Source organism: Caldalkalibacillus mannanilyticus JCM 10596 (genome assembly GCF_000615945.1).
Taxonomy (GTDB): domain Bacteria; phylum Bacillota; class Bacilli; order Caldalkalibacillales; family JCM-10596; genus Bacillus_AT; species Bacillus_AT mannanilyticus.
The window spans coordinates 1-57,671 of sequence record NZ_BAMO01000021.1; the positions used below are offsets into that span (position 1 = coordinate 1).

63 protein-coding genes, 2 pseudogenes and 2 other annotated features (1 of these 67 running past the window's edge) are annotated in these 57,671 nt (G+C 40.7%); of the genes and pseudogenes, 6 read left to right on the forward strand and 59 right to left on the reverse strand.

Annotation, left to right across the window (positions count from 1 at the left end; translation table 11 throughout):
- The 28 genes and pseudogenes from JCM10596_RS25315 to JCM10596_RS12460 form a co-directional block, all read right to left on the reverse strand.
- Positions 1–524, reverse strand: a pseudogene (locus JCM10596_RS25315) (hypothetical protein); the annotation flags it as partial.
- 56 nt (positions 525–580) lie between these two features.
- Positions 581–1,615 (reverse strand): phosphotransferase, encoded by a 1,035-nt coding sequence (locus tag JCM10596_RS12335; RefSeq protein WP_025027390.1) that lies wholly within the window; start codon positions 1,613–1,615, stop codon positions 581–583.
- Positions 1,616–1,732: 117 nt separating this feature from the next.
- Positions 1,733–2,506, reverse strand: coding sequence for a polyadenylate binding domain-containing protein (locus tag JCM10596_RS12340; RefSeq protein ID WP_025027391.1), 774 nt, complete (start codon positions 2,504–2,506; stop codon positions 1,733–1,735).
- A 29-nt stretch (positions 2,507–2,535) separates the two neighbouring features.
- On the reverse strand, positions 2,536–2,730 hold the full coding sequence (safA, locus tag JCM10596_RS12345; RefSeq protein WP_025027392.1) for a SafA/ExsA family spore coat assembly protein: 195 nt from the start codon (positions 2,728–2,730) through the stop codon (positions 2,536–2,538).
- 43 nt (positions 2,731–2,773) lie between these two features.
- Positions 2,774–3,682, reverse strand: a complete 909-nt coding sequence (pheA, locus tag JCM10596_RS12350) for a prephenate dehydratase (RefSeq protein ID WP_025027393.1) — start codon at positions 3,680–3,682, stop codon at positions 2,774–2,776.
- Positions 3,683–3,723: 41 nt separating this feature from the next.
- Positions 3,724–4,665 carry a homoserine kinase gene (thrB, locus tag JCM10596_RS12355; RefSeq protein ID WP_025027394.1) on the reverse strand — a complete coding sequence of 314 codons (942 nt, stop codon included), beginning with the start codon at positions 4,663–4,665 and terminating at the stop codon, positions 3,724–3,726.
- Positions 4,666–5,724, reverse strand: coding sequence for a threonine synthase (gene thrC, locus JCM10596_RS12360; RefSeq protein ID WP_025027395.1), 1,059 nt, complete (start codon positions 5,722–5,724; stop codon positions 4,666–4,668). It abuts the gene before it with no gap.
- Position 5,725: 1 nt separating this feature from the next.
- On the reverse strand, positions 5,726–7,030 hold the full coding sequence (locus tag JCM10596_RS12365) for a homoserine dehydrogenase (protein WP_439644838.1): 1,305 nt from the start codon (positions 7,028–7,030) through the stop codon (positions 5,726–5,728).
- Positions 7,031–7,107: 77 nt separating this feature from the next.
- Positions 7,108–7,554, reverse strand: coding sequence for a transcriptional regulator ThrR (thrR, locus tag JCM10596_RS12370; protein WP_025027397.1), 447 nt, complete (start codon positions 7,552–7,554; stop codon positions 7,108–7,110).
- Positions 7,555–7,795: 241 nt separating this feature from the next.
- Positions 7,796–9,082, reverse strand: a complete 1,287-nt coding sequence (gene obgE, locus JCM10596_RS12375; RefSeq protein ID WP_025027398.1) for a GTPase ObgE — start codon at positions 9,080–9,082, stop codon at positions 7,796–7,798.
- A gap of 83 nt (positions 9,083–9,165) precedes the next feature.
- Entirely contained in the window at positions 9,166–9,726 is a 561-nt protein-coding gene (locus tag JCM10596_RS27850; protein ID WP_025027399.1) for a Spo0B domain-containing protein, read from the reverse strand.
- A gap of 153 nt (positions 9,727–9,879) precedes the next feature.
- Positions 9,880–10,158 (reverse strand): 50S ribosomal protein L27, encoded by a 279-nt coding sequence (gene rpmA, locus JCM10596_RS12385; protein ID WP_025027400.1) that lies wholly within the window; start codon positions 10,156–10,158, stop codon positions 9,880–9,882.
- Positions 10,159–10,172: 14 nt separating this feature from the next.
- Positions 10,173–10,523 carry a ribosomal-processing cysteine protease Prp gene (locus tag JCM10596_RS12390; RefSeq protein WP_025027401.1) on the reverse strand — a complete coding sequence of 117 codons (351 nt, stop codon included), beginning with the start codon at positions 10,521–10,523 and terminating at the stop codon, positions 10,173–10,175.
- A 17-nt stretch (positions 10,524–10,540) separates the two neighbouring features.
- Complete coding sequence (gene rplU / locus JCM10596_RS12395) at positions 10,541–10,852, reverse strand: 50S ribosomal protein L21 (protein ID WP_025027402.1); 312 nt, start codon at positions 10,850–10,852, stop codon at positions 10,541–10,543.
- 12 nt (positions 10,853–10,864) lie between these two features.
- Positions 10,865–10,938 (reverse strand) — a sequence feature (ribosomal protein L21 leader region).
- 55 nt (positions 10,939–10,993) lie between these two features.
- Positions 10,994–12,010, reverse strand: coding sequence for a ribonuclease E/G (locus tag JCM10596_RS27855; protein ID WP_081792023.1), 1,017 nt, complete (start codon positions 12,008–12,010; stop codon positions 10,994–10,996).
- Complete coding sequence (locus tag JCM10596_RS30845) at positions 12,010–12,504, reverse strand: ribonuclease E/G (protein ID WP_051541291.1); 495 nt, start codon at positions 12,502–12,504, stop codon at positions 12,010–12,012. The genes JCM10596_RS27855 and JCM10596_RS30845 overlap by 1 nt, the downstream gene beginning before the upstream one ends.
- 42 nt (positions 12,505–12,546) lie before the next feature.
- Positions 12,547–13,389, reverse strand: coding sequence for a M50 family metallopeptidase (locus JCM10596_RS12405; protein WP_025027403.1), 843 nt, complete (start codon positions 13,387–13,389; stop codon positions 12,547–12,549).
- Entirely contained in the window at positions 13,382–14,179 is a 798-nt protein-coding gene (locus tag JCM10596_RS12410; protein ID WP_025027404.1) for a peptidoglycan DD-metalloendopeptidase family protein, read from the reverse strand. Before JCM10596_RS12410 ends, JCM10596_RS12405 begins: the two co-directional genes overlap by 8 nt.
- 126 nt (positions 14,180–14,305) lie before the next feature.
- Positions 14,306–14,587, reverse strand: coding sequence for a hypothetical protein (locus tag JCM10596_RS12415; protein WP_025027405.1), 282 nt, complete (start codon positions 14,585–14,587; stop codon positions 14,306–14,308).
- A 49-nt stretch (positions 14,588–14,636) separates the two neighbouring features.
- Complete coding sequence (gene minD / locus JCM10596_RS12420; protein ID WP_025027406.1) at positions 14,637–15,434, reverse strand: septum site-determining protein MinD; 798 nt, start codon at positions 15,432–15,434, stop codon at positions 14,637–14,639.
- An 18-nt stretch (positions 15,435–15,452) separates the two neighbouring features.
- Positions 15,453–16,124, reverse strand: coding sequence for a septum site-determining protein MinC (minC, locus tag JCM10596_RS12425; RefSeq protein ID WP_025027407.1), 672 nt, complete (start codon positions 16,122–16,124; stop codon positions 15,453–15,455).
- Between the two features lie 79 nt (positions 16,125–16,203).
- Entirely contained in the window at positions 16,204–16,719 is a 516-nt protein-coding gene (mreD, locus tag JCM10596_RS12430; protein ID WP_025027408.1) for a rod shape-determining protein MreD, read from the reverse strand.
- A pseudogene (mreC, locus tag JCM10596_RS25330) lies at positions 16,716–17,598 on the reverse strand (rod shape-determining protein MreC). Before mreC ends, mreD begins: the two are co-directional and overlap by 4 nt.
- A 37-nt stretch (positions 17,599–17,635) precedes the next feature.
- Complete coding sequence (locus JCM10596_RS25335) at positions 17,636–18,637, reverse strand: rod shape-determining protein (RefSeq protein ID WP_034681276.1); 1,002 nt, start codon at positions 18,635–18,637, stop codon at positions 17,636–17,638.
- 40 nt (positions 18,638–18,677) lie between these two features.
- Positions 18,678–19,349, reverse strand: coding sequence for a RadC family protein (radC, locus tag JCM10596_RS12445; RefSeq protein ID WP_199900138.1), 672 nt, complete (start codon positions 19,347–19,349; stop codon positions 18,678–18,680).
- A gap of 23 nt (positions 19,350–19,372) precedes the next feature.
- Positions 19,373–19,963 carry a Maf family protein gene (locus JCM10596_RS12450; protein ID WP_025027410.1) on the reverse strand — a complete coding sequence of 197 codons (591 nt, stop codon included), beginning with the start codon at positions 19,961–19,963 and terminating at the stop codon, positions 19,373–19,375.
- Between the two features lie 47 nt (positions 19,964–20,010).
- Positions 20,011–20,247: a DUF4321 domain-containing protein gene (locus JCM10596_RS12455; protein WP_025027411.1), complete on the reverse strand. Its 237-nt coding sequence runs from the start codon at positions 20,245–20,247 to the stop codon at positions 20,011–20,013.
- Positions 20,248–20,371: 124 nt separating this feature from the next.
- On the reverse strand, positions 20,372–22,066 hold the full coding sequence (locus JCM10596_RS12460; protein ID WP_025027412.1) for a methyl-accepting chemotaxis protein: 1,695 nt from the start codon (positions 22,064–22,066) through the stop codon (positions 20,372–20,374).
- A gap of 196 nt (positions 22,067–22,262) precedes the next feature.
- Between JCM10596_RS12460 and JCM10596_RS12465 the strand changes: the two genes are divergently transcribed.
- On the forward strand, positions 22,263–22,979 hold the full coding sequence (locus JCM10596_RS12465) for a hypothetical protein (protein ID WP_025027413.1): 717 nt from the start codon (positions 22,263–22,265) through the stop codon (positions 22,977–22,979).
- Between the two features lie 46 nt (positions 22,980–23,025).
- Here JCM10596_RS12465 and JCM10596_RS12470 read toward each other — a convergent pair whose 3' ends face one another.
- The 12 genes from JCM10596_RS12470 to JCM10596_RS27870 all read right to left on the reverse strand — a co-directional run bounded on the left by JCM10596_RS12470 (position 23,026) and on the right by JCM10596_RS27870 (position 34,305).
- On the reverse strand, positions 23,026–24,258 hold the full coding sequence (locus JCM10596_RS12470) for an SPOR domain-containing protein (RefSeq protein ID WP_025027414.1): 1,233 nt from the start codon (positions 24,256–24,258) through the stop codon (positions 23,026–23,028).
- Between the two features lie 155 nt (positions 24,259–24,413).
- Positions 24,414–25,064: a hypothetical protein gene (locus tag JCM10596_RS12475; RefSeq protein ID WP_025027415.1), complete on the reverse strand. Its 651-nt coding sequence runs from the start codon at positions 25,062–25,064 to the stop codon at positions 24,414–24,416.
- Complete coding sequence (locus JCM10596_RS12480) at positions 25,064–25,630, reverse strand: PilN family protein (RefSeq protein ID WP_025027416.1); 567 nt, start codon at positions 25,628–25,630, stop codon at positions 25,064–25,066. Before JCM10596_RS12480 ends, JCM10596_RS12475 begins: the two co-directional genes overlap by 1 nt.
- A gap of 1 nt (position 25,631) precedes the next feature.
- Positions 25,632–26,630, reverse strand: a complete 999-nt coding sequence (gene pilM, locus JCM10596_RS12485; RefSeq protein WP_025027417.1) for a type IV pilus biogenesis protein PilM — start codon at positions 26,628–26,630, stop codon at positions 25,632–25,634.
- 13 nt (positions 26,631–26,643) lie between these two features.
- Positions 26,644–27,405: a prepilin peptidase gene (locus JCM10596_RS12490; RefSeq protein WP_025027418.1), complete on the reverse strand. Its 762-nt coding sequence runs from the start codon at positions 27,403–27,405 to the stop codon at positions 26,644–26,646.
- A gap of 61 nt (positions 27,406–27,466) precedes the next feature.
- Complete coding sequence (locus JCM10596_RS28720) at positions 27,467–27,901, reverse strand: type II secretion system protein (protein WP_025027419.1); 435 nt, start codon at positions 27,899–27,901, stop codon at positions 27,467–27,469.
- Between the two features lie 67 nt (positions 27,902–27,968).
- A complete protein-coding gene (locus JCM10596_RS12500) occupies positions 27,969–29,177 on the reverse strand; it encodes a type II secretion system F family protein (protein WP_025027420.1) in 1,209 nt (402 codons plus the stop codon).
- Entirely contained in the window at positions 29,177–30,217 is a 1,041-nt protein-coding gene (locus JCM10596_RS12505; protein ID WP_025027421.1) for a type IV pilus twitching motility protein PilT, read from the reverse strand. Before JCM10596_RS12505 ends, JCM10596_RS12500 begins: the two co-directional genes overlap by 1 nt.
- A 15-nt stretch (positions 30,218–30,232) precedes the next feature.
- Positions 30,233–31,912, reverse strand: coding sequence for a GspE/PulE family protein (locus JCM10596_RS12510; RefSeq protein ID WP_034681280.1), 1,680 nt, complete (start codon positions 31,910–31,912; stop codon positions 30,233–30,235).
- Positions 31,913–31,980: 68 nt separating this feature from the next.
- A complete protein-coding gene (locus JCM10596_RS12515; protein ID WP_025027423.1) occupies positions 31,981–33,420 on the reverse strand; it encodes a DUF7305 domain-containing protein in 1,440 nt (479 codons plus the stop codon).
- A gap of 11 nt (positions 33,421–33,431) precedes the next feature.
- Positions 33,432–33,857: a prepilin-type N-terminal cleavage/methylation domain-containing protein gene (locus JCM10596_RS12520; protein WP_025027424.1), complete on the reverse strand. Its 426-nt coding sequence runs from the start codon at positions 33,855–33,857 to the stop codon at positions 33,432–33,434.
- Between the two features lies 1 nt (position 33,858).
- Positions 33,859–34,305, reverse strand: a complete 447-nt coding sequence (locus JCM10596_RS27870; RefSeq protein ID WP_025027425.1) for a type IV pilus modification PilV family protein — start codon at positions 34,303–34,305, stop codon at positions 33,859–33,861.
- A 192-nt stretch (positions 34,306–34,497) separates the two neighbouring features.
- Between JCM10596_RS27870 and JCM10596_RS27875 the strand changes: the two genes are divergently transcribed.
- Genes JCM10596_RS27875 through JCM10596_RS12540 form a run of 3 tightly spaced genes read left to right on the forward strand, consistent with a single transcriptional unit; the run spans position 34,498 to position 37,186 of the window.
- On the forward strand, positions 34,498–34,962 hold the full coding sequence (locus tag JCM10596_RS27875; RefSeq protein ID WP_025027426.1) for a type IV pilus modification PilV family protein: 465 nt from the start codon (positions 34,498–34,500) through the stop codon (positions 34,960–34,962).
- Positions 34,959–35,468, forward strand: a complete 510-nt coding sequence (locus JCM10596_RS27880) for a prepilin-type N-terminal cleavage/methylation domain-containing protein (protein WP_025027427.1) — start codon at positions 34,959–34,961, stop codon at positions 35,466–35,468. The genes JCM10596_RS27875 and JCM10596_RS27880 overlap by 4 nt, the downstream gene beginning before the upstream one ends.
- 11 nt (positions 35,469–35,479) lie before the next feature.
- Complete coding sequence (locus JCM10596_RS12540) at positions 35,480–37,186, forward strand: hypothetical protein (protein WP_025027428.1); 1,707 nt, start codon at positions 35,480–35,482, stop codon at positions 37,184–37,186.
- 51 nt (positions 37,187–37,237) lie between these two features.
- Here JCM10596_RS12540 and JCM10596_RS27885 read toward each other — a convergent pair whose 3' ends face one another.
- From JCM10596_RS27885 to JCM10596_RS12565, 6 genes are all read right to left on the reverse strand, one after another.
- The gene (locus JCM10596_RS27885) at positions 37,238–38,350 is read right to left on the reverse strand and encodes a sensor domain-containing diguanylate cyclase (protein ID WP_025027429.1); all 1,113 of its coding nucleotides are present in this window, start codon (positions 38,348–38,350) and stop codon (positions 37,238–37,240) included.
- Positions 38,347–38,979 (reverse strand): hypothetical protein, encoded by a 633-nt coding sequence (locus JCM10596_RS12550; RefSeq protein ID WP_025027430.1) that lies wholly within the window; start codon positions 38,977–38,979, stop codon positions 38,347–38,349. Before JCM10596_RS12550 ends, JCM10596_RS27885 begins: the two co-directional genes overlap by 4 nt.
- Positions 38,980–39,079: 100 nt before the next feature.
- A complete protein-coding gene (gene murC / locus JCM10596_RS12555) occupies positions 39,080–40,486 on the reverse strand; it encodes a UDP-N-acetylmuramate--L-alanine ligase (RefSeq protein ID WP_025027431.1) in 1,407 nt (468 codons plus the stop codon).
- 15 nt (positions 40,487–40,501) lie between these two features.
- Positions 40,502–40,681, reverse strand: coding sequence for a hypothetical protein (locus JCM10596_RS31355; RefSeq protein ID WP_369345631.1), 180 nt, complete (start codon positions 40,679–40,681; stop codon positions 40,502–40,504).
- A gap of 56 nt (positions 40,682–40,737) precedes the next feature.
- Positions 40,738–41,823: a bifunctional folylpolyglutamate synthase/dihydrofolate synthase gene (locus JCM10596_RS25360; RefSeq protein ID WP_369345632.1), complete on the reverse strand. Its 1,086-nt coding sequence runs from the start codon at positions 41,821–41,823 to the stop codon at positions 40,738–40,740.
- A gap of 95 nt (positions 41,824–41,918) precedes the next feature.
- A complete protein-coding gene (locus JCM10596_RS12565) occupies positions 41,919–44,567 on the reverse strand; it encodes a valine--tRNA ligase (RefSeq protein ID WP_034681296.1) in 2,649 nt (882 codons plus the stop codon).
- Between the two features lie 115 nt (positions 44,568–44,682).
- Positions 44,683–44,945, reverse strand: a binding site (T-box leader).
- 196 nt (positions 44,946–45,141) lie between these two features.
- Between JCM10596_RS12565 and JCM10596_RS12570 the strand changes: the two genes are divergently transcribed.
- Positions 45,142–45,369, forward strand: coding sequence for a YszA family small membrane protein (locus tag JCM10596_RS12570; protein WP_148302590.1), 228 nt, complete (start codon positions 45,142–45,144; stop codon positions 45,367–45,369).
- A gap of 100 nt (positions 45,370–45,469) precedes the next feature.
- Here the strand turns inward: JCM10596_RS12570 and JCM10596_RS12575 are convergent, their stop codons facing one another.
- The 13 genes from JCM10596_RS12575 to hemA form a co-directional block, all read right to left on the reverse strand.
- Positions 45,470–45,856, reverse strand: coding sequence for a YutH/CotS family kinase-like spore coat protein (locus JCM10596_RS12575; RefSeq protein ID WP_025027434.1), 387 nt, complete (start codon positions 45,854–45,856; stop codon positions 45,470–45,472).
- On the reverse strand, positions 45,814–46,482 hold the full coding sequence (locus JCM10596_RS12580) for a YutH/CotS family kinase-like spore coat protein (protein ID WP_025027435.1): 669 nt from the start codon (positions 46,480–46,482) through the stop codon (positions 45,814–45,816). Before JCM10596_RS12580 ends, JCM10596_RS12575 begins: the two co-directional genes overlap by 43 nt.
- Entirely contained in the window at positions 46,479–47,477 is a 999-nt protein-coding gene (locus JCM10596_RS12585) for a hypothetical protein (RefSeq protein ID WP_025027436.1), read from the reverse strand. The genes JCM10596_RS12580 and JCM10596_RS12585 overlap by 4 nt, the downstream gene beginning before the upstream one ends.
- An 18-nt stretch (positions 47,478–47,495) precedes the next feature.
- A complete protein-coding gene (locus JCM10596_RS12590; RefSeq protein ID WP_025027437.1) occupies positions 47,496–48,713 on the reverse strand; it encodes a LysM peptidoglycan-binding domain-containing protein in 1,218 nt (405 codons plus the stop codon).
- An 80-nt stretch (positions 48,714–48,793) separates the two neighbouring features.
- Entirely contained in the window at positions 48,794–50,428 is a 1,635-nt protein-coding gene (locus JCM10596_RS12595; protein WP_025027438.1) for a hypothetical protein, read from the reverse strand.
- A 36-nt stretch (positions 50,429–50,464) separates the two neighbouring features.
- Positions 50,465–50,722, reverse strand: a complete 258-nt coding sequence (locus JCM10596_RS12600) for a hypothetical protein (RefSeq protein WP_025027439.1) — start codon at positions 50,720–50,722, stop codon at positions 50,465–50,467.
- Between the two features lie 161 nt (positions 50,723–50,883).
- Entirely contained in the window at positions 50,884–52,176 is a 1,293-nt protein-coding gene (gene hemL / locus JCM10596_RS12605; protein ID WP_025027440.1) for a glutamate-1-semialdehyde 2,1-aminomutase, read from the reverse strand.
- Positions 52,169–53,152, reverse strand: coding sequence for a porphobilinogen synthase (gene hemB, locus JCM10596_RS12610; protein ID WP_025027441.1), 984 nt, complete (start codon positions 53,150–53,152; stop codon positions 52,169–52,171). Before hemB ends, hemL begins: the two co-directional genes overlap by 8 nt.
- A 5-nt stretch (positions 53,153–53,157) precedes the next feature.
- Positions 53,158–53,862 (reverse strand): uroporphyrinogen-III synthase, encoded by a 705-nt coding sequence (locus JCM10596_RS25365; RefSeq protein ID WP_369345633.1) that lies wholly within the window; start codon positions 53,860–53,862, stop codon positions 53,158–53,160.
- The gene (locus tag JCM10596_RS30850; RefSeq protein ID WP_267879700.1) at positions 53,841–53,966 is read right to left on the reverse strand and encodes a hypothetical protein; all 126 of its coding nucleotides are present in this window, start codon (positions 53,964–53,966) and stop codon (positions 53,841–53,843) included. The genes JCM10596_RS25365 and JCM10596_RS30850 overlap by 22 nt, the downstream gene beginning before the upstream one ends.
- Entirely contained in the window at positions 53,963–54,895 is a 933-nt protein-coding gene (gene hemC / locus JCM10596_RS12625; RefSeq protein ID WP_025027443.1) for a hydroxymethylbilane synthase, read from the reverse strand. Before hemC ends, JCM10596_RS30850 begins: the two co-directional genes overlap by 4 nt.
- A 52-nt stretch (positions 54,896–54,947) precedes the next feature.
- The gene (locus JCM10596_RS12630) at positions 54,948–55,772 is read right to left on the reverse strand and encodes a cytochrome C assembly family protein (protein ID WP_025027444.1); all 825 of its coding nucleotides are present in this window, start codon (positions 55,770–55,772) and stop codon (positions 54,948–54,950) included.
- Positions 55,773–55,788: 16 nt separating this feature from the next.
- Positions 55,789–57,168, reverse strand: coding sequence for a glutamyl-tRNA reductase (gene hemA, locus JCM10596_RS12635; RefSeq protein ID WP_025027445.1), 1,380 nt, complete (start codon positions 57,166–57,168; stop codon positions 55,789–55,791).
- A 194-nt stretch (positions 57,169–57,362) separates the two neighbouring features.
- Between hemA and JCM10596_RS12640 the strand changes: the two genes are divergently transcribed.
- On the forward strand, positions 57,363–57,671 hold the start of the coding sequence (locus JCM10596_RS12640; protein ID WP_025027446.1) for a DMT family transporter. It continues 630 nt past the right edge of the window; the window shows 309 of its 939 coding nt (coding positions 1–309); the start codon lies at positions 57,363–57,365; the stop codon falls past the right edge of the window.

Genomic DNA, 57,671 nt, shown 5'->3' on the forward strand with positions numbered 1-57,671 from the left:
CCTGCTCCTTGGTTCATTCCACCAGCACCTTGCATTCCAAGCCCTGCTCCTCGGTTCATTCCACCAGCACCAGGCGTTCCTAACCCTACTCCTCGGTTCATTCCACCAGCACCTTGCATTCCAAACCCTACTCCTCGGTTCGTATCGCCCATGTTTGTCCTAGCTCCATGCATACGTGGACCAGCTCCACCAAAGAGGGTTCCGCCTCTAGGAGCTTGAATTGTTCCACGATTCAACGTATCTCCTCCTGTTACTCCAATACGTTCACGTGTTTGATTCGTCCCCATTCTATTTCCAAACAATCCACCTCGTGTATCATTTCCTAATGCCCCAGGTTGTCTATCTCCTAATAATCCAGGTTGCCTCGTTCCAAACTGTGTTCCTCTATCTTGATGAACACCGGTACCACGAAATCCTCTTTCATCCATAGCACCACGATCTGCGGCAGGAGCACAAGCAATAGCTGTTGACATTGTTAAAGCGATTGTTAACCCTAAAGCTGCTTTTTTAATGGCTTTTTTCATGAAAAAGCACCTCCTTCACACATTATGATGGTGAAATTGAGATGCTTTTAATCGAGTTAAATATTCCTATTCATACACGTCTGTACAAACCTTCTTCTTTTCTCCCAGTTCTGGTCTAATGAGAGCATATAACTGCGAACGCGTTCTGGATGAAATCCCCCATGATTTTTCCACAGTCCTAACCATTCCCTGAATAAATCGTTAGGATAGACTAATAAGAGAGGGATGATTTTTTTTTCCATTGGATGCAGGCTATAAATCGAGCTATATGTATAAATCAATTCTTCTACTGTATCAAAGGACCATTCAAATTCGTTAGAAATCCGATTAATAAACTGGACAACATCCAGAAGAGGAGGGGCATAATCGGCAAGGTCGTAATCCAGCAAATAATAATATTGTCCTTTCATGGTTAAGAAATTATGTGGTGCGACATCTAAGTGAGCCATCTGACGCTCCCATTGAGCTTGTTCTTCTAAAAATAAGAGATACGCTTTAGGTACGTGTGTTAAGGTCCATTCCGCCCAGTGTATAGCTTCTTCATAATAACGTGCCATGGCTTGGCGTATCCCACCCATGCTTTCTACTCCTGTATGTTCATGTGCTTTGTGAAAAGGTTGAAGAGAGCGAACAAATAACTGGAGACGTTGGTTCCACTTTTCAAGCAACTGCGAACGAAAAGGGATCACCTGCTTTTTTCCATAAATTCCTCCACTCTTTAAATGAAAGTGAGCTAACAATTTTATACAATCCTTAACCTGTTTCCAATTAGATGGATCAATGATTTCTCCAGGAATAAATGGCATGATTCCAAATACCTTTTGCTGGTTAGGAATCCTATTTATACTTGTATTTCTTATGTTTTTAACAAAAGGAATCATCCCTTTTGTTCCTCTTTCGATCACTTGCTCAGTAAATTTTTCTTGCCATCGTAAGGTTTCTTCGTCCTCATAAGTCTTCAGTACATATTTTTCTCTCTCTGTTTCAACCAAGAAAACATGATCATTCTTCATATTTGTTAGCTTGGTAACTTGCATAAGATATTGCTCTTCAAACAGTTTTATTAAGAGCGAAGCATCGAATGAACTCATTGATCTAGCACCTCCAACCAGAAAAAAGCCCTTATAGTCATCCTATGAGTTAATCATCAAAAACATGATTTAGATCATAAGAGAAAAGGACTTTTTTCGTTGCTTAAAGAGATGGAATTAGGATGACGAGTGAGAATCTCTCTTGTTACCACATCCACAATCTTTTGTATGTGGCATCGGCATACCGCCACCATAGGGGCTTGTTAATGAAGGTACATAAGGACTCGGAGACATCCCCGGGTGCATAGGCTGGTGCATCTGATTCATTGGTTGCTGAGTAGAATGCATCGGTTGCTGTGTATACCCTGTTTGTGGATGAGTAACGGCTGGCATATAGGGATAGCCCGCTTGACAAGAGGAAGGCTGCATCCCTGGCATGCCCTGTACAGCTCCTGGATACCCCATTTGATAAGCTGGGCTATACCCATAATGCGGTGAAGGAGGATATGGAGGGCATGGATGCTCCATTTGTTGTACTGGCATCGTTTTAATTGGCTTTTCCATCGGCTTTTCATAAGGAGGTTTATAAGGGAGCGGTTTAATTTCTGTTATCGGAGCCTTTGGTACTGGTGGAGGTGGAAGCGTTGGTTTCACCTCTTCTATAGGTAACATTTTCGGTGGTGCGGGCTTTGTTGTTACTTTCTCCTTCTGTTTCATCATTTCAAGCTCTACAGACCACGACTCGAGGAAATCAGGCTTTACCTCTTGCAAAAGATTTTTTAACACGTGTGGTGCTGTTTCCTTTAGCAACTGCTTTAATGCACCTGTTTTATCCTTGACTCCAATCTCTTCCACTAGATCAACTTTGGGCTGCTCTTTGATTGGCTTATCCATTTTAGCCATTTCACCCATGACATCAGCCTTTTCCATCTCTCCTGCTTTTTTAGGCATCTCCTTTTTCCCTTTCACGTCTAATCCAGTTAAGGGCTTCTTGCCTTTTTTGCTGTCTTTTTTGGCTGGAACAGCGAGGTTGGAATTTTGATTTTCATACCAGGCATAATCATGTCAGGATCACTCAAATGAGCATTTGCCTGTTTTAAGCTTTCAAAATCCACTCCATATTTCTCAGCCAAATTCCAAAGTGTGTCACCTTTTTGTACAATGTGAATTTTCACTTTTGAATTTCCTCCTTAAACATAAGTCCATACCATCATATGCTTAAGTGGGCAATTTGCTCATCGTTTTTGGTAAAAAACATGGATAGCTACCTAAATAACGTACCTGACAGCCCAGCGCTTCAATTTCCGAGATAGCTCCAGGCAATAAAACATCATCCATAATCTGCTCAATGTCAATAAAAAAGAAATAACTGCCTAGACATTTTTTCGTCGGTCTAGATTCGATCCTAGATAAATTTAGCTTTCTCCAAGCAAAAGCAGAGAGGACTTGATGAAGAGCACCCGGATAGTCCTCTGGAAGAGTAATTAAGATTGTTGTTTTGCCTGAGTGTTTCGCTTCCTCTTGCTTGATCTCAGCCATCACCTTCCTGCCTACAAGGACAAAACGAGTAAAGTTATTCTCATAATCTTCAATTTCTGCGGCGCGAATCAAGCATTGATTCAGTTCAGCCGCCAGTTGAGTTCCAATTGCCAGATACTTGTGTTCAGGATGCTTCGCCACCCACCCAACAGCGTCCGATGTGCTTTTCATATACTCAATCGTACTATTAGGGCAATGCTTCCGAATAAATTCGTGACATTGGGCAATGGCATGAGGATGAGAAAAGATGGTTTCTATTTCTTTCAATTCTAAATGCTCATGATTCGGATGGATAATAGCAAATTGACTAATAGGTAAGATTAATTCTGCTCGGATAGGTAAGTCCACCTGATGGATTAGCCAATCCAAGGTCATATTGACAGAACCCTCTATTGAATTTTCAATGGGAACCATGGCAAAATCGACCTCGTCCTTTTGACAAGAACTTAAACAATCTGGAATGGTTACTTTCGGAATCATCTCTATGCTTTGTTCCTTTGAAAAAGAAAGATAGTGATGACACAGTTTTCGTAATGCCTCTTCTGTAAATGTTCCACTCGGTCCTAAGTAAGCTATTCGGTATGACACTCTCTTTTCACTCCTACATTTTATCTCTATTCATTCATCTATTACGTTCTAACCGCCACTCGCTGGACAGAGAATCCCTCTTGATCAACGGCCAGAGGAAAGACTTCAACAGTGTGGCCAGCAATCGTCATAACGTTTCTCATTTCATTCACTACTTGTTCATGATCTTCTACTTCTTCCATTAAGCCCAAAACCGTTGGTCCTGCACCGCTTATCACAAAACCTATCATATTCAGCTCATCCTGTCTACGCAGAAGTTCCTCAAATCCAGGGATCAATTGACTGCGATAAGGCTGATGGAGAGCATCCTGTAGCCCCATCTTCATTCCTGCACGATTTCCAGTCATTAAGGAGGATACCAGCATCCCATAGCGGCTTAAATTATAAATCGCATCTTGTTTAGGATATTGTTCCGGCAGCAGATTTCTCGCCAGAGCAGTAGATAGTGTGTAAGACGGGATCGCTGCAATCCATTTCCATTGGATAGGAAAGGATTGCTTATGGTAGACGACTTTCTTTTGATCCCAATCGACACTTGCCATCACTACTCCACCTAAAAGAGAGGCCCCGACATTATCGGGGTGTCCCTCTTCCTCTGTTGCCAGCCACAATAGTTCTTCTATTGTAAACGGATGACCTAATAGTTCATTGGCTATCACCAAACCGCCAACATAAGCTGATGCACTGCTTCCAAGACCTCGAGTCAAAGGAATCTCACTGCTTACTTCGATACGAAGCTGCGGAGGGTTCTGGTTACATAAAGAATAGAGCCGAAGAATAGCTTGTAAAATTAAATTATCTTCTTCAGAAATCTCCAGCCCCTCTAAATCCTTCCCTTTCCAGACGAAATGTGTCTTTTCCGCTTTTTCTACCTCTAAAGTTAGATACAATTGTAGAGCAATTCCGATGCTGTCAAAGCCTGAGCCTAGATTGGCTGTACTAGCAGGAACTCTGACAATCATCCTTTCTTCAGCTAGCGACATCTAAACCCCTCCACTAGCAAAGATGGTTTGTACCAATTCTTCTTCCGTGCCTTGAATCGCTTTTGGGTTTTCTTTGATTTTCTCCATCGCACTTGTAGGATCTTTGAGCCCATTTCCTGTTAGGATACAAACAATGGTACTACCGGCTGGAATATCTCCTTGTTTATGTCGTTTCAGAATCCCTGCTACTGAGGCAGCAGAAGCTGGCTCACAGAAAACCCCTTCTTTTTCAGCAAGTGTATAGTATGCCGCTCTTATCTCCTCATCAGTGACAAAATCAATCATTCCACCAGACTCATCCCTCGCTTGAACAGCATACTCCCAGCTTGCCGGATTTCCTATACGAATCGCAGTAGCAAAAGTATCTGGCTCTTTGATCACTTCGTTTTTCACAATCGCAGCGGCACCTTCTGCCTCAAAGCCCCACATTTTAGGTTTACTTGTGCTTAACTGGTGGTTGAAGGCTTCTTTAAACCCTTTCCAATACGCTGTAATATTGCCTGCATTCCCTACAGGCAAAGCAAAGATATCAGGAGCCTTTCCAAGCTGCTCTATAATCTCATAAGAGCCTGTTTTTTGTCCTTCAATTCGATAAGGATTGACAGAGTTCACTAATTGAATAGGGTGCGATTCACTTAGCTTTTTGACAAGGTCCAGTGCCTGATCAAAGTTCCCCTTGATCGGAATAATTTCTGCTCCATACATGATCGCCTGTGCCAGTTTCCCCATTGCCACATAACCATCTGGGATAACGACATAACATTTTAACCCTGCTTTAGCCGCATATGCCGCAGCCGATGCAGATGTATTTCCTGTAGAGGCACAAATAATTGCCTTAGCCCCTTCTTCTTTTGCTTTGGCTACTGCCATGACCATCCCACGATCTTTAAAAGATCCTGTAGGATTTAACCCTTCAAGCTTCAAGTAAATCTGAGCTGATAGCTCCTTTGACAGATTCTCTGCATGTACCAAAGGCGTATTTCCTTCTCCTAAGCTTAGTTTAGGGGTTTGTTCTGTTACTGGTAAATATTGCGCGTATTTTGCTAATAATCCACTCATTCTATAGTTCCTCTCCTTCTACCGCATAACAACTAGCTACGTGATCAATATGCTGATCCTGTTTCACTTGCTCCAACCATTTTTCAAGCGCAGCGAGCGATATTGTGTGTGTAATGATCACAATCTCAGCTTTGTCGTTTTCTATTTCTTTTTGGTATATTTGTGAGATACTCATATCTAAATCTGCTAATGATCTTGTAATCGAAGCTAACACCCCTGGTTGATCATGGACAACAAGGCGGATAAAGTAGCGATTCAAGACGCTTTCCTGTGGCTTTAATTTTTTCTCTCTATAAGGGGCTACCATGCCACGTCCGTTTACACCAAGCTTTAAATTTTTCACGACCGTAACGAGGTCAGAAACAACAGCAGTTGCTGTAGGCAATTCTCCAGCTCCAGGACCATAGAACATGGTTTCTCCTACGGCTTCTCCATAAACATACACGGCATTAAATACACCATTTACATGCGCTAATGGATGCGATTTATGGACAAATGTAGGTTGAACGGAAAGCTCGATTCCTTGATCATTGCGATCAGCAATGCCAAGAAGCTTCATTTCATATCCAAAAGATTTTCCATACTCAAGATCCTCTTTCGATACTTGTGAGATTCCTCGAACCTTTACCTCATCTAAAGAAACTTCCGTATGGAAGCCTAACGTTCCTAGAATGGCTAGCTTTCTGGCAGCATCTAAGCCCTCTACATCAGAGGTTGGATCTGCCTCTGCATAGCCAAGTGCTTGCGCTTGCTGTAGGCAATCATCGTAGGACAAGCCTTCCTTAGACATTCTCGTTAACATATAGTTTGTCGTCCCATTCAATATCCCCATCATTTTACGCACTCGATCTGAAGCAAAACCTTCGACTAACGCTCGAATAATCGGGATACCACCGGCTACACTCGCTTCATAGAAAAGGTCGCAGCCATTCTGACTAGCCAGCGTTAAGAGCTCAGCTCCATGAATCGCCATGAGGTCCTTATTCGCGGTAATGACATGTTTCTTTTGCTGTAAAGCCTGCGATATATAATGACGGGCTTTTTCTACTCCACCGATAACTTCAATGACAATATCAATATCAGGGTTGTGGATCACGTCCTCAGCATGCAGCGTAAGGACCCCTTCTTCTACATCGAGAGAACGGGACTTCTCCAGCGATTGAACAACAATCTTTTCAACCTTGATCCTACAGCCTGTTTGATGGACAAGATCATCCTGATGCTGCTGAATTATGCGTACGACACCTGTCCCCACTGTACCAAAACCTAATAATCCTACTTTAATTTCCTTATTATAGTCCATCATATGAAAAACTCCTATCCTTTTTTATAAATTTTCTGTACTTTTTTGACGATTCTTCTTTTAGAAGAAGATTTTGCACTTTATCCTTGACCTACCAAGATGACCTTTTGGACTCCATCTAAATGTCTAAGTTCTTCACTTAATTCCGTTGCACTTAGATCCATTTGTGCAGTTTCTATGGTTAAGACTACGTTCGCTAATCCCTGGATAGGAATCGTCTGATTAATGGTCAAGACATTTCCTCTTCTACTGGCGATAAAGCTAAGCATTTGAGATAATATTCCTGAACGATGCTCTAAGTTTAGAGACACGGTCATAATCTTCTGTTTCATCATCGCATTAAAAGGAAAAACAGCGTCTTTGTACTTATAAAAAGCACTCCGGCTTAGTCCTACTTTGTCTACCGCTTCTTGAATGGTTTCAACATCTCCTCTTTCCAGAATTTTTTTTGCCTCAATGGCTTTTTGAATGGATTCTGGCAAAATATCCGAGCGAATTAAGTAAAAGGTTTCTTTGTTTGCCCCCATCACTTTTATGTCCTCCTGAAGTATACATTTGTATTTATATAATGGACAATTATATCAGGTTATAAAAAGAGTGACAATAGGTTTCTGTATAGTAACCGCTTTCATTTACATTTTTTTAATAAAGTAGACTTCCATCGGATGGAGTTTTTACTTATCCAAGGGTCAAACGGGATGAAAAAAAGAAGCACCTTATTTTTTAAGGGCTTCTTTTGTCCACCTTTAACAATGAACGCTTCTTATTCTAATCAATAAATTCAAATTCAAAATCCATGATACGCACGGTATCTCCAGCCTCTGCCCCACGCGATCGTAATTCTTCATCTACTCCCATTAAACGAATCGTTCTCGCAAAGCGTCTAGCGGATTCTTCCGTTGTAAAGTTGGTCATCTTGAACAGTTTTTCAATACGATCTCCTTCAACAACAAAAATCTCATTGTCTTTATAGACACGGAATCCTTTATCCTCTTCTGTAAAACGATACATGACATGGGCTTCTGGCTGTTCTTCAATCTCTTGTTCAAATGTGGTATGTGGTATGGAGTCTAAAAGATCGGCAATAGCATAGACTAACTCTTTTGTTCCTTCTTTGGTAACAGCTGAAATAGGAAAGATGGACGCTTCATCTCCAATCTGTCGACGAAACTCTTGTAGATTCCCTTCTGCCTCAGGGATATCCATCTTATTCGCTACGATAATCTGTTTTCTTTCTTCTAGACGGTAATTATAGAGCTTTAGCTCTTGGTTAATTTGAAGGTAGTCCTGATAGGGATTACGCCCTTCTGAGCCAGACATATCGACTACATGCACAATAACCCTTGTCCGCTCAATATGCCTTAGAAATTGATGACCTAATCCAACTCCCTGATGAGCTCCTTCAATCAAACCCGGTAAGTCAGCCATGACAAAGCTGCGCATATCCCCAACATCCACTAAACCTAAATTTGGCGTAAGAGTAGTAAAATGATAGGCTGCGATTTTGGGTTTTGCCGCTGATACTACAGAGAGTAAAGTCGATTTACCTACACTTGGAAAACCGACCAAGCCAACATCAGCCAAAACCTTTAATTCTAACGAAATGTTACGCTCCTGCCCCGGCTCTCCATTTTCCGCTACATGAGGAGCAGGATTCTTATGAGTGGCAAAACGGCAATTCCCTCTACCACCCCGTCCTCCTTTGGCAATGAGCGCACGTTGTCCATGATGTACCAAATCAGCAATCACTTCTTCTGTATCTTGATCTGTCACCGTTGTGCCAGGAGGAACCCTGACAATCATGTCCTCGGCTCCGCTGCCATGCTGCCTTTTGGTACGTCCATTTTCACCAGCAGATGCTTTAAAATGCTTTTGATAGCGAAAATCCATCAATGTACGCAAGCCCTCATCCACTTCAAAGATGATATCTGCTCCATTTCCGCCATCTCCGCCTGCTGGTCCACCATCTGGAACATACTTTTCACGGCGAAACGCAATCATCCCATTTCCGCCATTTCCAGCTTTTACGTATATATTTACCTTATCTACAAACATGGTTTTTCACCTCATGGTACATAACTTTTATCCATCGTTAGGTGGAGTAAAAACCCCATCTGATGGAAGTCTGCTTTATTCTTCTAGGGCTGTTGCTCTGCCACTATTTCGAAGTCGAACTTCGACTCGTCATTCTCTCCTAGTACAAATGTACCTCGTTCTTTTTGAACCATTTCTTGAATTGCAGAAATGGCTTGCTTTGCCTCTTCGTTTTTCCATTTTCCTATAAATTCAACGACCACAGCGATGTGCTTTTCTTTCACCTGAAAAAGAAAAGAAAGACGATTCTCAAATTGACATTCACAGTAGCTTTCCACCATTTTTGTAATTGTAGAGAGCCAACTCAGTAGATAGGGATAGTTTACCCCAATCTTAGATATATCTGCATCATCATCTTCAATTTCTATATCTAACATGATTTTTTCTTGAGTCCAATTGTATGTAAGCAGAAAATAAGAAAGATCTACGTCTCCTAGTTGCGAAATTTTTGATTCATAATGTGAATTAACAATCACAGAATCCAAAAATTTTTGGGCTTGATCCATTTTACCCAAGCTTAAATACCCTTTAATAATCTGGATATGATTAAGCCAGTCATGTCGGTAATGTTTTAGATATTCTATAAATTCTTGTTTTTTATTCATATTCGTATCCTCCGTTGGATCTAAGGACCATTTGTTTGGTAGTTACTAACATTAATAATATACTAAACACGGTAGGATATCTAGACCATTCCTTCTAGTCTCTAGGAAAAAGAAAAAAGGGAGCCTATCTGCTCCCTCTCCCTTACTTGCTTATTATGCAGGGTAAACACTCACTTTTTTACGGTCACGTCCAAGACGCTCGAAACGTACTACACCTTCAACTTTAGCAAAAAGTGTGTCATCTCCACCAATCCCTACATTCGTTCCTGGGTAAATCTTCGTTCCGCGTTGGCGAACTAAGATGCTTCCAGCAGTAACAGTTTGTCCGTCACCACGCTTTGTACCTAAACGTTTCGCGATAGAATCACGACCGTTCTTTGTACTACCTACCCCTTTTTTGGATGCGAAGAATTGTAAGTTCATTTTTAGCATATCGTTCACCTCCTTCATTCAAAAATAATGTTTATATATTTTCCATATTCAGAAGCAATAGATTCTAGGGTTAAGACCATACTTTCTAATAAAAGTTGAACTTTCTCATGTGTAGCTTCATCATGTGTAGCTTCATCTCTAGATGTAGGTACTATACAGTGGAGAAAGCCTGTCTTCTGCTCCATTTCAATCTGTAGCTTCGTATCAAGTAATGTTTCAATCGAATTCACTGTTCCAAAAGAAACAGCCGTCACAGCAGAGCAGACAATATCCTGACCTGAGTCTGCGTAGCCCGCATGCCCATGTAAAGTAAATTGCAGAATCTCTCGGCTATCTGGTTGACGTTTAATGGTTATCTTTATCATAGAAAACCACCTTATAATTAAGCGTTGATCGCTTCAACCACAACTTTTGTATATGGTTGACGGTGACCTTGCTTACGACGGTAGTTCTTCTTAGATTTGTATTTGAAAATCGTAAGTTTTTGTCCTTTACCGTGACGCTCAACTTTAGCTGTTACAGTAGCACCTGCAACTGTTGGAGCACCTGTTAGGACTTCTCCATCCTTATTAACAAATACAACTTGGTCGAAGTTCACAGTTTCACCTTCAGCTACGTGTAGCTTCTCGATGTATAGCTCTGTACCTTTTTCAACCTTATATTGCTTTCCACCTGTTTCGATAATTGCGTACATTATTGCACCTCCTCTTATACTCAGACTCGCCATTCTAGGTGCATTAATCAATGTCTTCTACCTAGTCTGTGCGGTTACAGTATGCTTGGAGTTCAAGCACACGTAAAACTAACAAAGATAACAATACCATATTTCTTGGCATCATGTCAACTTCTGCTGTAGAGCCTCTAGCTTTCTTTTCGTTTCTGCTAGTGAGCCCATATAGATCACCTGATATTCCTCCAAGTGATTGTGCGGGGTTCCATGCAAGTACACCTTAAAACCACAATGCTTCTCCAATTCACGAAGACTGGATCTTCCCTCTCCGAACAGCTTAGCAGCTACGGAGGGATGCACTTGAACAAGCACCCCTTCAATGTCCCCGGCATTCCTATACTCCAGAAGAATGCGCTCCACTTGTGCCGCAATGGTTTCTTCAGAAGCTGTATACCCTTTCCCATCACAATACGAACAAAACTTGGTCGTCACTTCTAGGACATTCTGTCTAATCTTCTTGCGTGTCATTTCCACCAATCCAAGGGCCGTAATCCCGACCACATTTGTTTTCGTCCGATCTTTCTTAACGACTTCTTCTAAGGCTTGAAGGACATTTTCTTGATGCTCCGGCAGGATCATATCAATAAAATCAATGATCACAATGCCCCCAATGTCTCGTAGACGGAGCTGTCGAGCAATCTCTTTGGCCGCTTCCACATTCGTTATATACACCGTTTCCTCTAGGTTTTGGTGTCCTGTATATTTCCCTGTATTAATATCTATGACCGTGAGTGCCTCTGTCTGATCAATAATCAAGTAGCCTCCGTTTTTTAGCCAAACCTTTTTTCGTAGAGAACGTTCCAAATCCGCTGTAATCTGATAATAATCAAATATATTCTGATTGCCTTTATAATGGGTAAGAGCTCCTTTAATCTCAGGATAGAGTTGAATCTCTTGTTTCAAGCGGTGATAATGAGAGGAGTTATCGATCATACATTCATCCACATCATCTGTCATTAGATCACGAACTAATTTAGAGATCATATCGACATCCTGATAGATCAAGCTACATATCGAAGCGTTTTTTTCTTTTGCTAAGATTTCCTGCCACTTTATTCGTAAACTATTGACATCTTGAAGAAATTCATGCTCAGAAATCCCTTCACAAGCCGTTCGAATAATTAACCTTCAGAGCCTTGAACAATCTCATCCGCCATTCCCTTCAATCTTTCCCGTTCGCTTTCATCTTCAATCTTTCTTGAGATTCCAATATGATTTCCGAAGGGAACGTAGACAAGATATCTACCTGCCAAAGAAATGTTCGTGGTCACTCGCGCGCCTTTATTGCCGACAGGTTCTTTGTTCACCTGAACAAGAATCTCTTCCCCTTCCTTAATCAGTTCCTTAACCGTTGGACTGCTTTCTTCTGTGTCCTTCGCAATCCCTCTGCTAGGGTAAATATCGTCTACGTATAAGAAAGCATTTTTACTGATTCCAATATCGATAAAGGCTGCCTGCATGCCAGGTAGAACATTCACTACTCTCCCCTTGTAGACATTCCCAACAACCCTTTTTTCCAAAGGGCGCTCAATTAATAACTCCACTACTTTTTGATCCTCAACGACAGCCACTCTTGTTTCTCTATCTAAACTATTGACAAATAGCTTCTTACCCAAGGACCCCACCTCATTGCCTTCGTTTTCTGTTCTTCCTCTATTTTAACCGAAAGCATTGCTCACTGTACAATATGCTTTATTTTCCGCAAAATATTGGTCTAAAAGTTCCTGTTCGCTGATGACATAGGAGATGTTTCCTTTCTCATCAACAATACAAAAATAATGATATTTATTGCGATACATTCGCACGATTAAATCATGTAGGGCTTCTGTTGGATAAGCAACGATACTCACCACTTCAAGATCATGATTCTGATTTTTAGAATAGCGTTCTAAGATAAACCTCATAAATTGAAAGTGGGATTGCTTTAATTCTAAGATGTGAGAGATGAAAAGAAAGATCGCCACGATCCACAAATAAAAATATAGAGGATAGAACAGAATGATGATAACAAGATACATAAAAAAACACACTCCACTCACAAGGAGAGAGTGTCGAATTGCCTTTCTAAAAGGAAACAATGTGCACAGCATGATCTGTACTAATTTACCCCCATCCAAGGGTAAAATAGGTAGCAGATTAAAAAGAAAGATAATCATATTATATTCAATAAATTGCATGGCAAAGCTCTCCTGCCATAGCCCAGAAAATAAACAGATAAGTCCGAAAAAAATCATGATCAGATTCATTAGGGGACCAGCTACAATGACCAGCATTTCTTCCTTTGTTGAACGATTGCCGTGTTCATCTACCTCTGCCACTCCTCCAAAAGGGAGAAGCTGTATCTTTCGCACTCTCCAGCCATACGCCTTGGCGGTGCAAGCATGACCTAACTCATGAATAATAACAATGATGAACAACAGCATCACATCATAAATAAAGCCATGTAAGAGGGCAAGAAAAAAAACAAGGAAAAAGGATGGATGAATCGACAGCTTAATCAAATTTCATCACATCCAAGGGATTAATAAATACTGAATCCTTTCTTAAAGCAAAGTATAGTTTTCCTTTTCCATTCTCTGCTTGAATCGTCGTTGAACCGATAACCTGCCCCTGACCAACCCAATCATGTAATTGCACTTTTAAGTTTTGAACATGTCCATACCAGGATTCTTCACCATCTCCATGCTCGATCACAATGGTTAAACCAAGTCCTTCTTTCTGTCCCACGAAGGTAACCCAGCCTTCTTTGACCACTTCAACTGGAACCATACTTGCTGTTTGGACCATGATCCCATCCTGTCCCGAGCCAAACGCAGCCAAGACCTTTCCTCCGCTTACGGGGACAACATAATCATGATTTGGCTGTACAGGCGCTTTGGTTTGTTCTCTACTAAAAATCTTAGGCAAAAAAGCGGGTAGCTCCCCCGTTTTTTTTTCGTACCAAGCCATGACCCCCTGCACATTATATTCCCTGACTAGCACTTCATGCACAAAATCCTGTGCGCCTGCAAAAGTAGGATTGTCCGATTTCATGATGGTGTATACTCCTGCAATCAACAAGACAGAGCAGATGATTTTAACGATCAAAGCATACCCCGAAGGTTCATGGGTATATTCAGCTTCATAGAGATAGTCTGAATATTTCACCTCATACGGACTCTCTTTCTTATCCAAAACAGACGATGATGAGCTTGAAGCAGCAGGTGTATATAACCTTTGTTTCTTTTTTAATAAGTGAAGGCGTTCCTGCCTACGTTTTTTGACCCCTTCTTTGTAATCATCAAAACTCATCTTATTCACCCCTAGAGAAAAAGTCTATTACTACACTATATGACTTGTCCCTAGAAAAAATGATCTGTTATTCTGTCAACATAAAAAAGCTTTCCTCTCTTTAAGAGAAGAAAGCCTGTTTCTTACCTACTCTAAATGTCCTTCTGGTTTTGTTCGTATCGGATCAGCAAGAGTATCTCCAACACGACTCGCCGCTTCATGAAGCTGTTCATTTTCATAGGAAAATCGAGGATTTACTTCCTCACCCGTATCCCAGCCTGAAGTCTTCCCCAACTCAAAGTTCATTGCTGAGCCATAAGGACCATCGGGAAACTCCTCTAAGGCTCTAGAGTGAACAAAATTATATTCAGTCGCCAAAGGAGTAAAGGAATTCTTCTCCCCTTTTCTTTCAAGCGGCTTATCAGTCATAAAAAATCCCCTCCTTTTGACTTAGGATAGCCAAAAGAAGAGGTTTTAATTAGCCTTTCATCCCAAAAAGGCGTTTCATTTTAGAAAAGACTCCTTTTTGTTCCTCTAGATTCATCAATGGTATAGAGTCACCTAGGATGCGTCTGGCAATGTTACGATAAGCCAAAGATGCTTTGGAATCAGGATTCATTACCGTTGGTTCACCTGTGTTCGTCGATTTAATCACCTGTTCATCGTCAGGAACGATTCCAATAAGGTCGATTGCTAAGATGTTGGCAATTTCATCTACATCCAGCATTTCTCCTTTTTTCATCATCTGAGGACGTATTCGATTAATGATCAATTTAGGACTGCCGATCTTCACAGATTCTAAAAGTCCAATAATACGATCCGCATCTCGAACAGCAGAAATTTCTGGAGTCGTCACGACAATCGCTTGATCTGCACCAGCTACAGCATTTTTAAAGCCTTGCTCAATACCTGCTGGACAATCAATAATAATATAATCGTGATCTTGCTTTAGTTCGCTGATAATTTTCGCGATCTGCTCTGGTTGGACAGAATCCTTGTCTTTTGTTTGTGCTGCCGGCAGAAGATACAACTCATCAAAACGCTTATCCTTGATTAAGGCTTGCTTTAAACGGCAAGATCCTTCAACAACATCAACCAAATCATAAATGATTCGGTTTTCTAGCCCCATAACCACATCAAGATTTCTAAGACCAATGTCTGTATCGACCAAACATACCTTTTTGCCTTGAAGGGCCAATGCGGTTCCAATATTTGCTGAAGTCGTTGTCTTTCCTACTCCGCCTTTTCCAGAAGTAATTACAATTGCCTCTCCCATGTGTCTTGTTTCCTCCTCTTATACAAACCCTTTCAGCTCAGGTCGAATCTCTGCTAATTGATGCAGCTTGTCAACAACGATCTGACCTGAATCTATATATGCAAATTCCATTTGAAAGACCTCAACATCCCATTCATCAGGAGGTCGACTAACAATTGTAGCAATACGAAGTTGAGTCGGTTGTAAAGTCGAGGCAGCGATCACAGCACTGTCATCTCCCTGAAACCCTGCATGAGCCATCCCGCGCAGAGAACCCATAACGTAAATACTGCCATTCGCCTGAATACATCCCCCTGGATTCACATCACCCAGAATAAGCACATTTCCATCGCATTGATACAATTGACCAGAACGAATCGTTTTATTAATAATTTGGATATTCGCTTGTAATCGAGCCTTTGTCACTTCTTCTTTAGAAACCACAAAATTTTCAAGCTTATCGATCACCAAGTTTCCTTTTGATCGAATCAGCGTTCGAATCTCTTTCTCCTGCTCATCAGATAGATAGCGATGACCAAATTGCAAAGAAACACGAATGACTTGGTTATCTAGCTCGTTCGTCTGATATCCCTTATCTAATTTATTGGTAAGCTCTAAGATTAAATCCTGGTAAGAGCATGAATCATCCATGTTAAATACCAGGCCACCTTTGGTTCCCTTGATGGTAACGTATGATTTTGTTATTGACATCCAAAGATCACCCCACCTTACTATTTCCACACGGTAGTTGTGAATTCCTGCAATGTACTCGAGTAATTTTCAGTTCTGCCTAACTTTCATCCTCTTCTTTCATCTGAAGTAAGATGGCTCTTGCAGGATACGAAACGAACAAAGCAAAGAGCATATTGAGAATTAAAATCGGGATGACACGGTGCATATAAAAGAAATTGATATCCATATTCACTACGTTTGTTAAGGAGAGTAAACCGTAGACGATCGACTCATGAATCACAAGAGAAACAAGTACAGTTAATAAAATCAAAAAGACATTTTGTTGAAAAATACGGAATGTCAATCCACTAAAATATCCGATAAAAGCCATAGAGAAAGCATAGATACCAATCGCACTTCCATAGATGACATCATACATGAGTCCAAAAATAAGACCGATCATCAAGCCTTGAATACGACCTAGAAATAAAGCGGCAAAGATCAGTAACACCACGACAAAACGCGGCACCAAAAGAATATGTATCCCCCACCTGTCAGGGGAAAAAACTTGAACAATCGTTCCTTCAAAAATAAAGAGCAAGAAAAGAGTCAGGATAAAGAGAAAACGAGTCATGACGATGTATCCCCCTCAGCTTTCTCCTCTTCTTGGTCTGATTGGGGAAGAAAGGCTCTTTCCACCACAAAAACATAATCTGTTGAATTTAAGTTTGCTGCCGGCTTAACTAAAGCTGTTTGTGTTAATCCGTATTCATCAGGAGTCACTTCCATGATTTCACCAATCAATAGACCTTTAGGGAAGATTCCACCTAACCCTGAAGTGACTACTTTTTGTCCCACTTCCAACTTAGCATCCATCGGTATTTTTTTGAAATACAACCCTTTTTGCTCTAAATCATACTGTTCAATAATACCGTAAATGGCTTCATTCCCTTGAACAACAGCTGACACCTGACTGCTTCTGTTCACATCGCTTAATAATTCTACAACCGATGTAAATTGAGCAACGCTCTTCACTCTTCCGACCATTCCTTTATCAGTAATCACCGCCATATTGGGTTCAATTCCATGCTTTTTCCCACGGTTAATAGTCACTTGTTGATGCCAGCGATCTGGGGATCTCATAATCACTTCAGCTGCTCTGACTTGATAATCATTTAGATCAGACTCCACTTTCAGAAGCTGTTTCAGACTGGCATTTTCTTTTTCAAGCTCATAGATCTTTGACACTAGGATGGCATGCTCTTGAAGACTCGCCTTTAGCCGCTGGTTCTCAGAATAAATTTGTTTCACTTCTTCAATGCTCTCAAAGAAACCCGCTACAGCGCGAGCGGGTTTATAGGCAAGAGATTGGACAAAACCAATAGTATCTCTCAAAAATTGTTCAGCCCATGTAGTAGGGTCTTTCTTTCATGGTAACCCCTACTACAGCCACCATCAAAATTACACTGACTAATAAAATAATTAAACGCTTGTTAGAAAAAAACGAAGGCAAGTTTACACACCTACTTATCTAGTACATTCATCCGTGCTTATTTTTTTGAAAACTTATATTCAAGATATCTTCCTGTCCCAATGGCGACACAATCTAAAGCATGCTCTGCTACAATAACAGGAATCCCTGTTTCCTCACTGATCACCCGATCCAGATTTCGAAGAAGGGCTCCTCCTCCTGTTAGAACAATGCCTCTGTCCATAACATCAGCCGATAGTTCTGGCGGGGCTTTCTCAAGGGTCACCTTAACAGCTTCTATGATTGAGTATACCGTATCAGAAAGAGCTTCTGCTATTTCTTTTGAAGTGACAGTTAAGGTTTTTGGTAAACCCGTTAATAAATCTCTTCCTCGAATGTCTAATTCAATGCTTTCATTGCCAATACCAGCAGATCCAATATCCAGCTTTAGCTTTTCAGCCGTTCTTTCACCAATCATTAGATTATAATGCTTCTTTACATATTGTATGATGGCATCGTCCATTTCATCACCTGCGACTCGAATAGAGCGACTGGTAACAATTCCACCGAGCGAGATGATAGCCACTTCTGTTGTCCCTCCGCCTATATCAACAACCATACTTCCCGTAGGCTCCCAAACAGGAAGATCAGCACCTATTGCCGCAGCAAACGGCTCTTCAATGGTAAAGGCTTCTTTTGCTCCCGCTTGTTTAGTCGCATCCTCGACCGCCCTTTTCTCTACGGCTGTAATTCCAGAAGGAACACAGACCACAACATTAGGCTTCTTAGAAAAGAAGGACTTCTTCTTCTGCGCCTGATTAATAAAGTATTTCATCATGGTGGCTGTTGTTTCGAAATCCGCTATCACTCCATCCTTCATCGGGCGGACCGCAACAATATTTCCTGGAGTACGTCCAATCATATTTTTTGCTGTATTCCCTACTGCCTCGATGGAACCAGAATCTGTACGGATCGCTACTACTGATGGCTCACGAACGACAACACCCTTCCCTTTTACATAAACCAGCGTATTGGCTGTACCTAAATCTATTCCCATATCCTTTGAAAATCCACTAAACATGTATGTATTTCTCCCTTCATGTCCAAGAAAAATGAAGAACTTAAATATATCCTTGCTCCTTTAAACTGCAAAATCGTCCATCACCAATAATCAGGTGATCTAAGCATTCAATGCCTATGATCTCCCCAGCTTCAATCAACCTCTTCGTTACTTCAATATCTTCTCTGCTCGGAGATGGATCACCGCTAGGGTGATTATGAGAAACAATAATAGATGCCGCACTCCACTTCAAGGCTTCCTTATAGACTTCACGCGGATGAACGATGGATGAATTTAAGCTTCCCATAAAAACGGTTTTTTCATATATAATTTGATTTTTTGTATTTAAGTAAAGACAATAAAACTTTTCCTGTTGATCAAGACCAATCACTTCCATTAGATATGTAGCTGCTTCTTGGGGGGAGCGAATCGTCATGACCTCTGCTCTCTTTCTTGCTACTCTTCTCCCCAGCTCCAAGCCTGCTATGATCTGGACAGCTTTGGCTTGTCCGATTCCCTTGATTCTTGTTAGTTCATCAATGCTCATTTCATTCAAATGACGAATCGAGCCTAACTCCTTCAAAACTCGAGAAGAAAGCTGAAAGACAGACTCATTCTTGGTTCCTGTCCGCAGTAATATCGCAATGAGTTCTTGATTACTTAATTTATCTGCACCTTCTTTGACCATCCGTTCTCGTGGACGCTCTTCTATGGGGTAGTCACGGATCATCATCTTATCTTCAACATAAGACAAGATCATCCCTCCAATATATTAACACCACATTCTTTTAAAAACTGAGCTGTTAAACGAAGAGGTAGTCCAACCACAGAGAAATAATCTCCAACCACTCCTTCAACTAAGATTGCACCAATTCCTTGAATCGCATAAGATCCTGCCTTGTCCATCGGTTCTTTTGTGGCAATATATTGACGAATTTCCTCTTCAGAAACCTCACGCATTCTCACTTCCGTAGACTGATGTCCAACCTTGATACCTCCTGTATCTACATCAAGCACAGCAAGTCCAGAAAAAACCACATGGCTCTTCCCCTGTAAGCGTGAAAGCATTGAAAAAGCTTCTTCCTCATCCTTAGGCTTTCCAAGAACTTCCTCATTTAATACGACAATTGTATCAGATCCTATAACCAAACCTGTATCTACTTGTTTGGCAACAGCTTGTGCTTTCTTTAGAGCAAGAGTTTCCACTAATTCAGCTGGAGAACATGGTTCGTCTACTTCCTCATTTATATCGCTAACTAGAACGACAAATTCAAGCCCTAAGCCGGACAATAATTCTCTTCTACGCGGAGATCCAGAGGCTAGTACGATGGGACGTTGATTTTTCATTTACTTCAAACTCCTATTCCATTAGATTGGCTATTAACCCCTATGGATTATGCTCTTCGGTAAAGCCAAAAAGCGAAGACTAAACCTAAAACACTAGATAAGTTTAGTTTGACCTGAATAAAAAATTCATATTTCAAAATATCTAAATCCGCTTTTGGTTCCCAAGTAACAGCTTTTCCTGTCGATAAAAAAGGAATCCACGGACGTAATATTTCCCCCAAAATACTCCCAAATAAAAGCCCGATTACTAAGATGATCACCAAAACAATCGTGTTTTTAGGCATTGGTTTCTCCTCTTCTTCTTTTAGATGCTAGTTAAAGTGTAGCAGATGGTGTACACGGAAACAACAATTAGCTAAACAAAAATACACTAGATGTTTCGACACATCTAGTGTATATATGTCGCATTTATTGTAACTTGAATTTTGACAGTTGCTTCTGCATTTCATCAGCCAAATGTGATAGGGCTTCTGAGGAGGATGACACTTCTTCCATCGTTGCTAATTGCTCTTCTGTCGAAGCTGAGTTATCCTCACTTGCCTTGGCACTTTCTTCTGCTGAGGCCCTTACTACCTCAATCATTTCCATTACTTGAGCATTTTCTGAGGCTACCTTTCTCACTTCCTCCGTAACCTCACTTACTTTATGATCCACTTTTTCTACCGCTTGTTCTATCGTCATGAAAGCATTTCGTACCTCATCTGTTTTTACCATGCCGTCTTCCACTTTGTCCGCTCCTACTCGCATGATGGAAACAGCCTGTTCCGTTTCCTCCTGAATGACATGAATGAGACTCATAATTTCCTGTGCTGAGCCTTTGGATTGTTCAGCTAATTTGCGAATCTCATCGGCTACTACGGCAAAGCCCTTACCATGCTCTCCTGCCCTAGCTGCCTCAATCGCTGCATTGAGGGCTAACAAATTGGTTTGTTCTGCAATACTTGTAATAATTGTAACAATTGCATCGATATTTTGTGAGTGTTCCCCTAATCTGGTAATCGTCTGAGCAATCTCTTGAACATTCAAATGAATTTCATTCATTCCTGTAACGACAGACGCTACCCTACTCCCTCCCAACTGAGAGATTTCTCTAGCTTCTAAAGTTAGTGAGGTAAGCTCATCGTTGCGATGTGTAATACCTTGCACGGCTCTTAGCATCACCTGTAATGATTCCACAGCCTGTTCCACACTTCGCAGCTGATCCTCAGCTCCTGAAGCCACTTGCTGAGTCGTATAAGCAATTTGTTCTGTCGCTAGCGTGGTTTGTTCTGCACTCGCCGTTAATTCCTCAGAGGAACTGGCGACCTGTTGAGAAGTATCTGTAATCATAGTTAGAATAGATCTTAAATCTTCTACCATACGATTGGTTGAATGGACAAGATCAGCAAGCTCATCCTTATTTCTTACCTTAAGTGGCTCGATCATCAAATTCCCTCCAGCTACTTCCTCAAGGGCTTCTGCCACATGTCTGACTGGTGTAGAAATACTACGAATTAGAACAACCGCGTTGACAACAGTGATCACAATCGCTAGTAAAATAGATCCTGCCAAGATGAAAAGAGCCTTCTGTTGTACTGAATCGGTAGCATCTAACGCTTCTTGGACAAGAATAGCCACCTCTTCCTTTACCTGAAGCTGAGTTTCATTATATAAATCATACAGAATGGTTCCATTAGGAACTCCTACTCTTGCCTGTACAATCTTACCACCTTCGACCAGCTTAATTTGAGATTCGAAATATGCGGATAGCTTCGAAATCTGTGGCTTCATTTCTTCCACCAGCTCTAAAATTCTGGGATACCCTTGAACGAATTCCGTTAATTTCTCCAGTTCCTGCTCCATCTGCTCTTTCGATTCATAATAAGGGTCTAGATAATTGATGTTCCCTAATAATAAATACCCTCGAATCGAAGTATCTTGATTCAAAATATCGACCGAAATTTGATTTAACGTATCTTCAATTGGCTGTACTTCCGAGATAATCTTTTTTTGCTGATCCTGAATTTCTTGCATGCTAAAATAGCTTGCTGCACCGATACTAAATAATAAGACTAGGATAATGGCATAACTAATGATAATTTTCTTCGCTACTGAGAACCGCATCCTCTCACTCCCTTTTTTTCTGAACACTACCTTATATATCGACAGAAAAAAAAGAAAATTCAAGGAGTAAATCTTAAAAAACTGATGAAAATATCTTAAAATATAGAAATAGATCGTAACTGAGTCTTTACTATCGAAAAGAATATTCGAAACATTTTTTAACTACAGTTGGTCTAATATTTAGGAGGTGCTCTAAATGAAAAAATTCTTTCTTGCTTTTTTAATTGTTACGACTGTATTTTCAGCTTCAGTGATAATAGCAAATTCTAAAAACAAAATAGAAAGCGCAAGCGATTTAGAAGTATTTACAGATGTGGAATTCTCTGAAAATGAGACCATTGATTCCTCAGTTATTAAAAATAGAGGTCAACAAATCAAAGAAGATCAAGAATTAAGAAACCATGGAAAAACGAGCAAACGTATTGGGGATACTAATATAAAAGATATGAATCCTTCCTCAGAGAACTTAGACACACTAAAGGTTAAAGAATATGCTTCTTATTTAGAAAATGCATTTAATATGAACCCAGAAAAAGCAAAAATAGAAGCTTTGGAGATCGCTATCTTCAATGTTGCTATGAACAATAAAGGAAAAGAGCTGAATATATTTGTTTCAGATGATGAAGCAGTATTAAAAGCAAAAGAACAAAGAAAACTATTACAAGATCCTAACAATGACGGAGCAAAAGAAGCATTACAATATATTCAAAGCTTAATCGAAGGTCTAGGTATTACTGAGGAAGAATATTGGAACGAATATGTCATTAATGGATATAAGGATTCTATTTTAGTAGAAAAACTATATGCTAATATAACAAAAGATAGCAAGGATATGGATTCAGCATGGCTTCAATTTGTAGATCAAACCGTACAAGAATTCAAAAAAATAGTACACAAGATATTAATAAATTGAAATTAGAAATTGGATTAAATTAGGAAGTAGATACTAAAACTTCTCTTTACTGGTCAGCCGAGACAAACTTTTCATACTCCTTCAAATACTCTAATACAGCTTGTTGAGTCTGCCATAAGTAAACGGTATGATTCTGCTTTCGATACGTTTCTAGCGCATTGACGCCTGTTGTCAGATGATGAAGGAGCTGCTCCCCATTCTTCTTTCCTTCTCCTTGCCATGAGCTAAACACCTGACGTCCCTCGTCCAGTACGGCGCGATGAAGCTCTTGAAGCTGATTCCACTCTTTCGCACTTAATTGATGGTCTCGACTCCCAATTCCTTGACCGGTGATCTTACACATTTGCTCTACTAATTGATCCCCTTTGCTCAATAAACCGGGGAAAAGCTTGGTATGTTCCTGATCAGCATGGACTTGTCCGACCATATCTGATCTCTTATGTTCCCTAACAAAAATTTCAATCCCTTGTTCTTTATATACATTTGCGATCTGATTCGCCTCTTCTTTGGTCGGAGCGACTCCAATATAAAAACGATAGGGGGCTTGCTCCCCTAATAATATTCCTGGATATCCGGCTGACTGGTGGTTCTGAAGAATTTCTTTTGCCGCTTCTATATCAGAAAATGCGCCTGCCTGAATCACATAATAGGATCTTCCAGGCAATTGTAGTACCCCATCTTCAAGGCTCCCTGTAGGAATCAACAAAGGAATTTCATCCGAAGCTTGTTCATTCCCTTCTATCTCCGTTGCTGGTCCATTGACCATTCCTTGTTCCACATCTTTTTGTGCTGCTGCTTCAGGACCTATCTCCTTGTTCAAACTAGAAAAAATAGAGAGCACCATGATCCCAAGCAAAATGCCAACTCCGATTGCTGCTCCTACATTTAATATCACTTTATAGCTTTTTCTCCACGCACGACTCCATCTATATTTATTCTGCCGACTAAAGTTTGCCTTCTTCTCTTGCACAAAGCTCAGTTCAATCTCCCTATCATCTTCTGATGAATGACTTAAAGAATGCGCTAATGAATGATTTAATGGTTTATTCGATGTTTCATTCACTGAATCATTTAATGAGTTACTGAATGATTCATTAAATGATTGTGTCGTGGACTGCTTCCTTGTAGAGAAATCCTCTCTAACAAATGAATCCTTATGATGATGAAATGAATCAGACTTTGAATGAGAAGTTGAAAAAAACTTTGGCTCCTTGTTCACCTGTTTCGTCACATTTTGATCATGATTAAATTGGATTGTTATTCTGTTTTTCTTCTCCATCACAACCGCTCCTTTATCCTTCTATACTCTAAATCTATGAAAAAATAGAAGAATTAGAACAAGAAAAAAAAGAGCCTTGTTATGATATAGGCTCCTTCCCATTTTACTTACTTTCCATTATATTTACTCTCCACCTGTTTTTAAGGGATTCTTTTTTAAGCTAGGAGATGGAAAAGAGTTCCTTGGACGTTCCTCAACCTGCCCATGAAATTTAGGTGCATAATAGCTGATATCATCACCGTATAGATAATATCTTTCGCCTCCTCGCCAAAGGTAATACTATCCACCTTGATCGTCCTTTCCAGTTTTTCCAGTCCTATAATAAACTGTCGAAGCTCCTGAAAGTTCGGAGATTTTAAAGTAATCGTTGCTGTAATTTTGGTCAAGGCAGGCAATTGATCCTGCGCTTCCGCTTCAGCAGGATTTTCTTCCTGCACACTCGCTCCTGCTTGCTCTGTCATGATGGATGGATCCTCTGCTTCTTGCTCATTGAAAACAAGATTGTAAATTCTACTCTTAGTCGCTTTCTCTACCTCTCTTAGATCCATCACCAATCCATCTATATTGGGATTGGTAGGAATCTTATTTTGCAGTTCAAGCGTATCTAGCTTCGATGCTTCCTCCTGTTCCATCACTTTCTGTTGCAAGGCGGATAACACTTGATCCTCAAATTGTAGCTGCTTGACCGTTTCTTCAATCTCTTGCTTAGCAGGATTAATAAATTGGTAATATGAAAGAGAAAAAGCTCCTGTAATAAGAAGAAAAAAAGTGATTAGCTTCAGTATTCTAAGCGTATTTCCTGACATCACTTCTCTGCTCCTTTCCTTGCTTCAAAGCTAGCTTTGTTCAGCGTAAGATCGTATTCGGCTAAATAATTTCCTTTTTCACAGCCACAGTTCTCTATGACCGTTGGCATTTCTGCTTTCTCAACCCACTCCATATAAATTAACTGATGGAGGTAGCCAGCAGCTTCTTCAAGAGTTGGGAACTCCACTGCTAAACGAATGCTCCCTGCGTCCTGAAATGTATAATTCTTAAAAAATCCTTTTACCGGAAGGGCGGCACTTAATTCATCGATCATCGTAACCGAAGGAAGAGAAAGCTGTTCAACTCCTAAAATCAGCTCGTGATACTCTCTTGCTGAACCAAACGATAAAGCTCCTTCATCAACCTTCGTCTGTACTGCTTCTCGGAGCTTGATCGTTAATTCAAGCTGCTGCTTTTTCATCTCTTTTTCTTTAGTTAGCTGGTAGTATTGGAATCCTGTATATAAAGAACCGAAGAGAGCAATCCCAATCAACAACCATAGAATCACCATGTAGGCAGTACTTGGCTTCTCTCGCTGGGGAAGGAGGTTAATATCAGTTAGCATGCTAGATCCCTCCCTTTAAAGCAAGTCCTGCTAGAACGTAATAAGAACCGTCCAATACTTGCTTATCCTCTTGTAAAATGGAATGGTGGTGTAGAGTATGAACAGTGTCTTCTACCGTTTTTTCTAAATTCATTTTTATCTCCTCAAGATAAGGATGATCTCCAGTGAGCAGAATTTTTGGAATCCCTTCCTCACTATCTTTGTTCAAGGAATATTGGTAGAAATTAATAATTCGTTCCACTTCCTCCAGCATTTCTTGGATTTCAAAATGCAAATATTGCTCCTCCTCTTTCCACGAAAGAGCTTGTTGACCTTGTTCATTTTGAACCATGCTCCACTGATCTATCGAAATGTTCATCTTTAACTGACGCACAAAAATCAATTTATGCTTTTTAAAAATGCTTGCCGTAACCGTCTGTAAATTAAATTGAATGGATAAGACTGCCTCATCCGTATCTGAAGCACTCAGCTTATAATAAAGTCGATAGAGTGCCAATGGAGAGATATCTGCTACGATTGGCTTTAACCCTACATCCTCAAAGACTTTGGCATATTCTTGTACAACTGGTTCAGGTGCCGCAAAAAGCAATATCTCCTTTTTACCTTCCTGTACACCTAAGACCTCGTAATTAAAAATAGGGTTGTCAAACGGAAGATGAATCGTTGATCCTAGCTCTAAATAAAGATAGCCTTGAATTTCTGACTCGAGAATATTGTCAGGAATTTCAATTTTTCGAACCACTATGACAGGATCAGGGACAAGAAACTGAACATTTTCTCCTTTGATCTGCCATTCCTTCACACATTCGAGCAATAATTGCTTATATTGCTCCTGATCTTGAATCTTCCCTTCTTCAATCAGTCCATAAGGAAGGTATTTCTCCTTCGATCTGCCAATCGAATTCAAATCAGATTGTTTTGATTCTAATAAACGGATGACATGATCTGAAATGAAGATATTGATCGTCTTTTTCGTCGCCATTTTCCATTTAAAGCCCATTCTGCTTCCCCCATTACTGCAAGATGATAGTGACATACCATAACATGATTTTTTCTCCAAAAAAATAAGTCGTTAACGAACCCAGCACGATGGCGGGACCAAATGGAAAAGGCTGTCCTCGTTTGACCTTGCCCAAAAGCATTCCCACGCCCCCCATAATAGCGCCATAGAAAGCAGAGAAGAAAAAGGCAAGGAAGACTCCTTTCCAACCTAGTACAAGTCCTAAGACGGCAAATAACTTAATATCTCCTCCACCCATTCCTCCCTTACTCACTATGGCAATACTTAAGAGAAGAGTGAAGCCAATGACTGCTCCAAGGAATCCATCCCACCAAGGATCTAACGGAACCCATAACAGTCGAAGGAGGACAATTAACAGACCAAAGAAAAGCAAGACCTTATCTGGAATAATCATATAATGCAGATCAGAGATAAAAATAATGACCAATAAAGAGATCAATACCCAAGCAATCAGCAGTTCCTTTGACCATCCTACCAACCATGGAGTGATCGTAAAAAGAGCCGCTGTTCCTACTTCTATTATCGGATAAATGGGAGATATCCTTGAGCCACAGCCACTGCATTTCCCTTTGAGTAGGAAATACGAAAGAACAGGGATTAAGTCTAGTGCCGTTAAATCCCGTTGACATTTCGGACAATGAGAACGAGGCTGGATGATCGATTCTCCCTTAGGAATGCGCAAGCCGACGACATTATAAAAAGAGCCTAAGAGAAGACCCATAATGAAAATATAGGTGTAATAGAGAGTTGTCATATTGATCCACCTTTAAAATGAAGGCCCTCCCGATAAAGGAGGGCTTTTCATGTTTTATAAATTAATTTACTCTAAGCACATTATTTCTATTTAGATGCGTTGGTGTACCTGTAACAAAAATATCATTAGCACCAGATCCTTTTGCTAGTGTAACAGTATACTCATATACTCCATTAGTATTCTTAATTTCCACTGTACAATTAGCTGGAACATAAGCTGTGTTACCAGGTGATTGAGGTGTATCTTCTAAGAAACCCTTCTCTTTCAATGTTGTCATAGTAACCGTTACTGTACTTGGACTTTCAGAAACCGCATATAATCTAGCTGCATTCAATAATTGTTGAGCATTAGCAACATGGGCATCTTTCTTACTATTTTCAATGATATTCCCAATAGCAGGTACAGCAATCGCCGCAATAATTCCTAGAATAACAACGACAGCTAGCAACTCAATAAGAGTTAACCCTTTCTGATTCTTAAGATAACGTTTCACCATTTTCTACTCTCTCCTTTGTTATATAAATTTATAAGATAAATACATTAACCATTAATTTGGTTAAGCTTTATTGAACATGGTTAAAGACCTCAAACATAGGCACCATAATGGCTAAGACGATGACTCCCACGATGGCAGCGAGAAGCACAATCATAAGCGGTTCGATTAATGATTTTAGGGCATCTGTAGCACTTTCTACCTCTTTGTCGTAGAAATCGGCTACCTTAGCCAGCATCAAATCGAGAGAGCCTGACTTTTCCCCGATCGCCACCATCTGAGTGACAATGGGAGGAAAGATCCAATGATTTCTCATCGGGTCAGACAAGGGTTGTCCTCTTTCAAGAGAGGCTCTTGATTCCCTCAGTACCTTGGCAATAACCTCGTTACCAGATACCTTCTCGACTATGATGAGCGCCTGTAATATTGGCACGGAGCTTTTGAACAATGAACTAAGAGTTCTCATGATTCTAGCAATCGTTGCCTTTTGTAATAATTTCCCGAATATAGGCAATTTCAATATAACATAATCTAGGTAATATTTACTATAACTTTTTTTGTTTAATAGGATATAAGAACTAACTAACGCTATGGGTAATAGGAATAAAGACCACCAAAACGTCTGCATCCAAGCACTGACCCCTAAGACAAACTGTGTAATCTTAGGCAGCTCAGCACCGAACCCTTCAAACATCGTCGCAAAGGTAGGGACGACATTGGTTAGAAGAAAAGCCACCGCCCCCATCGCTACAAAAAGAATAACAATTGGATAGGTCAACGCAGATTTGATTTTTTGTATGGAATAGTGCTGTTTTTCAAAATAGACAGCCAGCCGGTCCAATACTTCCTCCAGATTTCCAGATATCTCTCCTGCTTGAACTAAATGAATAAACATCGGAGGAAAAATTTTCTTATGCTTCTGTGCCGCTTCAGAGAGCGGTTTTCCTGATCGCAAATCCTCTTCCACTTGGAACAACGCTTTTTTTAATGCTTTGCTTTGTGTTTGACTGGCTAAAATCTTCGTAGCCTCTACTACGGTCACGCCTGCCAGTAGCAGGGTAGAGAATTGGCGTAAATAAATCACAAAATCTTGTAGTTTAACAGGATTTCCTATCGTGATTTCTTTATTTAATAAGGTTTCTTGAATCTCATGGATCTCAGAAACAGCAATGCCTTTTCCCCTCAGATCGACGATCGCCTCTCTTTTCGAGCTACTGATCATTTTTCCTTTACGCGGTTTTCCTTTGGCATCACGGCCGACATATCGAAATTGAGCCACTATGAACTCATCTCCCTCAAATAAGGTTCAGCTACTTCTCTCGTAATGACTTGATTTTTGATCAAATCTTGAATGGACATTTCTAAGGTATGCATTCCTTGAGCTCGTGCCGTTTGCATGACATTAACAAGCTGATGAATTTTTTCATTACGAATCAAATTCGCCACGGCTGGATTATTCACTAATATTTCTGTCGCTACTCTCCTACCGCGACGATCAGCCGTTGGGAAAAGACGTTGCGAGAGAATGATGAGCAAGACAGAAGCAAGCTGTATTCGAACCTGCGCCTGTTGATTAGGCGGAAACACATCGACAATGCGATCAATTGTAGATGGAGCATCCGGTGTATGCAGTGTAGCGAGCACTAAATGCCCTGTTTCTGCTGCCGTAATGGCTGTAGAGATGGTTTCTAAATCACGCATCTCTCCCACAAGAATCACATCAGGGTCCTGTCGTAAAGCCGCTCTCAAGCCATTGGCAAAGCTATCTGTATCTAAACCAATTTCCCGTTGATTGATGATCGAGTTTTGATGTTTATGCAGGTACTCGATGGGATCCTCTAAGGTGATAATATGTTTTTTCATTTCTGCATTCATATAGCGAATCAAGGAGGCTAAGGTGGTGGATTTTCCACTGCCTGTTGGTCCAGTAACCAAGATCAAGCCCTGCGACTTTCTGACCATCTTCTGCATGATGTCTGGAATATACAAGGATTCGAAGGGCGGGATCTCTGATGAAATCATTCGTATGGCGATGGCTTTACTCATCCTTTGATGATAGACGTTCACTCGAAAGCGACTAAGCCCTTCCCTCCCGAATGAGAAATCGATCTCTCCTTTTTCTACTAGCTTCGCCCATTTTTCTTCATCCATGATGCTCCTTGCCATTTGTTCAGTTTTCTCCGGAGTTAGCTTCTCTTCTTTCAACTGCTTAAGCTCTCCATTCAATCGAATCACTGGTGGAACTCCCACGGTGAGATGAAGATCGGAAGCTTTTAGTTGACATGCAGTAGACAACAGTCGATATAAATGATCATCCATTGCTTCTACTCCCCCTTAATCACTAATGGCAACCTTCAATACTTCTTCTGTTGTGGTCAAGCCTTCCTTCACCTTTTGCAGACCATCATCAAGGAGAAAAATGGTTCCTTTTTCAATCGCTAAATCCCTCAGTTCTCCCATCGTTCCATTATTCATGATCATGCGGCGAACCTCCTCATCGATCACCAAGACTTCATGAATGGCAACTCTGCCCTTGTACCCCGTCATATTACAAGCACTGCATCCCTTTCCTCGCAACACCTGCTGAATCTCTATCCCCTTGCGTTGAAAGATCGTAATCTCCCGTTGCGTAGGTTCATGAGCGGTCTTGCAATCGGGGCATACTCGACGAATAAGGCGCTGGGATACAACCCCTGACAGCGAGGCGGCAACAAGGAATGGTTCAATTCCCATATCGATTAAGCGGGTCACTGTACTAATTGAATCATTGGTATGAATGGTACTGATAACCAAGTGCCCTGTTAACGAAGCACGAACCGCAATTTCCGCTGTTTCGGTATCTCGAATCTCACCGACCATAATAATATTGGGATCCTGACGAAGAATGGCACGAAGCCCTTTAGCAAAGGTCATTCCAACAGCCGAATTGACCTGTACCTGATTAATGCCTTCTAATTGATATTCCACGGGATCCTCTACAGTAATAATGTTGACATCGTCCGAATTCAAACGATTTAATGCGGCATATAACGTTGAAGATTTCCCTGAACCAGTCGGACCTGTAATAAGAACAATTCCTGTCGGCTGTTCAATCATCTGAACAAACCGATCAAAGTTTACCGTACTTAAATTCATTTTGTTCAGATCATTATAGGTACTGCCTAAATCTAGAATACGCATTACAATTTTCTCTCCGTAGACCGTAGGAAGAGTAGAGATTCGTAAATCAACGGGATGAAATTCAATATTGACCTTAATTCTTCCATCCTGTGGAATACGATACTCTGTAATATTTAGATTTGCCATAATCTTAATGCGTGCAATAATCATGCTTTGCATATTTTTAGGAAAGGTTCTTTCCGTTCGTAAGACTCCATCCACTCGATACCTTACGAGGACTTTATTTTCTTGTGGATCTATATGAATATCACTTGCCTTAAGCTGTACACCATTTAATAAGATCTGATTCACAAGCTTAACCACTGGGGAATCTTCTTCTACTGCTTCTTGAATTTCTTCCACTGGCTTTTCTTCTTCTAATAGGTCCTCCATACTATGATCATAGTCATAATATTTATTAATCGCTTTAATAATGTCTCCCTTACTGGCGATCGCTGTTTCGATTTTAAAGCCAGTTGAAAGACGCAGATCATCGATAGCGAAGAAATCCATGGGATCGGTCATGGCAATATATAATCTATCCCCTTCTTTTTTCAAAGGAATCAACATATTACGCTTGGCGACTTCTTTTGGAACAATGGCTAATATTTTTTTATCAATAGGGTATCTATAGAGACTGACATGAGGAATTCCGAGTTGAAACTCCAATACTTCAATTAATCTTTGTTCTGAAATAAAACCAAGATCAAGAAGCGTTTCTCCCAATTTTTTATTTCCTTTTTCCTTTAAAGCGGTCAGCAATTGTTCTTCTGTAATAAGCCCAGAGTCTACAAGTAGATCTCCTAATCTTTTTCGTTTTGACTTCAAAATGCGGTCACCGCCTTGCCCTGACATCTGTGATTTGTTCTATAATAACTTCATCGGTTATTCCAGCAGGGAATTAAAGCGGGAAAGAAAACCTTCTAGTTCTCTTTGCTGGGATATGTGACCAATAAATTTTGGATTTCTCCTTCTACAGGCAGAAATGAACTAGTATCTATTTGACTGTGCGTTACTTTGGACCCACCATCAGCGAAAAAAGAATGAGCAATCACCGCACCTAGTACGTTTCCCCCATTTCGTATCTGGACATGTGCATGGGGAGCATACATCACTTGAGCACGAACATAAGCTCCTCCTAGAATTCGAAGACTATTGCCTCCCGTAATAATATTTCCTTGAAAGCCTCCGCCTTGCTCCATTACAATGGTGGCATTTTGGGCATAAAATGAGCCGAAAATCTTCTGTGCTCCCCCTAAAACAAAACTCTGTGCAGGAGTAGTGGCTTTTAGAAAAATATTTAGATTTTCTGTCTTATTGTCTTGATTCGTGTTGATTGTGCTTCCACTGCCCATCGTGATGCTCTCATTGACATAGATTGTTAGCTTTCCAGAACCGATTATTTTGACATGACCGGTTATGATATCCAGCTTATCTACTACCATTTTACGATCCTGATTCCCCACATTGATGTTTAAGGTAAAGTTGCTATCAATGATTACTTCGGAAAAAGACAAATCCTGTGTTAGATCCAAAGTATACTTATCTACTGCCGAATTATTGATCTGGAGCCTCCCATTAGAAATAACTGGATATCCATTATGAATTCGGTTAGCTGCGCGTGGTAATGTTGGGAATTCAGGAAATGGAGGAAGAGGATAGCTTCTCGGTTGGATTAAGGGAATTGGATTGGGAACTGTCATCCATGCTTCCTTAAGTACAACCTCATTTCCACCACCAGGTCCAACATAGATCGAATCTCCATGACGGACACCTGCTCCTCCGGAAAATTTCACAGAATGAGTGGCTGTAGAGTTAGTTCCCATATCTCCATTAATGATCGCTCCTCCAGCCAAGGAAATAGATTGCATCGAAAACAAAGCCATATCTGTAGGAAAACGGTGTTGATGACCCCAATTCAATTCCACGTTTTTTTCCAACACTCTGGTGCGCTGATCGATCGTTCCCTTGGAAATGATTTTGTACTTACCACGTTGCATCTTTTCGACTTTCACTTCGGCTTGCGGTCTTTTGCCAAAAGAGATTTCAAAGGAGTCCAGAATAGTTGGCTGTGCAAAATAATGCTCGGCTTGTTGAAAGAAGTTATCTTCCCCCACACTAGATTGGTAAATCTCCAACACCTTCTCTTGCATCTCTTGTACCTTGTAGTTCACCCCTGCTTCAGCGATATAATAAACAGCTTGATACTCTCGTTCAATTGAGCTTAATCTAACATTGTGTAGTGTTGCCCCTAAAAGAGATACTCCAAGAATCGAAATGACCACGACAAGCAGCAAGACTAGAACCAAAGCAGAGCCCTTATTGTTATTGAAATATGAAGGTACATCATAGATTCGTTTCAAGACTCATCCTCCTACTGCCTTAGATATATTTCTGTCGCTATAGAAGCGGCTTGACCACTAGAGTGAGCTGTACTTGTCAGTTCAATTAGGACTTTATTACCGTCTTTCTCAACCTTCCACGTTGCCAAGTCCCGAAAGATGACTTGTCCATTTAGTACCAGCCCTTGGCTAGTAACTCGATATTGATCCGCCCCATTAATGATTAGCGTTTCTCCTGAAACGTGGACACTCTCTGCACTGCGAATGACTTTGGTTATTTGATTCATCGCTACTCTAACACTTCCTTGCTTCTCGACCCAGCTTGTCTGATCCATAAAATTCTTTTGACCAAAGAAATGTATAGAACTAACCAAAAGCAGTAATAAACTCAATATAGAAAAAGCGGCCAGCACTTCTACTAAGGTCATTCCTTGATTACCCTTTATATGCTGAGTCATCTTAATTCCTCCACAATAGGATGGTTTCCATTTGAGCTTCCAATTTCATAGAAGGAGCATCATATACTTTTACCAATGCCTTCACAAGATCACCAGAATAAGCCGATGACATAAACTCTATCCTTACATGAAAATCTTCTGTTGTTTTGCTGTACCTATAGTCCTGTCCAGATAGAAGCACGAATTCTGTAAATCCTTCATTCTTCAAAGACAAAAGTGCGACAGAGAATTCATATGTTTCACTTAGATAATAAAGATGTTCCATTTTCTTTTGGGCTACATAGTTCGCATCAACCATTGTCTGTGCAACTCGATTCGTATTGGCTGATTGAATATACATGGTTAAGAAGGGACCTATGATAATACTGATGATCACTAGAGCAGCTAGAACCTCAATAAGAGTAAATCCATTTTCAGAGCGGAGAAGCTCCTTTTTATCTCTCTTCAAATGACCATCCCCTTTTGTTCAGCATCTAGATTTTTGATGTTTTTTCTGATGCAGTCCTATAAAATATCGGTTGTGTCGAGCTGGTTTTTCAGTGACTAGTCAATTCTACACTCCTGTTTACCGATATAAAGGGTATATGTAAGTTTTGGAATCAAGTATATTGATCTCAATTCTCTTAGAGGTGGAAAAAACATGAAGGTAATGAAGAATCAACGAGGACTTACTTTAGTGGAGCTATTAGCAGCGCTTGTCATTCTTTCGATCATTTCTCTTTCGCTCTTTACTTTTTTTATCCAAGCAAGCAGCTACAACACACAGAATAAAAATAAGCTTGTGGCTATCAATATTGCGAGGGGAGTGACAGAAAGACTGAATGATTATACAGAGATTAAGGAAGCGGAGTCCAAAGGAAGCTTTACCTACGAGCGTTGTCTTTCCTCTGGAGGGAACAACGAGTATTGTACTAGCTTGTACAGGACAACGATTAATAATCTAACCTATCATATTGAAATTATTGTTGAGGACCATCAAACAACAGGGCAGTTTCACTTGCCTAATGGAAGTCTCTTAACCCAAGGGATAGGCTATTCTAGTCAAATTCGGGTACTGTTGCAGGATCAAATCTTAGCAGAGCTTGGGAGCGTGATTCAAGAATGAATCAAAAGTTGGTCATACGTATCCTCACTAGCCAACGAGGGCTTACCCTTGTCGAGCTCTTAGCCGTGCTGGTGCTTTTCTCGATGATTACGGGTCTGATTACCAGTATGATTATCAGCGGAATGAACCAGTACAAAAAAATCAATGCAGAAGCCTTGATTCGTGATGAAGCTGATCTTGTTATGACACAGCTTATGAATCATTTATATATGGCACATCGAGCGGAAAGCATGAGTAGTCCAGCAGGCACAAATCAATCATTGCTTAAGGTCACAAAAACCACTGGAGAGATTCTTACGATCGGGTTTAATCATACAACTGGCACCGCCGTTATTGATGGAGCCAATATCCTTTCTCCTCATTTCTCACAGGAGGCTTCGACGATCAGCTATGAGCCAGCCTCCCATTCCATCGTGATTCACTTAAATCTGCGGCATCATCAGATCTCCCTGCCTTCACCCATGATCTTAGAAAGTCGCATTCATTTGCTTAGAATTGATGAATAGAGGTGTCAACAATGAAATGGCTACAAAACGAGCGTGGCTCGGCTCTTCTCTTGGTTTTATTGATGACTATTATTTTTGCCATAATAGGGCTTTCTCTCATAAGCAGTTCACTAAATGGTGCTCAAAGAAATGCTTTTCGTGAAGGGGATACGGTCGCCCTATATCAAGCGAAGAAAGGAATCGAACACTTTGAAGAACACTGGCAGAAATTTAATGCTTCATTAGCCAGCTTACCTGATCTAACAGAGGAAACTGCCAGTATGGCAATTAGTCAATTCTTAAACCAATACCCGCGTACCTTTACCCAACCCTTAGGCTCGGCTGAAGTGGAGATCAAACATATTCACTCTCCTGTCCCATATACGTATCAAGTGGACGTTCAGTCTATCGGAGAAGATCAAACAGGGAACAGAAAAAAAACAATCACTCAAACGTTTAGAATAGAAATCGTCAGTGCTCCTGAACAGCTAAAATACGCTGTGGGAGCAACAGGAGATTTATTTCTGCATGGGGCAGCTTCCATTGTGGGAGATATCTATGTCAGAAGGAATTTGATTACTGTTAATAAAGGGTACTTTAGTGTGGGAAGCACAGCCTATTGGCAAAACACCGATCGCCCTTCAATAGAATCCTTGACTCCAGGAGTTCGGGCTGGGCTGACTCTAGGAGGGAAAATTTATAGAATTACGAATACAGAAATTGGACAATTAACAACAACCACAAGTTATCAGAATCATTCGGGACTAAGTCTTTCACCAGTAAAGCATGAGGACGCACCTGCAAAGTATCTCCCTATTGCACACGAAAACATTCATCAGGTTTTCAAGCTACCCTTCTACCCTGAAATCGTGGAGCAAACTGTTTTTTTTAGTGATGTTCCTATTGCCGAGAATAGAAGTAGATACCTTTTAAGTCAAACGACCATGACTATTGATGGAGAAACAATAACGGCTACCCCTTCTAATGCAACATCCTTTACAGGAAACCATTCAGCCCTTGCCATTCGCGCGGAGAATTCAGGGGACATTACCATACAGAGTGCTTCATTTAACCGTTTTTCTACTTTGGAGCGCTCAGGAACCAAAGGAAAAATCACCATCAACGGAACGGAGTTGGTTGATTTTGGGAAGGGAGCCTTCATTGATGGAGATGTGAATATAAAAGGGAGTCCTAAAATCCGTGGTCCCCTATTCATCACTGGAAACTTAACCATCGATAGTGCGGATGTTCAATTTGACTCCACAATCTATGTTCTGAAAGAAACGGAGATTAAAGAATCCAAGATTAGTGGCATGCGGATGTTCAATCCAGATGGAACTCCCTACTATACAAGTCTTGTTCTATTTGGAAAACAAAAAGTAAGAATCTATAATACTAATTTGTATTTGGAATCCCCTTTAACTACTGAGCAGAAGCTAAGAGCGTTCTTATACTCGGAAGAACATATTGAAATCTTTGGGGTGGGCTCAAACATTTCAATAGTGGGTGGGATTTTTGGTAGGAATGTGATCTTTAATGCCGTGAAAGGAAACACTTATGGAACCAGCAGAGCAGGTTACATTGAATTCGGAGGTCGTTGGTTCGAACCCAATCAAACCAATATTCCCACCAATCGTTCTCGCCTGCGAATTGAATATAATAAAGAACTGATCCAGAATCCTCCTCCAGGTCTACCACCCAGTGTGAATTTTAAGCGAGTGAATACTAGAATAGAGTAAAATAAAGCGCTTGTATGTGAAGATTTCTCTCACTACAAGCGCTTTTTCCTTTTATACTGCACTATAGACGGCAACTTTATTTCTACCCTTTCTCTTCGCTCCAATATACATTGCTCGATCGGCATGGCGAATCAGGCTCAGCGAATCGTCTGCATGTTTGGGATAGCAAGCTAATCCCATACTCACGGTCACTTGGATCGGAATCTCTTCTAAGTGCTCCTGTACTTTTGTTAAATCTGTAGGAATTAAAATGGATTGTGATTCCACTTCCTGTCTTATCTCTTCTGCTAATAAAAAGGCTTCTTTTTCTGTGGTATTCGGTAAGAGAATAGTAAACTCTTCTCCTCCATAGCGCGAGATGAGCCCCTTTCTTTGCATTTTTTTGATTAACAAAGTAGATAAATGATGAAGAACCCGATTACCAGCTAAATGCCCATAGGTATCATTGATTTTTTTAAAATGATCAATATCCATGATAATCAGGGATAGCGGTTCATTTTTCTCCTGAGCTTCCTTGAACCAAGAAAATAGCTCGTGTTCAAAATGACGGTAGTTAAATAGCCCCGTTAACTCATCGATCTCGCTCTGCCGCTTGGCTCGTTGGTATTTCTCAGCATTTTTTATGGCGATTGCCGTCTGATTAGCAATAATTTCGATTAAAGTCGCATCTTCATTAGAATATTTATCTCGCTCCCGATGCCCTACTGTCAAGACTCCAATGACTTTATGATTTCGAATCAACGGGACAGACAAGATCGATTGAAGACGTGTAATCCCCTTCGGTTCATTAGGTAAGATATGTTCTTGCTTATGATAATCTCCAATAATCTTATATTTCCCTTCTAATGCTACTTTTCCAGAAAGCCCTTCCCCTAAGTTAAATTCTCTTCCTAGAAATTCCATTCTTTCTTTCTCAGTTAGATCATAGCCATAGTGATAAATCACCTTCAGCTTTCCTGTTGGCTCATTGATCTTAAAGATGGAGCAATAGTCATAGGATACAAGGGAAGAAATCGCATTCGTTGCTTCCATAATGACTTTATGCTCTTCAAGCTGACGCCCAATGATATTTCCCGAAACATTAATTTGCTGTAATCGCTTGTTCAGATGATCTAACCGTGTATAAAAGCGAAAAATAAGAGAAAACGCAACGACTGGAATCATGCATAAAAAATCGCCTGAATATGAAAATGACCATAGAGAACATAGATAAGGACTCCGATTGGGGTAAGTAAGAGATTAATAAAAATCTCCCACATTAAGTCCTTAGATAAAAAAGAGCTGTGTTCCTTATATAGTTTGTTTAACATAAAGAATAAGATCACATGGTTAATGGCTATACATACTCCCACATAGGCAATGATCGGAAGGACTTGTACATTTCCAATTGAATCGATATGCGGATTGGTATGCCCCCCTAAAAGAAAAAAAACCATAGCTGCACCGACAGAGGTAACGAGAAACATCATCAAATTCAATAAGTATCGTTCCCACTGGCGAAACCCCGCCTTCACCAAAAAAAAGAGGATCGTTACCTGTGAAACGACAATTTCAACAAGTAACCCATACTGTAAAAAAACAGCAAGCAAGATCGGTTGAATAATCACAATATGGGTATTATTAATCATTACTGGAAAACTCACGACTAAAAAAAGAAGAAGAACAAAAAAGAAGATACCTATATAGTTGGAAACGGTGAGATGAGTAAAATCCGCTGTTATGAAAAAATATCCCAGTATGGAAAATGAAAAAATGAAAATAGAGCAGATCCATATTTTATGCCACTTTTCCATTTTTTCATCCCCTCATACCATTTTTTTATAATGAATATTACCTAATAATAAATACCTATAAAGAGGTATGCATGTGACTATTTTACCATCAACTTCTGTACTATTCAATATTATGGTAATACTCTTTTAATTGATAGGCTACCTTCCAAATATCACCTGCACCCATGGTTAAGATTAGGTCACCTGGACAGGTTGATTGGATTAGATAGTCTACAATCTCTTTATAATTTGGGACAAAAATGGTGTTTTTATTACTATTTTTTTCAATTTTACAAGCTAATTCAGATCCGCTTACCCCCTTGATCGGTACTTCTCCCGCTGGAGAGTAGATATTAGCAATAATCACTTGATCTGCTTCGGCAAAAGCATGGCTAAAAGCTTCTAACAGGAAATAAGTCCTAGTGTATCTTTGGGGCTGAAAAACAACATACATTTTTCTACCTGTTGATTTGGCAGCTTCGATCGTTGCCATAATCTCTGTTGGGTGATGGGCATAATCGTCGACGATGAGGATATCCCTTGCTTCACTGACTACTTGAAATCTACGTTTGGCTCCAACAAATCCTTTCAGGGCTTCCTGCATCAGATGAAAAGGGACATGTAGTTTAAGACCTAAACAAATCGAGGCAAGGGCATTTAATAGATTATGTTTTCCCGGAACATTCAAGCATAGTTCCCCAAGCAACTGTTCTCTATCCCAAACTTGGCATTGTACCGAACGGTTGCTGAGCAAGAGATTTTTCGCTCTTATGTTAGAATTTTCAGAATCAATTGCATAAGAAAGGATTTCTATCTTTCTTTCCAGCAGGATTTCCTGTATTTCCTTTCTGCTTATCAGCTCTTGGTTAATAGGATCGTCCTGACAATAAATTAAAGTACCCTGAGGCTTAATCTGATGAACAAACTGGAGGTAGGCTTCCTTTAAATTTTCAAAATCTCCTTTATAGTTTTCAAGATGATCGGCTTCTATATTGGTGATAATGGCGTGCTTGGGGAAGTATTGCAGAAAAGAGCCATCGCTTTCATCTGCTTCAGCAATAACATATTCGCTAGCTCCCGCTTTGGCGTTATAGCCAAAATCTAGAATCTCTCCACCTATCACAAAGGTCGGATCTAGCCCCGCTCGTGACAACATTAAAGAGATCATAGACGAAGTTGTTGTTTTGCCATGAGCTCCTGTTACTGCAATGCCTTCCTTCTGATTGAGCAGTTGAGCTAATGCTTCTGAGCGATGGAGAAGCGGAATCTCCTTTTGGTTCGCAGAGATCAACTCTACGTTATCCTCAGGAATACCAGAGGAATAGACAACTATATCGGCTCCTTGCACATTCTCCGCTTGGTGTGATGAATAGAATTTCACCCCTTGAGTCTGCAATTGTTTTGTGATTTCATGTTCTTGGATATCTGAACCCGATACCCGGTATCCCATCTCTACCATCACTTTTGCAATAGCACTCATTCCTGAACCACCTATACCAATAAAGTGGACATGTTCAAGTCGACTCAAAGGGTTCACCCACCTTTAGTTGTTTTTTAAGTATTGACGTACTTCTGAGATGAAATAGAGCGATCCTGTTATGAAGATCACTTCATTAGGAGTGGCTTCTTGTACCACCTTCTGGTACGCTTTCTTCCAATCCTCTTCTCCCTGTATCTCTATCGTTGCATCTATTGTTTCTATTTGCTGCATTAACTCTGCCACCGAAGCAACTCTTGGAAATGAAAACTGTGTTAAGATCAAGCGGTCGACCAATCCCTCTATTTTTTCAACATTCCTTTCATTTCTTTATCTTTCATAGCAGAAAATATTACCGTAATCGGTCGATCTGAATAGTACATCTGAATGGTTTGGCTAAGGGCTTCCATTCCTTCAGGATTATGAGCACCATCAAGATAGGTTAAAGGCTGTTCATTAATTTTCTCCAGCCTCCCCATCCATTCTGTTTTTTGCAAGCCCGCTCTCAAATGCTCTTCATCCCAAATGATAGCATAATACTGTTTGAGCACCTCTAATGCCATGATGGCAAGGGAAGCATTATGAACTTGGTGTGGTCCTTTCATGCTAAGCAGAAGGTGATCATACTGCTGAAACATCGACTGAAAAGAAAAGGTTTGGAGCTCTTCTGTAAAACTCTCTAACTGATAATGAAAACCTGAATTTAGTGTGTAGAGTGTCGCTTTCATTTCTTTGGCTTTTTCAGCGATCACTGGCAGAGCCTGATCATCGGTTACACCCGTCACAACGGGGATACCTGCTTTGATGATTCCTGCTTTTTCAAATGCGATCTCCTCAATCCGATCGCCTAATATATGTATATGGTCAAAACCAACATTGGTGATAATGGACAATATAGGCACGACCACATTTGTAGAGTCTAATCTTCCTCCCAAGCCTACCTCCCAAAGTACGTAATCTGGATAAGCCACCGTTGCATAATAGAGAATGGCAATCATCGTCACAATTTCAAATTCCGTTGGAGCTCCCAGCTCTGTTTCAGCTAACTCCTCTGCTAAGGGCTTTACTTTTTGAGCTAGAGAAAGGAGATCATGATCCGCTATATCCTGGCCATTGATTTGGATACGATTTTGAAAGCGCTCGATATAGGGAGAAGTAAAAGAACCAACTTCATATCCAGCCTCCTGCAATACATGACGCATATAGCTTACTGTAGAACCCTTCCCATTGGTTCCTCCGACATGGATGAACTTCACCCTTCGTTCAGGATGACCGCAGCGTTCTAACATCCATTCCATCCGTTTTAATCCTGGCTTGATTCCTAGAGTGAGGAAGCTATGAATCCATTCAATCGCCTCATCAACTGATTTCCATTCTGTCTGATTCATCTTTATTCACATCCCTTACCTATTTTTCTATACATAGAGAAGGCGAACCGCATTCGGCTCGCCTATAGTTGGTTCATTCATTGCTCATCCATTATTTACTCTGCTTTTAATTCCTTGATTCGTGCTTTCACTTGTTCACGTTTCTCCATATAATCCTTTTGCTTAGCTTTTTCTTCTTCAATCACATGAGCAGGGGCTTTCGCCACAAAGCCTTGATTAGCCAGCTTCTTCTCTACTCGTTCTACTTCAGAATCCAGCTTCGCTAATTCCTTCTCTAGTCTTGTAATTTCTTGAGAAATATCGATCAATCCTGCTAGAGGGAGGTAAATTTCTGCCCCGCTAAGAACAGCAGACATGGCTTTCTCTGGAACCGCTAAGTCAAGGGAAATCTCAAGCTTTTCAGGGTTCGTTAAGCGGCTGATCACGCTTTGGCTACGCTCAAGATACGTTAAGCTCTCTGGTGATTTCGCTTTGATCATTAGCTCAATAGGTTTTCCTAATGGAACATTGACCTCTGCACGAATATTACGAACGGAGCGAATCACATCCATCACAAGCTGCATTTCTTTCTCTGCTTCAGGATGTTGGAATTTAGATTGGGCTTCTGGCCAAGCTGAAACAGTAATACTCTCTCCCTCGTGCGGTAGGTGCTGCCAGATTTCCTCTGTTAAGAACGGCATGAATGGATGGAGCAGACGAAGGGTTTGATCTAATGTGTAGCATAGTACTGACTGAGTTTCTTTTTTCAACTGCTGGTCTTCACCATAGAGTGGAATCTTCGCCATTTCAATGTACCAATCACACAGGTCATCCCAAATAAAGTTGTATAAAATTCTACCCACTTCACCAAATTCATAGGTTTCAGAAAGCCTTGTTACATCTTGAACGGTTTGATTCAAGCGGTGTAAAATCCACTTATTCGCTGTACTTAAATCTCCGCTTAGATCAATATCCTCTGCCGTAAAGCCCTGTAGATTCATCAAAGCAAAACGAGAAGCATTCCAGATCTTATTCGCAAAGTTTCTTGCTTGCTCTACTTTCTCCCAATGGAAGCGTAAATCATGTCCTGGTGAACTTCCTGTTGAGAGCATAAATCGAAGAGCATCTGCTCCATACTGCTCAATTACATCCATAGGATCGACACCATTACCTAGCGATTTGGACATTTTGCGTCCTTCTGCATCTCGGATGAGTCCATGAATCAACACATCTTTGAAAGGTCTTTGATCAGTAAACTCAAGGGCTGTGAATATCATTCTAGCTACCCAGAAATAGATAATGTCATAGCCTGTTACTAAGCAATCCGTAGGGTAGAAGCGCTTATAATCCTCCGTCTGATCAGGCCAGCCCATCGTTGAAAACGGCCATAATCCTGAACTAAACCATGTATCAAGTACATCATGATCCTGAGTAATTTGCGTCGTCTGATATTTTTCTTGAGCTTGTTTTAGAGCCTCTTCTTCGTTTCGTGCGACAATAACCTCTCCATTTTCGGTATACCAAGCAGGAATACGATGACCCCACCATAGCTGGCGTGAAATACACCAATCACGAACATTTTCAATCCAGTGCAAGTAGATTTTTTCGAAGCGATCAGGGACGAATTGAACTTTGTCCGTTTCTTTTTGCTGTAGCTCAATTGCTTTTTCAGCAAGAGGCTTCATTTTGACAAACCATTGTGTAGATAAGTAGGGTTCAACAACAGCACCGCTTCGTTCGCTATGACCGACACTATGAATATGTTCCTCAATCTTGAAAAGAATCTCTTGTTCTTGTAAATCCTTCACCAGCTTCTTACGGCACTCAAAGCGGTCTAAGCCTTGATATGGACCTGCATTGTGATTCATGACTCCGCCTTCATCCATGACAAGGATTTGCTCTAGCTGATGTCTATTGCCAATCTCAAAATCATTCGGGTCATGAGCAGGAGTAATCTTCACGGCTCCACTTCCAAATTCTCGATCAACATAATCATCGGCAATAATTTCAATTTCACGTCCCACAACAGGCAGGATCACTTTCTTACCGATGAGGTGCTTATATCGCTCATCCTCTGGATGGACAGCCACGGCTGTATCTCCCAGCATGGTTTCAGGACGTGTTGTAGCTACTTCAATATAGCCTGTGCCATCGGCTAGAGGATATTTTAAATGGTAAAATGCCCCCTTCACTTCCTTGTATTCTACTTCGATATCAGAAAGTGCTGTTTTAGTCTGAGGGTCCCAATTGATAATATACTTCCCTCTATATATCAGTCCTTTTTCGTAGAGCTGAATAAATACTTCTTTGACTGCTTTGGAAAGCCCTTCATCAAGAGTAAAGCGCTCGCGAGAATAATCTACAGAAAGTCCCAGCTTCGACCACTGTTCACGAATAACACTGGCATATTCCTCTTTCCATTCCCAGACCTGATCAACAAATTTTTCTCGCCCTAGGTCATAACGACTCTTTCCTTCTTCTCGAAGCTTTGCCTCAACCCTTGCTTGAGTAGCAATCCCTGCATGGTCCATTCCCGGTAACCATAGAGCTGCATAGCCCTGCATTCTTTTCATACGGATAATAATATCTTGTAGAGTGCCATCCCAAGCATGCCCTAAATGGAGACGACCTGTCACATTCGGGGGAGGAATGACGATGGTGTAAGGCTTCTTATTCTTATCATCACTTGGTTTGAAAAAACCTCCTTCGACCCAATGTTTATACCATTTTGCTTCTGCTGTTTGAGGTTCATACTTTGTAGGCATAGTTACTTCTGATTGTTGTGTCAATGATCTCACTCCTTCATTCTTTTCAGCTTTTTGATCTGTTGTTAGGGGTAACCTGTTCGTATTTCAGAAAAAATAAAAAACCTCTCCATCACTAAAGGACGAACAGGATTCGCGGTACCACCTTTGTTTACTTTTCTCTGGTTCTAAAAAGAGCCAGTTCAAAGTACACTCTTATAGAGATAACGGATCTACCGATTTTCCTTAGAACAGATCTAGTTTCTTACTTCATCACATGCTTTCAGGAAAATGACTCCAGGGTGACCTTCAATAGCTTCTTCACGGAAAATGTTTCAGCCAAGCATTTTCCTCTCTGCAAATGATCCACTACTTACTCTTCCCTATCGTTGTCTGTCAAGCTTATGTACTATCATTATTTTTGACCAAGATTGTACTTATTATTCTACCATACAGCAAGGTGGCTTCGTCAAGCCCAACACGAGATAAAGTAGAAGAGGAAGTCTTACCGACGGTTAGAACGAGATAAATAGACACCCTTTTGCTCCTTTGTTCATAAACTATTACATCAGAATGTGTAGCCAAGGTGATGAAAATGAGAGGACCCCTATTTAATAGATACAGATTGAAAATGAAAATGGATCAGTTGAAGTATCAATGTCGATATTGGGGCTATAGGGCGAAAGAAGGAGCACGGCAGATTTTTATCCCGCTCGCCATCTTTCAATTAGTGCGCACCATTTTCTTCCCTACCCCCTTCGATGTATTTCTCCTAGTTCTCATCTTTCTGGTCATTGTTATTTTTCTGCTTGATTGGATGTAGATGTTCTATCTCTTGACGACAGAAGCCATTCTGTCGTTTTTTTATCCTCTTAGAGTTGAAAAAAAGTGCCTAGAGAAAATTCTCCAGGCACTTCGGATGATCAGCTTTTCGCTTCGATCATTTGCTTCACAAATTTACGGAAGAAATGCATAAGTTGAATCTGACGCTCAAAGAAACGCACCTTTTTAAGCGGAGACCAGTCTCTCTTCCCTTGATAATAGATTTCTATTTCTTTAAACACTCCCTCGGGAAAGAGAAGATAGATCGAGAGAAGAAGCTTCTCCGAGGACAGAAGAGGGTTTTCCTGTTCATACGCTTCAAGCCATTCATAAGCTACTTTTTCATTCTCCAACAACTTATCTCCATGCCTTCTATAAAAAAGAGCGATATCTCTTGCAGGAGAATCCAAAGTAGCTTGTTCAAAGTGATGGATATAGACTTGATCTACTGTATGAATAATATTCTTTCGGTGAAAGCTCCATGACATAAAACCGTTCTTCTTTCTCCCTCAGGTACCTTTTCATCCCATTCCTCTAAAAACCGAATGGCTCTTGTAGCCATTTCCTTCAACCATTCAAAATGCTTCACATAGGTCATTTCAAGCGGTGACATGATATCTCGACTCTTGGCAAAGTTTCGCAAGTCCTCCATGTCATCCACTCGTTGTTTCCAGCGCCTTAATAAAAGCGGAGGGGTAAGCGAGAAAGCAGAATTCCCATTCGTTTCAACCCCTAAGCTTTTCTTATGGAGCTGTCCCATGGCTTCAATCAATATTTTCTCCCACTGAGGAAGGTATTTTTCTTCTACCTTATCCTCCATCCATGGAGTAACATAGTAAGCATCTCCTTCAATAGGTACAAAATAATCTCCGTATTTATTCCGGCATAAAGGCAGAATATATGGATAATGTTGCTCCGTTAATCGATGAAGACACTGAACAATAAAGGAGAAGTGGCCCAGACTTACCTTCGCTTTTTTCAAGGCAAAAATCCCTTGGTTACAAGTCACTTTTTTCACTGAACCGAGGGTTTCTATCTTTTCTGGATAGAAATCATATTCATTAAGTACCCATTCCTCTTTCTGCTTGGTCGAAAGCATGTGAAGTACTTTCATAGCGATACCGTTTCCTCTCTCAGTCGATCAATTCGTTCTGCAAACCAGACATAGAGTTGATCTAATTTCTCCTGTTTCTCGCACTCATCCATCCACTTTTCTACACTCTCTTCAATCGTTCCCATTCCCGAGAGGTAGGCTCCTAGAATTCGCATAAAGGTACGCGGATAAATCATATGAGCCATGATCAAATAATGTTCCTCTAAGCTCGCTTGGCTTGTTGATTCAAATCCTGTTAGGAAGGCTTCAACCTGCTCTAAACCTACCTCCTCTTGAAGAAAAGCCTCCTGCATAAACTCTGAAATTCCTTGCAGCCCTTGAAGCAAGGAACGATTTTTTGATTGCAAAGCTAATCCTCTTTCTAGCATCACCCACTGCTCAAGGTGCAATGTAGGATAGAATAAAAGAAAAGAATTTTTGGCATGACTGGCTCTTTCTATGGCTTGCGCATGCTTCCATCTTTTCTCTAGCTCCTTCCAATGTAAATGGACCAAGTGAGTAAACATATTATCCTGAGCCAATAGCTTTCTTTTCATTAAAGTAAGATCTTCAAGATTCACAAGACTCAGAGGAAAAGGCTGATCACGATCAGTCGGTAGGTTTTGTTGCTGATCCTGAAAAGTAGAGGAACTCTCCACACATGCTATATAAATCATGCCGCAAATTTGCCCCACTCGTTCCCATACTTCAGCTGATCCATATGCCATTTGTTCTCCATCAAAAGCATCCTGAATAACTAGGTATTCCTTATTGATTTGTACAAAGGGGGCTCCATCTCTAGTACGAATGAATCGATCGATCTGACGAAATCCTTTTTTTGCTACCTCTTCTCTCCAATAAAAGGAGCGTTGAAGTTGCTCTTTCTGATTCCAAATGAAAGCATATTTAGAACCTACATTAGTTTCTAAGCGAAAGCCATGCTCAAGAGGAGTTGTATGGTAGACATGAAAGTGATATTCCTTCGTTATCGTTTGTAATAGAGTTGAAAGGTTCAAGATTTCCCCCCCTTTGAATTAGGATTTTGGGATATAGAGAATCTGCCCTTCATCAATTTGCTCAGAGCTTAATTGATTGACACGCATGATGTCTTTTACAGGTATGGAATAGCGCTCAGCAATCGATTCAAGCGATTCATTCCGCTGAATAATACACATCTTAAGTCTTGTAAACTGTTCTTGCTCTTCCGTTTCGCGTGAAGACATGAGCTGAGTTAAGAAACTTGTCGTTAATGAACTTGATTTTTTGGGTTCCTCTTCCCTCGGCTGATCGTTGTCAGGCTCTTGTTCACTCTCTTCCCTTTCTTCCGTTGAAGGCTTACTATGAAAGACTGTTCTAATCTCTTGATTGAATAAAGGAACGACCTTTTCTTCCTCCGCCTCTCTTTCTTCTTCCTCATGATGTTCCCTTGCTTCTAGCTCTTCGACTTTTTCCTCGGTTGAATCCCCTCTAGCCGCCTTTTCTTGTTCAGAGATTTCCGTGTTCCCCCTCGTCTCCTTACTCGATTCGTCGCGCGCTGATTCTGGCTCTGAAGCGCTTTGCTTCTCTCCTAGAAGCTCCGCTCTTAGGTCTACCTTGTTTTCTTCTCTCTCTTCGCTCTGAGCCTCTTGCTGAGCCTCCCTAGGTTCTTCATTCTGTTCAACTTCCTCTTTAGGGTCATACTCAGCGTTCTCATCTCTCGAAGCGGCTACATCAAAGCTTGGTAGCAATGGAGCTGGTGCTATTTCATGAAGAGTAGACCTTTCTTCTTGCTCCTCTTCTACTCTAACCATGGCTTCGCTTAAAATTCCTGTAATCTCTACATCCGCTTTGATTTGCAGGAGATGACCATCAATCACGTTATAATCAAACTGATCCACTTTCACATAGACCTCATCGATGTCACTGACTCGATTCACTGGTACAGTCACATCCACAGGAAATGTTCGTGAAATCTTACCTCTGTGACTCTCTTCGAACACCTCTTGCTGCTCCACTCGAAGAGGCTGAAATTGAAGCTGCTCTGCCAGAGAGCTAGATTCTAAATCTAGGGAATGATCCCCTTCTTCTTCTATCACATCAAAGCGCCCCTTCAACACAAGGCTTCCTGTAATCGTTGTATAGTTTTCATCCTCCATCACTTCAATGTCCGGCTCAAGCTCTAAGCTAATGATTTCGGCACCTCTTGCATGATGATCTAACCATACGGATTCTTCCAGTTTAAATCTAATTGGCGAATATTGCTCGTTAGACATTCTGCTCCCCCTCCCAAAATAGACCTTTACGGTAATATATATGGAAGTCCTGATTTATTTATGATTATTAAATTTTTTCCCTATTTCGCTTCATAATAACGATCCGTTGAATGGAGATTTAATGTATGTTCTTCTGTTCCTTGATAACTCAACATAAATTCAGGAAGCATTAACTTGTAGTGATACAATATTGACTGACTACTCAAGTGTATATCTAGCCTTTCCTTCTCAGAACCCGGTAAAGAATACGAGCGAGTACGATATGGCTGTGCAAATTGGATGGCTACATCACTTCTACCACTAGCTTTACCGAGAAAAGGAGCAATACTTCTCAGGATCACCTCTGGTTGCTCTGCATCAGCGGGAATTCCTGTGAGTGTAAAGTAACCGTTTGTTAACTCGTAGCTATCTTCTCTCTTTTCTTTCTGCGCAAAAGGAGCTTCGATAGTAGAGGGAACCAACTCCAGAGTGATAGTGGGAGGTTCTAGGAAGGGTTCATCATATTTTTTCAGCTTAAACGTCCAGCCTAAATAAGAAAACAGCTTATCCCCAGGCGAAAAATGTTCAAGATCAATGGTAATATTGTTGCTTTGAATTAGCGTCATATCGAACACTTGTAGAGAGATTTGTTGTTGATCAACGTCCTCCATTCGGTCGGTAAATAGTAAAAAATGTCCTCGCTCTTCTAGGTGAACCATTTCCTGATAAAAATAACCTGCCTCTGGTGTGACACTCCCCTCCACTGGAACCTGCCAGCGAATCCGAAAATCATTAAGTACATCCACATCCGTTGATGAATGAACAATAACTTCCCAAACAGCGTGATCATAATAATTCACCATTCTGACGAACTCAAGTTCATGATCTGGTGATAGGCGTATTTTCTGACCCATCTCATACTTCCTACCAGGATACACTGGCTTCAATTCAAAATGATGGCTGATCGGCAGGCTCTCTTTTCTAGAGATTGCTACTGAAGGAATGACATCCAAGTCAAGCTCATAGCGCTTTGGCTCTATATTCAAGTACCGTCGCTTGAGAGGAAAAGACTCTATCTTGATATTTAACACCATCTTCCAGCCATCTTCTTCTTCTACTAGCCACGACTCATGCTCAAAAATGACAGTGTTAATGCCTTCTACTGCATCTACGCTTCTAATCGCATAATCAATCGGCAAATACGGAAGAATATATTTCTCTTCTAGTTTTTTAGTTTCATACTGTGAGAATAGATCCCCTACTGAAACATCTAAGAAAAGCTCACTTTCTAGCATCCAAAATCCATTGATCGTCAGATCCACTCGCTGTTGACGTAGATCTTCATCTTCTGGATATTCAAAAAAATAGGAAAGTCCATCTTGAAAAAAGGACTCCATTGTTATCGGGAAGACTTCATTAACAGGGTAGTAAGTACCGATTTGTCGCGCTAATTGATACCGGTCTAAGCCTTCATAGCCTACAGTGTCTAAGAAATCTTTGTTCTTCTGTTCTAATGAAACAAACGGTTCTCTGATACTTTTCGCTACTTCTCGATCTACTTCTAAGGGAAATTCACCCTTGAAGTAGTTAGTAGGAGTTAAATGAATGCCTTCTTTTTCTTGCCATTGACTCACTGTTAGTTCGCTTCTATATTTATTTGCTTCGAGATAGAAAATACATCCCACTAGTCCTATCAATAGAAGGACAACGAAACTAAGTTTTTTATGTTTATTCACTAGATTCACTCCACCTTTTATTTGTAATACATCTGATCATTCCTTATTAGACTTTTTTTCTAAGTCTTTTTCTAAGTCAACGATCATTTTGTCTTGTTTATCTTTTTTTAAATCTTTAATGAACAAATCTAAGGTGTATTTTTCATGATCTACTATACCATTTTCATACAATTTTTCTACAGCTTTTTGAACCATAAGCTGTTCTTTATAGTTCTTTAATGTTGATGGATGTGTGAAATATTCTTTTGTGCTTACTTCTAAAGATTTTGCCATTTGATTTAGTAATTCAGTCATTTCAGGAGTTGTATTTTTGAAAGCTTCTTCTGTTTGAAGAGCTATTTCTTAATTCCCTAAATTCCAAATAAAAAATGACCTTCACCAATACTATTGCTGGTGAAGGCCTGTGCTGTACTCATTCTATTCTTGAAGCCATATTTTATGTCTATACTTCCTCGTTATTCTTTCGCCAAGATGGCTAATGCTTTCTCATTTGCTTCAATGGTCCGATCTAAATCCTCCTGTGTATGAGCAATGGATAGAAACATTCCTTCAAATTGGGAAGGAGGAATATAGACTCCTTCTTCAGCCATCAGTTGAAAATAACGAGCGAAGCGGGCTAAATCTGATTTTCTTGCCTGCTCAAAGTTTTGGACAGCTCCCTCGTTAAAGAAGAAACCGACCATGGAGCCTACTCGATTGATGCAATAAGGAATCTGATGCTTTTCAGCATTTTGGCGAATCCCAGCTTCTAAGTAAGCTCCCTTCTTTTCTAATTCTGCATACTGCTCTTTAGTCATCAACTTTAATGTTTCATACCCAGCCGTCATAGCTAGGGGATTCCCAGACAGCGTTCCAGCTTGATAAATAGGTCCAATAGGAGCCATCTGCTCCATGATTTCTTTTCTTCCGCCATAGGCTCCAACTGGAAGCCCTCCACCGATCACTTTCCCTAAGCAAGTGAGGTCAGGAGTAATTCCAAATAGACCTTGCGCACAGTGATAATCTACACGAAATCCTGTCATCACTTCATCAAAAATCAACAGCGCTCCATTTTTTTCAGTGAGCTCTCTCAGACCCGTTAAGAATCCTGGGAGGGGAGGAACCACACCCATGTTTCCGGCGATTGGCTCTAGAATGACCGCCGCGATCTCTTGATCAAAACGTTCAAAAGCAAGCTTTACACTTTCCAGGTCGTTATACGGCACGGTAATCGTATGAGTGGCTGTTGCTTCAGGGACTCCTGGGGAATCAGGCAATCCTAGAGTAGCAACTCCTGAACCCGCCTTAATCAACAAGGAATCTGCATGCCCATGATAGCTTCCTTCAAATTTTAAGATCTTATCTCTTTTGGTAAATCCACGAGCCAAGCGTAAAGCACTCATTGTGGCTTCCGTTCCAGAGTTCACCATACGCACAATCTCTACAGAAGGAACACGCTCTACAACAAGCTGAGCCATCTCGGTTTCGATTTCGGTTGGAGCACCAAAGCTAGTCCCTTTTTCTGCTACTTTTTTCAGCGCTTCCACCACTTGAGGATGCGCGTGTCCCGCAATAAGAGGTCCCCATGAACCAACATAGTCAATATAAGAGTTCCCATCAAGATCATAGACCTTAGAGCCTTCTCCCCGTTCAAAATAAATCGGATTCATCCCCACGGATTTAAAAGCACGAACAGGGCTGTTCACTCCTCCGGGAATGTACTGCTTCGCTTCATCAAACGCTTGAATGGAACGATTGTATTTACTCATTCGCCTTCCCTCCTAACCATCTGGCTACATCCTTTGCATGATAGGTTAATATCATATCTGCTCCCGCACGCTTCAAGCCTGTAAGTAATTCTAGGACAATTTTCTGCTCATCTATCCAACCCTTTTCTGCTGCCGCTTTAACCATGGAGTATTCCCCGCTGACATTATAAGCAGCTACCGGATATGGAAAGTTGTCTTTTACTTCTCTAATGATATCCATATAAGCCATCGCCGGCTTAACCATCAGGATGTCCGCTCCTTGCTCAACGTCTGCTTGAGCTTCACGTAGAGCTTCACGACGATTAGCTGGGTCCATTTGATAGGTTCGACGGTCACCAAATTGAGGTGTTGAATGAGCGGCATCACGAAACGGTCCATAGAAGGAAGAAGCATATTTGACAGCGTAGGACATAATGGGGATATCCTCATAACCTGCCTCATCCAGCCCTTCACGAATGGCATAAACAAACCCGTCTAGCATGTTGGAGGGGGCAATGATATCCGCTCCTGCTTGAGCTTGAGAAACGGCTGTTTTGACGAGTAATTCAAGAGAAGGATCGTTCACAATCTTCCCCTTTTCTACCACTCCGCAGTGCCCATGATCGGTATATTGACATAGACAGGTATCGGCAATGACCACTAAATCAGGTGCCATATTCTTTACTACTTTCGTTGCTTCTTGAACAATTCCATTGTGAGCATAGGCTTCGCTTCCATGATGATCCTTATGCTCCGGCACACCAAAAAGAATCACTGCCGGAATTCCTAATGCTTGAACCTCCTCTATTTCTTGAGGTAATAGATCTAGGGAAAAATGATACACACCTGGCATTGAAGGAATTTCTTCCTTCACCCCTGTTCCTTCAACCACAAATAGGGGATAGATAAGATCCTGAATCGCTAAGGTCGTTTCTCTCACCATGCTTCGAATCCCCGTGCTCCCTCTCAGTCTGCGATGTCTTTCAAAATAACTCATTTCGCTCACCTCGTTTTTCCTTGATAATATCTTTCTATTTCTTCTATTAAGCTATCTGAAGTAAATTCCTTGGCTTCAATTTGCACCTCTAAGCCACTTTCCTGCGCTGTTTGGGTCGTAATTGGACCAATACTAGCAATCGTCAATGTATGTAAATACCTTCTCCAATCTGTCATTTCAAATAGGTCTACAAAGTGTTTTACCGTAGAAGAACTGGTAAAGGTGATCACATCGATTTCTCCCGATTGAAGCAAATGAAGGAGCTCCTCTTTTTGCTGATCAACAACAACAGAGGTATATAAGACGATGTCATCGACCGTTATTCCCTGCTCACGAAGCTCCGCAGTTAATTTTCGTCTAGCCATTTGAGCACGTGGGTATAAGACCCTCATCCCTGGTGAAAGCTGCTCTTGACATGTCTCAATGAGTGCCTCCTGATGAAAGACGGTAGGGACTGCATCTGCGGTGAGTCCATAGGCATGCAGCGCTTTCTCTGTTTTTGGACCAATAGCAGCTAGCTTCTTTTCGCTTAGCCACTTCAACTTCTGCTCTGGATGAATGGCATTTTTCACTTGATCGACAAAGAAATGAACCGCATTCACACTGGTGAATAATATCCAGTCATACTGATCAAGCTGAGCAATGGCTCCCCGAATGGGCTCCAGGTCCTCTGTCAGCCGAGGTTCAATTACAGAAAAGAAAAAGGGGATTCCACCTTTTGCCGGATCATCTCCCCCATCTCCTGCGCTTGTCTTTCGGCACGCGTGACCACAATTCTCTTCCCATAGAGAGCAAGGTCTAATTCCGCACTCATGCTTCTAGCTCGCTCTTCACTTTGTCTAGTATTTCCATCGCGCCTTTTTCCTTGAGCAAAAGAGCAAGCTCTTGACCTAACGCTTGTGGCTCCTCACCTTTTAAGGTTTCTTGGATGATTTTCTTTCCATCGGGAGAGCCCACAAGCCCAGTTAGATGGATCACGCCATCCTTCCGTTCACCATAAGCAGCAACTGGAACCTGACATCCCCCTTCGATCGTATGTAAGAAAGCTCGTTCCGCCTGAACAATGATCCCTGATTCAGTATCGTGGACACGTTGAAGCAATTGGATCACCTCTTGATCAGAGGTGCGGCACTCAATCCCTAGCGCGCCTTGTCCAACCGCTGGTAAACATGTTTCTACAGACAAGTATTCCGTCACCACTTCCTCAGTCCAGCCCATTCTTTCTAAGCCTGCTGCGGCTAGAATTATCGCATCATATTCTTTCTCGCGAAGTTTATGAATCCGTGTATCGATATTCCCTCGAATCCATTTTAATTCTAAATCAGGTCTGTGTTTCAGAAGCTGTGCGGATCGACGCAAGCTACTTGTTCCGATGATCGCTCCAGCAGGTAAATCTGCTAAAGTTTGGCCTTCATTAGAAAGTAAGCAGTCACGTGGATCGACTCGTTTCGGGATACAACCGATCATAAGACCAGCAGGAAGGACAGCAGGCATATCTTTAATGCTATGTACAGCGAAATCAATCTCGCCCTCTAACAGTGCCTGTTCAATTTCCTTTACAAATAACCCCTTTCCTCCTACCTTAGAAAGAGTCACATCTAAAATGCGATCACCCTTGGTCACAATCTCCTTGATTTCGAAAGTATAGGGGAGATCCAATGCCTCCAACTGACGAATAAACCATTTGGTCTGTGTAAGGGCTAGTTTGCTTTTTCTTGATCCAACAATAATCTTTCTCGTCATCCTATCACGTCCTTTGTACTGTGCATCTGAATACAGCTATATCCATTTTTGCTCACATCCATAAATGAAACTTAGAAAAAATACTAGCAAGTAAATAATTAATAAGTAACACTAAAAAACAGATAATATTTAACTCTACAATTCGGCGACCTGACCAGCCTTTCACTACTCGTTGGTAGAGATACACACCATACATAAGCAGAACAAGAATCGAAAAGATCACCTTAGGGTCATAAAGAAAGGATGCATCCAAAGTATAATAGCCCCAGACAATCCCCAGAATTAAGCTTAGCAATAATAATGGCACTCCTATTAAGTTAAGACGAAATGTATAGAGGTCTAATTGAACCAGACTGGGCAGCCTTCTGACATGCTTGGTCCATTTCTTTTTTTTCAACATCGAATGCTGGACTAAATAGAAGCTGGAAAAAATAAAAGAGAACGTAAACGCTGCATAGCTGATGAAAGCCATTGAAATATGTATTAAAAGCCATTCCGAGCTTAACTGCTCCGCCATTTGAGCTGGGATTTCCCGACCAGCTACAAATAAGCTTAGGGAAAGTACAGTAAAGCCAATCACATTTGTAAAAAAGAGAATAAGGTCCATTCTAAAAAACCAGTTAATCAAGAGGCTAAGCGTAATAAGAAGCCAAGCATAGAAAAAAAGAGTATCAAACTGTGAAAATAGTGGTAGAATCCCTTTTTGTATCGCACTCATTCCTATGTAGACCGTTTGAATAACCCAAACTATAGAAAGCAACCAGAAAGCAAATTGATTTGCTTTCCGGTTGTTCTGTAAAAAATCATAGAAGTATAGTAAAACACTGCTTGCATATAAGACAACCAAAAGCTCATAATACCAAATCTGTTCAAACATCGGCTATGAACCTCCTTTATAGCTGCAACGGAAGTTCTTTTCCGGTCTTGCTTTCATGAATAGACTTATTAAAACTCACGGCCGTTTCTTGTCGTTTAAGGTTTGATTCCTTTTCTTGTTGGACTTTAAGCTCCTCTTCCAAGGCAAAGATCTTGGTAAATATTTCTAATTGTTCCTTTGAATCGGCTTCAGCAGCCATTTCTTTGATTCGTAAAATAGGATCTCTTAAAAGCTGGTTGACAATGCTTTTGGTATGCTTCTTCAACACTTTTATTTCTCTTTCGTCTAGATCTGGACATTTATTTAGAATACTTTGCATCGTTTCCTCTTGAATATCCAAAGCCTTTTTCCTTAGTGCGGTAATAATAGGAACAACCCCTAAGGTCGTAATCCATTTCTTAAATTCGACGATCTCTTCCTCAATCATAGACCGAATTTTTGTCGCTTCTTTCTGTCTTTCTGCCAGATTCGCTTGAACAATTCCATTGAGATCATCAATATCATAAAGGAACACATTATCTACCTGATGAATTTCAGGATCAAGGTCACGTGGAACCGCGATGTCAATTAAAAATAATGGATGACCAAAACGATATTTCATGACTTTTTGTATTTTTTCTTTTGTAATAACAAATTCTCTTGAGCCTGTAGAACTGATCACGATATCAACTTTTTGCAGACAGGATTCTAATTGACTAAAATCGCAGGCTTGTCCTTTGAATTTAGAAGCTAATTCTTCCGCTCGCTCTAAAGTCCGATTGAGCACAAATACCTCTTTTACTCCATTGGAATGAAGATGCTTAACAGTCAGCTCGCTCATTTTTCCTGCACCTAAGATAAGAACGGATTTATCTGTTAAATCTCCATAGATCTTCTTTCCTAACTCAATCGCCGCATAGCTTACAGATACCGCATTCTGACCGATTTCTGTTTCTGCATGTGCTTTTTTCGCTAGGGTAATCACTTGCTTAAAGAGCATATTAAAGATCGTCCCGGTGGTTTCAGCTTCTTGAGCGCTATGAAAAGCATCCTTTACCTGACCTAGAATCTGAGTTTCACCTAAAACCATGGAATCGAGCCCCACCGCCACTTCGAACAAGTATTGGATCGCTCTATCATCTTCCTTGAGATCAATGTATTCATTAAATTCTTTTCTTTCAATACCGAACCATTCTGATAAAAAACCTTTTATGAAGTGGCGACCTGTATGCAATTGATCTACTACAGCATAGATCTCCGAACGATTACAAGTCGATAATATCACACATTCAAGAACACTTTTGGTATGACGCAGAGCTACCAAAGCCTCTGACAGTTCTTCTTTCGCCCATGAAAAGCGCTCACGTAAATGAACGGGGGTATTTTTATAGTTGAGACTTAATGAAATGATATGCATCTGCTTTCACCCCTTCTATTGCCGAATCCAATTCTTTGTTTATTATTAAGGTTTTCCTGAAAAAGAATGGACTAGTCCTAATCCATACTATTATATCAAATTTTTTTTGTGGGTAGGAAAAAAAATGTGACTTTTTATCGAAATAAGGGTTGAAATATCTGTAAATTTACATTTTCCCATGTTATGATATTTTTATGAAAAACAGACCTTTACTAGCAGACTTTATTTTATTACTTGTTGCTTTTGTGTGGGGAGCTACATTTGTCCTTGTAGAGAATGCCATTGCCTTTTTACCGCCATTTCTCTTCAATGCCCTTCGTTTTACCTTGGCATCTGTTAGCTTATTCATCGTGATTTTTATTTTTTATCGTCGCCAGCTTATGGCGATAGACTGGAAGCTGATGATTGCTGGAATCATTTTAGGCGTGTGGCTTTTTTCAGGATATTTATTTCAAACGGCTGGACTTCTGTATACATCCTCCTCTAAGGCAGGATTTATTACA

Excerpts from the sequence above, each read along its gene's own strand:
- JCM10596_RS12505 (WP_025027421.1), bottom strand. The coding sequence starts at position 30,217 with ATGGATGATCATTTATATCGACTGTTGTCTACTGCATGTCAACTAAAA.
- JCM10596_RS12570 (WP_148302590.1), top strand. The coding sequence starts at position 45,142 with ATGAGAGGACCCCTATTTAATAGATACAGATTGAAAATGAAAATGGAT.
- JCM10596_RS30850 (WP_267879700.1), bottom strand. The coding sequence starts at position 53,966 with ATGAGTGCGGAATTAGACCTTGCTCTCTATGGGAAGAGAATTGTGGTC.
- JCM10596_RS12470 (WP_025027414.1), bottom strand. The coding sequence starts at position 24,258 with ATGGAGAAGAAAAACAGAATAACAATCCAATTTAATCATGATCAAAAT.
- JCM10596_RS12480 (WP_025027416.1), bottom strand. The coding sequence starts at position 25,630 with ATGCTAACTGATATTAACCTCCTTCCCCAGCGAGAGAAGCCAAGTACT.
- hemC (WP_025027443.1), bottom strand. The coding sequence starts at position 54,895 with ATGACGAGAAAGATTATTGTTGGATCAAGAAAAAGCAAACTAGCCCTT.
- JCM10596_RS12600 (WP_025027439.1), bottom strand. The coding sequence starts at position 50,722 with ATGACTGAATTACTAAATCAAATGGCAAAATCTTTAGAAGTAAGCACA.
- JCM10596_RS27850 (WP_025027399.1), bottom strand. The coding sequence starts at position 9,726 with ATGAATAAAAAACAAGAATTTATAGAATATCTAAAACATTACCGACAT.
- JCM10596_RS27875 (WP_025027426.1), top strand. The coding sequence starts at position 34,498 with ATGAAGGTAATGAAGAATCAACGAGGACTTACTTTAGTGGAGCTATTA.
- JCM10596_RS12365 (WP_439644838.1), bottom strand. The coding sequence starts at position 7,030 with ATGATGGACTATAATAAGGAAATTAAAGTAGGATTATTAGGTTTTGGT.
- JCM10596_RS12415 (WP_025027405.1), bottom strand. The coding sequence starts at position 14,587 with ATGACTGATAAGCCGCTTGAAAGAAAAGGGGAGAAGAATTCCTTTACT.
- JCM10596_RS12580 (WP_025027435.1), bottom strand. The coding sequence starts at position 46,482 with ATGAAAGTACTTCACATGCTTTCGACCAAGCAGAAAGAGGAATGGGTA.
- JCM10596_RS12550 (WP_025027430.1), bottom strand. The coding sequence starts at position 38,979 with ATGGAAAAGTGGCATAAAATATGGATCTGCTCTATTTTCATTTTTTCA.
- thrC (WP_025027395.1), bottom strand. The coding sequence starts at position 5,724 with ATGAGTGGATTATTAGCAAAATACGCGCAATATTTACCAGTAACAGAA.
- JCM10596_RS12410 (WP_025027404.1), bottom strand. The coding sequence starts at position 14,179 with ATGAGTTTTGATGATTACAAAGAAGGGGTCAAAAAACGTAGGCAGGAA.
- mreD (WP_025027408.1), bottom strand. The coding sequence starts at position 16,719 with ATGACTCGTTTTCTCTTTATCCTGACTCTTTTCTTGCTCTTTATTTTT.
- obgE (WP_025027398.1), bottom strand. The coding sequence starts at position 9,082 with ATGTTTGTAGATAAGGTAAATATATACGTAAAAGCTGGAAATGGCGGA.
- JCM10596_RS27880 (WP_025027427.1), top strand. The coding sequence starts at position 34,959 with ATGAATCAAAAGTTGGTCATACGTATCCTCACTAGCCAACGAGGGCTT.
- JCM10596_RS12590 (WP_025027437.1), bottom strand. The coding sequence starts at position 48,713 with ATGTCTAACGAGCAATATTCGCCAATTAGATTTAAACTGGAAGAATCC.
- JCM10596_RS25335 (WP_034681276.1), bottom strand. The coding sequence starts at position 18,637 with ATGTTTAGTGGATTTTCAAAGGATATGGGAATAGATTTAGGTACAGCC.
- JCM10596_RS12510 (WP_034681280.1), bottom strand. The coding sequence starts at position 31,912 with ATGTCAGGGCAAGGCGGTGACCGCATTTTGAAGTCAAAACGAAAAAGA.
- JCM10596_RS12465 (WP_025027413.1), top strand. The coding sequence starts at position 22,263 with ATGAAAAAATTCTTTCTTGCTTTTTTAATTGTTACGACTGTATTTTCA.
- JCM10596_RS12390 (WP_025027401.1), bottom strand. The coding sequence starts at position 10,523 with ATGATAAAGATAACCATTAAACGTCAACCAGATAGCCGAGAGATTCTG.
- thrR (WP_025027397.1), bottom strand. The coding sequence starts at position 7,554 with ATGGGGGCAAACAAAGAAACCTTTTACTTAATTCGCTCGGATATTTTG.
- JCM10596_RS12520 (WP_025027424.1), bottom strand. The coding sequence starts at position 33,857 with ATGACTCAGCATATAAAGGGTAATCAAGGAATGACCTTAGTAGAAGTG.
- pilM (WP_025027417.1), bottom strand. The coding sequence starts at position 26,630 with ATGGGCTTTAAATGGAAAATGGCGACGAAAAAGACGATCAATATCTTC.
- JCM10596_RS12450 (WP_025027410.1), bottom strand. The coding sequence starts at position 19,963 with ATGAAAAATCAACGTCCCATCGTACTAGCCTCTGGATCTCCGCGTAGA.
- JCM10596_RS12335 (WP_025027390.1), bottom strand. The coding sequence starts at position 1,615 with ATGAGTTCATTCGATGCTTCGCTCTTAATAAAACTGTTTGAAGAGCAA.
- JCM10596_RS12490 (WP_025027418.1), bottom strand. The coding sequence starts at position 27,405 with ATGACAACTCTCTATTACACCTATATTTTCATTATGGGTCTTCTCTTA.
- rpmA (WP_025027400.1), bottom strand. The coding sequence starts at position 10,158 with ATGCTAAAAATGAACTTACAATTCTTCGCATCCAAAAAAGGGGTAGGT.
- JCM10596_RS12565 (WP_034681296.1), bottom strand. The coding sequence starts at position 44,567 with ATGCCTACAAAGTATGAACCTCAAACAGCAGAAGCAAAATGGTATAAA.
- minC (WP_025027407.1), bottom strand. The coding sequence starts at position 16,124 with ATGTCAATAACAAAATCATACGTTACCATCAAGGGAACCAAAGGTGGC.
- JCM10596_RS28720 (WP_025027419.1), bottom strand. The coding sequence starts at position 27,901 with ATGGTGAAACGTTATCTTAAGAATCAGAAAGGGTTAACTCTTATTGAG.
- radC (WP_199900138.1), bottom strand. The coding sequence starts at position 19,349 with ATGATGATCCGTGACTACCCCATAGAAGAGCGTCCACGAGAACGGATG.
- rplU (WP_025027402.1), bottom strand. The coding sequence starts at position 10,852 with ATGTACGCAATTATCGAAACAGGTGGAAAGCAATATAAGGTTGAAAAA.
- JCM10596_RS25360 (WP_369345632.1), bottom strand. The coding sequence starts at position 41,823 with ATGAATCAGACAGAATGGAAATCAGTTGATGAGGCGATTGAATGGATT.
- JCM10596_RS12540 (WP_025027428.1), top strand. The coding sequence starts at position 35,480 with ATGAAATGGCTACAAAACGAGCGTGGCTCGGCTCTTCTCTTGGTTTTA.
- JCM10596_RS12630 (WP_025027444.1), bottom strand. The coding sequence starts at position 55,772 with ATGTTTGAACAGATTTGGTATTATGAGCTTTTGGTTGTCTTATATGCA.
- hemB (WP_025027441.1), bottom strand. The coding sequence starts at position 53,152 with ATGAGTTATTTTGAAAGACATCGCAGACTGAGAGGGAGCACGGGGATT.
- thrB (WP_025027394.1), bottom strand. The coding sequence starts at position 4,665 with ATGTCGCTAGCTGAAGAAAGGATGATTGTCAGAGTTCCTGCTAGTACA.
- hemA (WP_025027445.1), bottom strand. The coding sequence starts at position 57,168 with ATGCATATCATTTCATTAAGTCTCAACTATAAAAATACCCCCGTTCAT.
- JCM10596_RS12340 (WP_025027391.1), bottom strand. The coding sequence starts at position 2,506 with ATGCCTAAAAAAGCAGGAGAGATGGAAAAGGCTGATGTCATGGGTGAA.
- JCM10596_RS12475 (WP_025027415.1), bottom strand. The coding sequence starts at position 25,064 with ATGTCAGGAAATACGCTTAGAATACTGAAGCTAATCACTTTTTTTCTT.
- minD (WP_025027406.1), bottom strand. The coding sequence starts at position 15,434 with ATGGGAGAGGCAATTGTAATTACTTCTGGAAAAGGCGGAGTAGGAAAG.
- JCM10596_RS12575 (WP_025027434.1), bottom strand. The coding sequence starts at position 45,856 with ATGTCATGGAGCTTTCACCGAAAGAATATTATTCATACAGTAGATCAA.
- JCM10596_RS12455 (WP_025027411.1), bottom strand. The coding sequence starts at position 20,247 with ATGCCTAAAAACACGATTGTTTTGGTGATCATCTTAGTAATCGGGCTT.
- JCM10596_RS12460 (WP_025027412.1), bottom strand. The coding sequence starts at position 22,066 with ATGCGGTTCTCAGTAGCGAAGAAAATTATCATTAGTTATGCCATTATC.
- JCM10596_RS27885 (WP_025027429.1), bottom strand. The coding sequence starts at position 38,350 with ATGATTCCAGTCGTTGCGTTTTCTCTTATTTTTCGCTTTTATACACGG.
- hemL (WP_025027440.1), bottom strand. The coding sequence starts at position 52,176 with ATGAGTAAATACAATCGTTCCATTCAAGCGTTTGATGAAGCGAAGCAG.